The following is a 54,912-nucleotide window of genomic DNA, read 5'->3' as shown; positions in this document are numbered from 1 at the left end:
GGAGAAGCATTCCACAATAAAATTTGGGATGTTTTTTTATTTGGAAGTCCCTTAGCATTTTTAGCTTCAATCACCTAGCAAAGTTGCCTTGGTAGGCTACTAGTAGGCAACACAAACAAGTTGCTTACGCCAAAGATACGCAAACAAATTATAAATTTCAGGAGAAACTCAAATGATTATTTCTGATCTAAAGTACTTGGAAAATACCTCTGAAGAAGTTATTGGTGGTGCATTCTCGAGCACTGGTTTTGCATTCGCAACAGGTACCGCAAACGGCGCTACGATTACGGTTGCAGGCGTGGCCGTGCCCCAATTCAGCCTCGTGTCTAGTGCCCAGGCTCAGTTCGCCACCAGTCCTATTGTTTCTGCCAGTCAAGCACAAGCGGACGGATCTACTACTGCTGTCTAGTAGTTCGACAATCAAACTTTGCCTAGTGAGGTGTACTTGAAGCCATAGGTGTCAAGTTAAGCTCAAATGGGGTAGGAATCCTGCCCGCCCTGAATATAGGACGGGTGAGGAGAAGCATTCCACAATAAAATTTGGGATGTTTTTTTATTTGGAAGTCCCTTAGCATTTTTAGCTTCAATCACCTAGCAAAGTTGCCTTGGTAGACTACTACTAAGCAACACAAACAAGTTGCTTACGCCAAAGATACGCAAACAAATTACAAATTTCAGGAGAAGCTCAAATGATTATTTCTGATCTAAAGTACTTGGAAAATACCTCTGAAAAAGTTCTTGGTGGATTCTCCAGCAAGGCTTCTGCAAGCGTATCAAGTACGGCAACCGGCGCTTTGGTTGTGGTTTCAGGCGTGCCGGTGCCCCTCTTCAACCTCTCGACTTCTGCCGTGGCTCAGGCTCTCACCACTCCTAATAGTTCTTTCAGTAGCGGAACATCGAACGCATCTGTTACTAAATAAGTAAGTAATTAAGTAAGTAAGTGGGCGAGAAAATTTCCATGTATGTAACGAAATGTAAATTCTGTAGATACCTTACAAATCCGTTACTTTACCGTTTTTACAAAACTAAACATATATTGGTTTTATCTTGGCTACCTACTTAGCTAATTAATTAAACCACAAATGAACATTCCTTAGAAAGCAGTTTTTAATTTAATAGACCATGCGTAAGGGCATTCTATTACACTATAGGAATCATATTTTATTTCTGAAAAAAACTACGAGATAATACGGACAGAGATATCTGTCTAATAGCTAACAATGATAAACCAGCATCTACAAGCCGCGATCACAGAACTACAAGAATTTATAGATGATCGCCCAGATGCACGTGAGGTGAGGAAAGCGTTGGCAGTCAAATTGGTTTATCAAGGCTACAAGTATGAGGAAATTCAAACAATTTTAGATGTGTCACTGGGTTCTATAGACCTCTTGCACGAATGTAAAACTAGCCCACCCTTCAAGAAGCAATGCTACATCCCCCAACCCCTTCTCCCACACTTGGGAGAAGGGGCACCAATTTTAAAGTCCATTTCAAAGTCCCTCTCCTTTGGGAGCTACGGTGTACACACAAGTCTTGCCGCAGCCATATCTTTGTTTATTAATGAATCTCGCACTGTGTTTTTATCCCGCCTCGGAATGAATTCCGAGTCTCATAGCCCAAGTCCACTGAAAGTGGACTGAATTAATTATTTAGTCCACTTTCAGTGGAGTTTAGCTATCAGCCCTGAACTTCAGTTCTGGGCGGGATATGGGTGGGCGTGACAGTTTTACTGTAGAGGATTTTTCGACTTGTGTGTACACCGTAGCCTTTGGGAGAGGGATTTAGGGTGAGGGCTTTTGATCCCTCCAATCCCCCTGCAACCCTACAAAAGCAACAGGGCTGTTTCATTGCCTCAAAGGTTGATAAGGGGTAGAAGTAGGTTGAGGATTTGATGGTTTGCTAGACTGGGCAGTTGACCCACTCCAAACTTGATTAAACTGAGCTACCGACAACGACTGTAAAATACTGAGATTAAGCGGCTCTTTGCTGATAAACGTGGCGTAGGAAGGCTGCAAATAGGAACGGTATTCAGGGCGGTTGAGAAGATGGGTTTCTAAAAAAGCGACGCTGAGGGCGTTGAGATAGGAATAAACAGCAGCACGATCGGGGCCTAGTAAGGCAGGTGGCACAGGTAAGACATCATTTTGAGGAGTAGGTTCAGCGATCGCTGAAAAGTGGGTGGCATTTTCAATCAAAGCCAAGTACTTATTGGAGTCAGAAAGCCAGGTAAAGGGGCGAATTTGCTCAAATACCGGTGGTGCAAAAACATCCTGACTACCCGCTACCAGCATGACGGGAATTTTAATTTGACTGACTCCCCCCTGACCCAAAACTGAGCTGTCAATGGGATTAATCGCAATGACGGCTTTGATGCGATCGTCTTTGAGTTCGTAATTCTTTGGAGGTAAATCGTTTGCTTGACACTGCAAAAACAGTGACAAATTAAAGGATGAATTATCGGGATTACAATCTTGGCGCAATTGCTCAAAGTTAATATTGGCTCCTGCTAAAGTCAAAACAGTATAACCACCAAAGGATTGACCGATCGCCCCAACTTGCTGAAAATTGAATTTTCCCTGGAGAGTGGGATCGGATTTATCTAGACGCTGGAGTTCATTGAGTAGATATTTGATATCCAAAGGTCGGTTGATAAATTCTGCTGCATCAGGCGGCCCTGCCAAACCCGCAAAATATTGTTGAAAACGTTCTGCATTACTACCAGGGTGTTCCAGTACAGCAACGGCAAAACCATAGGATGCTAGATGTTCAGCCAGATAGACAAAGGTAGAGCGATCTGAGGCCAGTCCGTGAGAAATTACAATCAGGGGAAAGGGAGGCGAGAATAATTCTCCAGTGCTTTGTGAATCGGCTGATGGCAGATAGATATCCACAGGTAGACGGCGTGAGCGAGAAATGTCATTTAACTCCAGGCTTTTTTTCTGCCAGGTGAATTTTCCTGGCGATCGCAAATCTGGTTTTTGGGAGAAATCAATTTTGTCAGTGGCTGCTTGAGCGATCGCTTCTTTTTGCAGAGAGGCAAAAACCTCATCCTTTTTTTTAATCAATTGCGACAAGTCATCGACTATCCTCAACCCCTCTGTGAAATTCACCCGTATAGTATCACTAGGAAATTTCCGTAGTAAATTCACAACCGTTAACCCCTCTTGGCGATCGGCAGCAGCCAAAATTAAAGAGGCACGTATGGCATAGAAGCCATTCTTTCGAGACTCAGTGAGGAGTAATTTTCCTAGTTGTTGCACCAGTTGCTCGCCTATTGGTGAGTAGGTAACTTGAGATACTAGTGTAGGAGTGAGATTAAAGCGTTGCTGGAGTAGATCCCGCAGTTGAGCGAGTTGTTCAGGAGTAGCACGGCTAGCATAAAATGACAAATCTTGATCGATTTTGCCTTCTTTTGCAAAGGTTTCCAGCGAATCCACCGATAAGGAAAATTCGCCGAAGGGAGGATAATAAAAGCTAATGCGTTCAGCCCCCAATCCGGGAGTAGCAGTCAAGAACGTAGATAGCAAACCTAAACCCAGATATCTCAAAAATTTTTTCATTAGAAAAACCCACTATCTAACCCTGCTTAAACTTGTTTAAGCAGGGAGGAAAGCGGGGCGGGATCTATAACCGCTTTCCTGTTGAATTGGTTTAGATATATCAAACAGGCTACAAGCACAATAAAGCAAGTACTTACCATAAATTTGACAGGAGCTTTGAACAATCAAAATATATGAGTAGCAAATTTTTCAGTCAAACAGCATCAGTAGCGCGATAATAGATATAGAGATCAAAATTAAGTTATATGTCCTTTGCTTCCTGCGCCTGTTGTGTTGTCGTCCTCAACCAACAACAAGAGCAAAATATCTCCCACCAAAACCAGTGCCAGGATGTGCCAGTTAACCACAGTAAGAGCACGGTTAAAAATTGCACTGTAATTGAAAATGGCCGGGTGGTCGTTAAACCCTTACAACCACCACTGAATCCGACTTCCGAGTAACTTTCAGAAATTTCACCCCTTTACTCTAAGGGTAAAACATCGTGGAAGCGGTTGTAATCAATGTAGCGATGTCCATCGGGTGTGTGATAAAAGATATCGACAAATTGATTGTTCCACAAAATCTCATTCGCACTATAGCTATGACGGGCATGAACAACCTGGGCAACCGTTTCATCAATGCCACTCAAAGAGACAATCAGTATAGTATTTGTCTGAGTTAACGATTCTGGTGTCATCCCATATAAAGGACTAAACTCATCAATGACATGCATCACTGACCAGCTTAAGGTGAAGCTAGGTGTTTGGTTCCTCAGCAGTTTGAGATCGTGGAATCGGCGCATGAATTGTCCTTCTAAGGTTACTTCGTCGCGCATCAAGTAGACTCGCATCTGCGCCTCCAGAATCGTATTGCGACGCCGATTAGCGCTGCGAAATATCAGAGTCGGCATCGCATTATGAGCTGTAATGACAGCAACACGGCTAAAGAGTACACGGGCTGTAGGTCGAGAGAACCGAGCAAAGGCTAGTCCTGTCATCACAGCAATTCCCACCAAACCGATCATTGCTTCAATAGTGACAATAATGTTGGCGTAAGTTGTTTTCGGATACATTGCCCCATAGCCAATAGAAGCTAAGGTTTGGACGCTAAAGAAAAAGACATCTAAAAAAGAGCCAGGTTGGGCATTGGCAATACAATCTCCTCCTATCAAGTAAGCTAGGGCAAATAGAGCATTAATAGTTATATAGAAAGTACAAGTCAGCAGCAGAAAGCCAGTCCAGGGAATCGTTAGCAGCAGATGATAAGGATCGCGCCAGTAGGAATGCCATGCACCCATACCTATAATCTCAAATTTTCCATTTTGAACTTGAATCTTAATCGGTGGGATCGGACGCTGTCGTTTCTTGGGTGAAAGTCTCTTTAGTCGAAATTTCATTGCAAGTAGCCAAAAGAACGGCAACTGCTTAGTATTTTGACATTTCCCGCTATAAATGGACGAGGATTCTTGAATCTAAGACATAACTCAATACGCTTGGCTTTGTGAAAAATTGTAGGTTGGGTGAAGCAAAGCGCAACCCAACAAAGCTATGAAAATTGTCGGGTTACTCTTCATCCTGTCGGAGACGCTACGCGAACGAGAAGCCCCTTCTCTACGAGACGCTCCGCGAACGGGTCTACACCCTTCTCTACGAGAGGCTGCACCAAGGGGAACGCTAAGAGCGAACAAGTCGGGAAACCGTAAGGGCGCAGTGGCTCCCTAAGCTACACAACTTAAGCGTATTGAGACATAACTTGCGCTGCTGTAAATCAGCAAAAAAATAGAGTGAGCAATGCCCACCCTACTAATTTATCTGCTAGAAACTTATTGTTATGACTTTAGTGATTGACCTTTAGAACAGCGGTCAAACCACTCTTGGTATTTTTTTTGGTGCGACTCATCTTCAACAGCAATGGTAACACGCACCTGCTTACAGCCGTTATTTCGTTCTAGTGCGATCGCATTCAATAATAAATTAGCAATTTTAGGTGAGCTAAACTCGCCGCTTACCGTCAAACCGTTGTTATGTGTAGCTTCAAGTTTTTCGACTTCGGTCAAATCAAGCCCAGCAATTTCTCCTTGTCCTAAATCAATTTCTGCGAGTTGTTTGTGTTCTGGGCTAATTTGTTCCACAATCAGCCTTTCGCGCCGGACAGGAACTTGTACCATCCGGGTTTCAATTACTTTGCGAACAATTACCTCACCAACTTTACGCTTACTGCTTTCAACAAATAGTCGTTCTTCTAGTAGACGAATAATCTGTTCTTCAGGAACCTGTTCTAAATTCTTTAATGGCTCAACTGGGCTATTTGTAATTTGATTGCTAACTATTTGCTCAGTTGAGTTAAAATCGCCTGGTGTTTCTGATTCTAAATATTCAGGCATATATTCAATTTCTGATTTGTTTAAGTCTATAAAAACAGATTTAGTCGGCTTGTCTATTTGTTTTATTCTCTGGCTCTGCAACCGAAATAAAGAAGGATGTTGATCGGCTAACTGCTGGCTATATTCACCAGTTTGTTGATTAGCCTGTTTAGAGATAACGAGGTTTAGCCGACGATTACCATCCACAATTAAATCATGAACTACTCCTACTAGCTGACCTTGCTTATCAAACACAGCAAAATTGTTCACCTTCTTTCTTAAATCTGCCAGCGAGGAGATAGTGCGAGAATTACCCTTTGCCTGTAAAGTGTTTTTTGCGATAGTTTGGCTATTCATCTGGGGAGTTTACTAACTGCTTTCTACTTAGCTAAATTAAATGTATTAGTCATCTGGATACCATTTAGAAAATATTTGCGATCGCTGGTTTTATCCAACTCATATCCAGAGTAATATTTGCAATCAAAAATTCTGAGTGATATTATATCAATGCTTTTCGGTTAAGGGGTAAAGGGTAAGGGTTTGAATTTCCCTTTATCCCTTTTCCCTTAACCTTTCCCCAGACCAAAAGAGAGATTGTTGGGTTTATCTGAAAAGTATTGTAAGTGCTATCAGCTATTGTGAGCAAAGGTCAAGCTAATTCAATTACTTCACATATACTGTGTAGAATTAATTATTAGTCATTAGCCATTAACTAATGACTATTTTTAGTTAGCGTTCTTCAATGGGAAGATTAGCAGAATTCACATCTAACTCTTCACGACGCACGGTTTCTTGAGTTTCAACTGTGTCTTGATCGACCACTTTTCTAACTCTGACTTCTTCACGCAAAAATGCTTCTTTGCGAATTTCAGGAGTTTCTTCGTGGAGTTCTATGCGAGCAACTTCGCCTTCACGGAAGTCTGCTTCGCGCCCAGAAACAGCCGTACCCGCATCTGCTGGAGTTACACGTTCAATTACAACTCGTTCTCTTTCTACTGGCACTGCAACCCGTGCGGTATCAGTTTCAACACGCTTGCCAATCGTTACTTCTCCAGTTTTTTGGCGTCGTTTGCTGGCAATCAGCCGTTCTTCATACAATCTCAGAGTTTGATGATCTTGCTCATTTAACCCGTATAAAGCAGGCTCATTTTCGTAAGTGTAGCTATCACGGGCGTAAGTAGGAGTTGTACCTAATGCTGCTACAGGCGCTCCTAAAGGATCTAATCCTGCTAAAGGGTCTAATGGTGTTGCAGCTTCTACAGGAAGGTTGTAGTCTGTGGGTTGGCGATATACCCCACGCACCCGTTCTTCATAATCGTAATCAAGGGTTTGACGTTCATCGAACTCAGGCAAATCTTCAGCTTGCTCCCTAGTCAAACCAATTGTGTAAACCCGATCGGTATTATAGTCGACACGGGCGCGGCCAATTGGTAGTAATACTTTTTTACCGAAAATCCAGAAGCCTAAGTCAACAATTAGATAGCGAAAATGACCTTCTTCATCAACTAAAACATCGCTAACAGTACCAACTTTTTCATCATTTCCCTGTGTATATACACCCAGCCCTTTAATGTCATGACCATCAAAACTCTCTTGATAGCTAGGCTCAAAATCTTCTAATTTGTAAAGAACCATTATGTTTTAACCTCAAATATTTTTTTTCATCTCTTCATATCTAAACTAGACATTTATTTATTTTTGTACATCCTTCTGTCGAATGAATTATTTCCAGGGTTAAATAATCGAAAGTTAGAGAGATTTTTAAGCGACATGGCTAACTAAAGACACGAAATTAGGAGCATCTCACTTTAGTTTTGTAAAGATATGTCTAGCTTTGTTACACGGAATTTGCCAGAGATATTATATTTTTTTCGCTGCAAAGTTTTGGCTCTTTAAAGATATAAAAAATGAATGCAAATTTTTTGAATAGAAAAATTCCCTAATTATAAGAATTCGGGAATCTTGTTGTTGAATAAAATAAACACAGGCAGAGATAAAAATTAACTTTGCCTGTATGAATATTTCAACTAAATCTATTAAACAAATTTATGAGCTAGCTAATTAAATAGCTTCGTGTCTAGCGATCGCATTTTATTGCACGTCTAAATTACCCACAGTATCAACATCTAATTCCTCTCGACGAATGGTGTCTTGTGCTTCTACAGTGTTCCGTTCTACTACTTTTTTCACCCGGACTTCTTCACGCACAAATGCTTCTTTATGTATCTCAGGAGTTTCTTCGTACACTTCTATGCGTGCTACTTCCCCTTCTTGAAACTTAAGTTCATTGGGATTTATAGCCTTTCCTGCTTCTGTTGGCGTCACTCGCTCAATCACAACTCGTTCTTTTTGAACGGGTACTGTAACGCTTACAGTTTCTGTTTCAATATGCTTCCCAACCGTTACTTCTCCGGTTTTGATGCGTTGTTTGCTGGCAATTAATCGTTCTTCATAGAGTTTAAAAGTCTGATGAGATTGCTCATTCAAACCATACAAATCTGGATCTTCTTGGTAATTGTATGTATCGCGATCGTAAGTCACACCGCTGGTTGGAGAACGAAATACACTACGTACCTTTTCTTCGTAATCATTATTAACGAGCGCATCTTCTGTGTGATCGGGTAAACCCTCTATTTGCTGTCTGCTTAACCCGTCAACATAGACACGTCTTTCTGGATAGCTGATCCGGCAAAGACCAATTGGTAGTAATATTTTCTTGTTAACAAAATCTAAGCTTATATCAATAATTAAATACCGGAAATGACCATCATCATCAACTAAAACGTCAGCAACTGAGCCAACTCTGTCCCCTCCGCCAGTATAGAGATCCAGCGCTTTGAGATCGTCTCCGCCAAAAGTGTCTCGATAATTTTGGTCAAAATGTTCAAGTTTATGAAGAGGCATACGCTGTTCCTAAGTTGTTTATAAGGTTTATTTTCTAGTGTAAAAAATATTGCGCTAAGTATCCTCCTGCTGACGACTGAGTTTAATGGAGATATTTGAGGATTTATATTATTAGAGGAACACTCCATGAAACAGCCCTGCGTTTTCAGGGGATTAGGAAATCTCGTCTGCGTAAGTCCTAATTAAGAGCCAATACTGAAAGAATGGGAGTAGACACTACAGAACCATGCAGATTATGAGTGAACTTCCAAATACGCTTGAAGATGCGATCGCCCAATCTCGTTTAGCCGTCCAAGCTGCCCTTACAGATGGCTGTACTCGCTTACAAGTTGAGTTCCTGTTCCCGGAACTGAAGTTTATGCCGGTAGCGGAACAATTTCTACCGGCGTTTACAGATTATGATTCCCGTTTGAAGATTTTCTTTGCTGACGCTGGCGCTGCGGCCCTAGCCCGCCGTGATTGGGCAGATGCACCATTTCAAATTTTGGATATTGGTACGGGTAGGGCTGCTTCCTTGCAGACAAAAATTCAGCCAGAGGATGAAATTTTCTTATTCATCGCCCCCACATCCGTAGAAGTGCCGCAGTTGGAAAAGCTGTGTGAAGTAATAGGCGATCGCCCTTTAGTCTTGTTAAATCCTCGCTTAGAAGATTCTGGAACCGTGGGCATTGGTTATACAGCCAGAAAAATCCGCGATCGCTTTATCAGTACCATTGAATCTGCCTATTACGTGCGCCCCATAGACGATCAAAGTGCTTTATATCGCTGCTACCCAGGACAGTGGGAAGTTTGGCTGGAAACCAAAGGCGAATATCAAAGAATTGCCGAATTACCCACAAAACCATCTGGTGATGATTTGGATCTCATTGTTTTAAAAGGACAACCGCAAACAACAGACGCGACACCTACGAGAAAGCCCAGTGTATTTAAGAGTTTGCAACGGTTTTTAAAAGCATTGAGTAGTTAAGATAATGCAGAGGTAGCAGGAGGAAACTTGATCATCTGCTGCCTCATTTTGAGTTTTTTATTTATCCTTTGATAGTAAATCGTCACGAGGAAGACCGCTCCCGTTGCGAGGAAGACCGCTCCCGTTGCGAGGAAGACCGCTTCCGTTGCGAAGAAGACCGCTTCCGTTGCGAAGAAGACCGCTCCCGTTGCGAGGAAGACTGCTCCCGTCACGAGGGAGACCGCTTTGTTGGAGAGTGCGTAGACGCAAAGCGATTTGTTGCTAGATATCGCTGCTTCGGCGGAGCAACAACTTAAGCGATCGCACTATATATTCATAATTAGTATCCCACGCACCAAATTGCTCCATTTGAAGAGAAGTCACAGATAAGGCTGACTCCGTTGGCGCAGCCCGCAGCAGGTATCATTACTTTGTAAGAGAATGATGCTGCGCTTTCCATCATTTCCATAAATAAATTTATTTGCTCTGTGACCATTAATTATGAATTATGAATTACGCCTGATGTGAATTAAAAACGCCTCTTGTACCGTAAGGGTTTTGAGATTGTCTAAAATCATAATTTTGAAATTATTAACGCAATTACATGGGTTTCAACACTTAATTCACATTAAACGTGAATTATTAATTATTCGGTCACACGGTGAAGTTACTGATTTATTAGGGGTGCTATGTCAGGAATAACTCAAAATTGGCAGTATTGGTGTAGTAAATTTGTAACATCAGTCAGTTGCTTAATGGCAAGTATGTTAATTGCTTCCTTGCAAGAGCGTGTTTTTGCCCAAATTATCCCGGATACCAGCTTGCCTAATAACTCTAGGGTTACAACGGATGGGAACATTTTCAATATTACTGGAGGAACGCAAGCAGGACATAATTTGTTTCACAGTTTTGACCAGTTTTCTGTGCTTACTGGTCACACTGCTTCTTTTAATAATGCTGTAGATATTCAAAATATTATTAGCCGAGTAACGGGTAGGTCAATTTCTAATATTGATGGGTTAATTCGCGATCTTGGTACGGCTGACCTGTTTCTGATAAATCCAAATGGGATTATTTTTGGTCCTAATGCCAGCTTAAATATTGGTGGTTCATTTGTAGCTTCTACAGCTAATAGTCTATTATTTGCCGATGGCACGGTTTTTAATACTAAACCTGATACTTCTACTACTCCCTTGCTGACCGTCAGCGTGCCGATTGGTTTACAATTCGGAGTAACTGCGGCTCCTATCCGCAATCAATCCCAAGCAAGCCCAAATAATAGTTTTAATAGTTTTAATAGACCTGTTGGCTTACAGGTGCAAACAGGCAAAACCTTGGCAATTGTAGGCGGTGACATAACGCTAGAGGGCGGTAATTTAACAGCAGGAAGAATTGAGCTAGGAAGTGTTGCTGCTAATAGTCTGGTTAGTCTCAATTCAATAAACCAAGGCTGGATTTTGGGATATGAAAATGTCCAAAATTTCAAAAATATTCAACTCCTTGAGAGATATGTTAACGGTATTAGTAATATTTCATCTCAAGTAGATGCTAGTAACGGAGATAATAGTAGGGGCAATATCCAGGTGCAGGGTAATACGGTTGAATTACAGGGTAATTTTGTTCGCTTAATAAGCCTGACTAGAAGTGCAAAAGATGGCGGAGACTTAAGGATTAATGCCAGAAAATTAATTGTTGGGGATGGCGCAGCAGTATTCACTGCTACTATAGGTGATGGTAATGGAGGTAATATTATTATCAATTCTGGTTCGTTCTCGTTACGCGATGGCGCTCAACTTACTACCTCAATATTTGGACTAGGGAATGCAGGGAATGCAGGGAATGTCAATGTTAATGTTAGTGGTCAAGTTGATATTGCTGGAGAGAAAAACGGTTTTGCCAGTGGGATTAGCAGCAGTGTACAAACGGGGACACTTGGCAATGGGGGTGATATTACTATCATTTCCGGTTCCTTCTTGTTAGGCGATCGCGCTCAACTTCAAGCCTCAACATTGGGATTAGGGAATGCGGGGAATGTGACAGTACGGGCACGAGATGCTGTTTCCCTCGCTGGTAATGCTGCCATCTTCAGCACACTAGGTTCTACAACCGCGCCTATCATTAAAGTCAATTTTGATGACTCTGGGCGTCCCACAGTCACAATTGAGCCTCGCGAACAAACTATCAACCCAAATGCTTTAGGTAATAGTGGAAATATAAACATCACATCTGGGTTACTCAGTATCACTAATGGCGCTCGACTGACTACTAGCACCTTTGGCAAAGGAAATGCAGGTAGTATCAATCTTAATACTCAGAATGCAGTATTTAGTGCTAATGATATCAGTGGTTTATCAAGTGGTGTTTTTAGTGCAGTGGAAAAAGACGCAGTGGGAAATGCCGGAACCATTGGAATTACCACAAATGAACTAACACTTAAGAGCGGCGCTCAATTAGTTGCCAGCAGTTTTGGAGAAGGAAATGCAGGTGCTATAACAATTCAAGCCACCGATAAATTTTTAGTAAATGGAATCAATAGCAATGGCTTACCTACAGGTGTATTTGCAGAATCCAGAACAGGTCAGGGTGGAAATATTCGGCTAAATATAGAAAATTTACTTATGTTGCGTTATCAGGGTTTAATCTCTGCCACTAGTGGTGTTGCTGGTAGTAATGGACTTGACGGCAATATAAACATCGATACCAAATTCTTAGTCGCTGTCCCCTCCGAGAACAGTGATATTATTGCCAATGGCTTTGGGCGAACTCCTGGTAGTAATATTCAAGTCAATGCCCAAGGAATTTTTGGCACTCAATTTCGGAAACAGCAAACCTTAGAAAGTGACATTGTTGCAACTGGAAAGGTCACATTAAACACGCCCTATGTTGACCCCAACCAGGGATTAAGCGAATTGCCAACAACACCAGTTGATACCAAGTTAGCCCAAGGTTGCTACAGTCCTGGTTACGCCCAAAATCGATTTGTAATCGCTGGACGCGGCGGTTTACCACCCAATCCTAAAGACATTCTCACTCCTGATGCAGTCCAAATAGATTGGGTATCCCTTAAACCCCGCAACAACAACCGTTCTTTACCATCTGTTACTAGTAAATTAACTACCTCCACTCCCAAACGCATTGTTGAAGCTACAGGTGCAGTGCTAAACGCCAAAGGACAAATAGTCCTCACTGCTAATTCATCCACCCCTACTCCTCACACTTCTAGACAGAAGCCAATTCAATGTTATGGTAGCTAAAGTTACTCAGACTTTTGCAGCGTCCTGCTTGCTGTGGCTCAGTAAGGGACTTCCAATTAAAAAAATATCCCATCGCATTTAAGGCAGGGGAGCAGGGAGCAGGGGGCAGGGGGAGGAACAGTCGTGTTGAGTCTAGAAATTGGGATAATTTATTTTTTGGAGTTCCCTAACCTGACAATTACATCGTACATATCGGTAATATTTTCTATGCGAATTAGCAAAGGGTAAAGTCGCTTCGTTCTAATTCGTAATTCGCCAACTGTCCTTTTGTGATGCCGATTTTACAACATTGCGAAATTTATCTCTAGCTGATATAAACTGTTTTCTCAGCCTATATGGGCACTCTAAATATATTTTGTCAAAATCATGCCAGAAGAAGAGGAGTTAGGAATTTTACTATTAACTCCTCACTCCTAAGTTTTTTAATTTGTTTGCAACGGCGCATTCAACACTTTCTCAATGCGATCGCGCGTTTCTAATAAGTGCGCTTTGGTATATTCATCCTCGGAATTAACCCCCTTAAGGTTCTCATCCAGTTGTTTGAGCTTATACCAAGCTAGAGTGCGAGCATCTTCTGGAACATTTTCTTTTCGCAATACCATACCAGTCAAAATGTCCAGATATTGACGCTGCAAGCCTCGCCGCAAACTGGTAATCTTCATTGGTTTAGCTTTTGGTTTGATGACTTCCGTCCAAATACCTGACTGTAAAGTGTCAAATAGTTCAGGAAGAGTCAGTGCTTTTCCTTCGGGAGTTTTGAGTTCGATATCCTTGAGACGAGAGAGGCGATCGCTTGAGAGTAAATCTCGCAACACAGAACCCTGCATCAGTAGCACCAAGTCATGAATGGGAAAATCCAAACGACCAACTTGTGGAGAACTACCCCAATGTCGCCAACGGGAAGGTGCTAATTTATTCAGTAATTCTGGTGAAAAACTCAGGGCATCTTCTGCAAATACATATTTTTGTAGCGTTTCTAAAGCTTGCCGTTGTTCTTCAACTGGCACTGCTTCAAATGGTAAACGGTGTTGGAGGACTCCAGAGACTTTTTCAGAAGGTATCTCGCTGGGGTGAATGCGATAGAAAGATTGTCCCCCAATGTATTTTGTGGTGAAATATATTTGCTGGAAATAGTTACCCAATACTGTACTAAAACGTTCGCTGACATCGCTATAACTATCACCAGCCATTGGGAAACGCTTATCGAGACGTTCCCACATCACCCGCGAATTATTCAATTGCCACTGAGAATAAAGCAGCACATTACCGCTGTTATCCCAAGCATTAGCTGTGGGGTCGAGGTCATATACATCTTCATCTGTGGAATAACTCAACTCTGGCTTGTAGGATTGTGCGGCAATTTCCTCCAAAATTGGCTTTTCTGCTAGAGGAGTTGATGTCTGAATTGTTGTGTAGCCGTACTTAATTGCCCAGTCATCATAAGGCCCCACCATAGTAGGAAAATAATCTCCTTGTTTTGTACCTTGAGGGGCGATATTTGGGGGAATATAATCCATGACAGAAGTTGTCAGACCTTTATTTTTGGTAACTTCTGTATTATTCATCTCCTGTGGTGGTAGCAATGTACTACCACGGAAGTTATGACGTAAACCAAGAGTATGTCCAACTTCGTGAGCGATGATTAAACGTAAATATTGATTAATATATTCTTTTACCTTGTCTGGAGTTGCCATAGTATCAGGCAGCAGTGACATTGCCAGTGAACCAAAGGCAAACTGGTTAGCAGCTTCCATGCCATAGCATAAATCGTACTCGCCTGCCATTTTCGATAAACGATTCAACAACCCCTCTTGTCCTTGCATCTTCTGGGGTATACCATTGTTTTTCCCATCTAAACCATTGGCGCAGAGTAGACGATTTTGCATCAAAGCTGATAAAGTCGTGCGATTTTCTGTTTGGCTGGGTTGGACGATTTTGCGATATTCACCCCTGAGTGCCCGGATAAAGCTAGCATCTACGAGAATGTCTGCATCCAAAATTTCCCCTGTCAATGGGTTAACGCGGGATGGCCCCATTGCAAAGTAGCCATCTACTGTGTTGATCCAGCGAATCGTGTTGTAACGAATATCTGCCGGGTCCCAGGTGGCATCATCTGGCATTTGTTGGACTTCAATTGCATCCTTGAATCCGGCTTTGAGAAAGGCTTTGTTCCACATGAGAACGCCTTCTTTCATGGCATCGCGGTACTCTAAGGGTACAGCGTTATCAATCCAGAAAACAATTGGTTTTTTGGGACGAGAAATGACTGCTTTCGGGTCTTGTTTTTCTAAATCCCAGCGATTTATGTAGCGGACAAAAGAATCGCCGCGATCGTCGTCTTTGGATAAATCTTGGTAGGCGGTGATAAAATAGCCGATGCGATCGTCAGCAAGGCGCGGTCGATAATCTCGATCGGGTAGTTGGGAGAAACTGTAGTGAACGCGCAGGGTAAAGCCACGGTTGTCAGCTAGCGACCCAAAGCCTGCAATTTCATTGTCGCCGTCAACGCTACTAGAGTAGTTCAAAATTGACTCGACTTCTAAGTTTTGGGGAAAGGCTTTAGCAGTACCAAAATAGGACTGGCTTGTGGTTTTTGGAACTCCTAAACCTACAGATAATCCAGCTAAGTCTGTGAGTAACAAATCTTCTAAGTCAATGAGAATAGTTTTGCGTTCTGGATGAATGCTTTTAATGGGAATGGTGTAGAGAACAGAATCACTAAACGATCGCGTCAGCGATCGCACCTGGGGATCTCCCTCACGAGTGCGAAAATTCACATTGCGAATGACAAAGTGTAGTTTATCATCCACCCGTTTGAAATAAAACAAAAAATCTTGCAGAGGCATACCACTGTAAATACCCCGTTCGCCAATACCCGATTCCAGGGTTGCCGTAGCTAGGTAATTTTTATTAAGTTGTTCTGGCTTAATTTCTAGATAAATCTTATTCTTTTCTTTATTACGATAAAGGGTGAACAATCCCCCAGATTTTTGGGTGTTTTTAATTACTTCGTTAAATGGCTCTAAATCATCCTTTGCTGCTGGTTTCGCGGTAGTACTGGGCTTTGCATTTGCTTTCTCTGAGGGGTTTGCAACTTGTAAAAATGGTTGCTGACCTGCTTGTTTCAGGTTTTTTACTATCCAAATAAACGGTTGAGGCTGTGCGTGTTTATTTTGATTAACTACCCAAACTTGATTTAACGGTAGCCTCTGTTTCTGAGGAATATTAATATTATTTGATGATAAGGCTGAGGTTTTCGTTGAAGAAGTTTCTGTCGATAACTGACTATTGGATTTCTCTGCACCTCTGACTGTAACCACATCTTCTCCAACAATATGCTTGGCTGTATCAACATTGTTAACAAACGGTGACTTAGCGCTAGCTGTCGCTATCCCTAAAAATAAACTATGTAACAAAATCATATAAAAGGTTAATCTGTTCATCGCATTCATTACCTGATAACTATCTCTCGTTATTTTTTAACTTTTGCAAAGCCATATAGCCTGTACTCTGGCGATTCTCTTAGCTGCTTTATATTAGGCAAAAAACTTTTGACTTAAATTTTAGTTGCCATTTTTCAGCTTTGTTGTGCTGTTTTAGTGTAGGATTTTTCCTAACAATTGCATCTTCCACAAACAGTAAGTATGATTTTTACATCAGACTAAGGAATTTCTTGGAGAAAAAGTATCACAAATTAGCTAAATCATAGAATTAGTTGAGCTGGGAAATAATTTTAAAGTTAACACTTCATTTACATTATGAGAGGAAGCTTAAGGCTACTACAGGTGAGCGAGAAGCCGCCATCTAGAAACGCCGTTGGCAAATTCATAAGAAGTAGCTTGCCCTAAATATCGCCAACTCATGATTTTTTTACTATAGTATTTATTTATACTATTGATTATTGGGAATGCAAAGCAAACTGGCATAGAAAAGTTTTTAATTCAGGATTATCAAAAACAGTTATTTAAATGTAACAACGGAAACAAAAATGTCAACATATTTATCTCAAGTTTGGCAACTGCTGAGAAATTATGTGAGGGGTACAAGGTTACAAGAGATACCAAAAACCACATCCCTAGAAACTGAGGCAGTTTTACCTCTAGGAAAAAATATTAAAGAACCAGACAAAAGCATAAGATTAGCTCAAGATAATTTGCAGGAATATTTATACTCTTCAAGACTGCAAAAAAGCTTAGAAAAATGGACAATACCAAAGAACAGTTTGAGTTCTCAGATAGACGATCGCACATTGGGCGCTTTACCCACTGGGTTTTGCTTTCAAGTATGCGATCGCCAGATGTATGAAGAGATTTATGATTTATTGGGCAGTGGTGCCCTGAAACCTGAAATAGTCAACCAACTAATGGAATTGGTTGTGACTGGTCAAAAAGTTCGTCCAGAATTGCTTTTTGGTCGGCTAGAAGATTTTTATCGTCGCTGGTGTCAGGGAGAATTTATCGATGGCACACCAGATGATAACCTGCCTCAGAAAACAAAGTTAAAGCTAGCGGCACAAAATATTGCGATCGGGTTGAGACAGGTAGACATATATACAGGGCTGAACGTACTGATTTTATTACTAGAGTTACACCGTTACGCCCAAGGGCAAGATGAACTCAAACAAAAAATCATCTTCTATCCATCTGCCCAACCGGACACAGACAATTTTTTCACATCCCAACTGTTGCGGATTATCAATTATAGCGATGCCCTGGAAATTGGCAACTTTAGCACTATAGTCGGACAATTCCTCAAAGGCGGTAACTTTAGGGGTGCTTACCTCGGCGATGCCAACCTTACCGGGGCAGACTTTAGCGGTGCTGACCTCAGTCAAGCTTATCTCGGTGATACCAACTTAACTGGCGTAAACTTCAGCGGTGCCAACCTTAGCGGTGCCAACCTTGGCGATGCCAACCTCAGCGGTGCCAACCTCAGCGGTGTTAACCTCAGCGGTGCCGACCTCAGTAGCACCAACCTCAGCGGTGCTAACCTTAGCTGTGCCAACCTTAGCCGCGCCGACCTCAATCGCGCCGACCTTAGCAATACCAACCTTAGCCGCGCCGACCTTAGCCGTGCCGACCTTAACCGCGCTGACCTTAGCAGCACTAACCTCAGCCATGCTGACCTAAGTAACGCTATCCTTTTCGGTGCAAATCTGAGTGAAGCCAATCTCAATCGGGTCAGCCTTAGCCATGCCGACCTTTGCCGCGCCGACCTCAGTGGTGCTGATTTGAGTCACGCCATCCTCAACGGTACTAACCTTAGTGACACAATTCTTTTCAGTACCAACCTCAGCGATGCTATCCTGGTTGCCGCAGACCTCAGCTATGCCAAACTTAACGGTGCCAAACTTAACAATGCCAGACTTAACGGTGCAATGTTCTTAGGTGCTGACCTCAGCGGTGTAGACCTGAGTCGGGTGATTCTCAACGATGCTGACCTTAGCGGCGTGATTCTTAACGACGCCGACCTCAGTGGCGCTGACCTCAGCGACGCTATCCTGTTTGGCACAGACTTCAGCTATGCCAACCTTAACAATGCTAATCTCAGTGGCAGTAACCTCAGTGGTGCTATCCTAAACGGCGCGGATCTTAGCCATAGCAACCTCAGTTACGCCATTCTGGGTGGTGCAGACCTTAGCGACGCCAATCTAGAAGAGATGATCTGGGGTAAAAAGCAGCAGTGGGAGGGTGTGCGGGGATTAGAGACAGCAGTTAATGTACCGGAGGCGTTGAAGGAAGAACTGGGACTGAATTAAGGTGAGGCGAGATTTTATTCTAAACTTTAAAGAGCCAATACATTTATGTATATATTTCTCTTTCCAACTAGAAAGCCCCCAGATAAATCCAGGGGCTTGGGTAATTTTGGTTGCGATCGCCTACAGTCGTTATGCGATCGCAATCTGCGGTAAATGCACTCTCAATACTTAATTAATTACGGTGATTATTGCTATAGTGAACCCTTGTACCTGCCCACAGCAACTTCTCCCGTAGCGTCTGATAGTAGGAATTGTTCTCGCGCAAAATAATAAATTTAGCCCGACACTCTGCCATCCGTACATCAACACGGTGTCCGGGCCAAATTGAAGTTCCCAAAACCCCATCTGTCCACAGCTTGGTACTCAAATCATAATCCCCCAAAGGCCAAATACTCACCACAGAACCAGGGGGTAAAACGAGGGGGCGACTAGAAAGGCTCATTGCACAAATAGGAGTGATGGTAAGCGCCTCCATACCATCATGCATAATTGGCCCATTCGCAGAAACGGTGTAACCTGTGGAACCCGTAGGAGTGGAAATAATCAACCCATCCCCGACGTATTGATCGACTACCTCACCATCGATTTCCATTTCCAGGATTGAGGTGATCATTCGGTCAGCGGAGGCGGGTTTGACACAGAATTCATTCAAAGCCAGATAACGTTCGCTTACTGGTTCCAAATTAGATCCATGACCTTCATACACCGCAGCTTGCAACATCATCCGTCGTTGGATAGCATAACGATCCTCAAACAGCCGATCCCAAACTTTCTCTGTATCCTGAAACTCTTCCACTGACTCAGTTAAAAACCCCAGATGGCCTCCCACATTCACTCCCAGAATTGGGATACCAGCTGGGGCTAAATGTCTGGCACCAGTTAAAACAGTACCATCGCCACCGAGTACCAAAGCGAGATCGATTGGTTGACCCGCCGAAGCCAAAAAGACTGGATAGGGGTTGTCTTTCGGCCCGCTAGGCCCCATCAACACTTGGCAATCGCGACTTTCTAGTTGTTTCGCACAGATTTCTGCCCATTGTTTACTTCGGGCATCCCGCGCTTTATAAGCAATGATTACCTGCTTGAGTTGCACGCACAATTACCACTTCAGGAGATTAAACTGCTCCATATCGACGGTATCGCGGTTGCGATAAATGGCCAGCACGATCGCTAAACCCACCGCCGCCTCGGCTGCGGCCACGGTAATCACAAATACTGTGAAAACCTGACCCTTAATTAATGTTGAGTCGAGGAAGTTGGAAAATGCCATTAAATTCAGATTAACAGCATTGAGCAGTAATTCAATTGACATCAGCACCCGCACAGCGTTGCGGCTAGTAATTAAACCGTAGATGCCAATGCAGAATAAAGCTGCTGCTAGTAATAAAAAGTACTGGAGTTGCATGAATCTGAGTATCCCTCCTGAAAAAATCTGGCTGTTTATCTGCGACTCAGGTTGCAAATATTACTCTTTTGTTTCGCTAGTTGTTGATACTAGTTCTCTGGGGCGTTCTTGTAAAGTCAAAACAGTTTGCCCCACATTGGATCGTGTCAGTTGATCTGGCAAATACTCACGACGTGCCAAAATAATTGCTCCTACCATCGCTATCAGCAGCAAAATGGAAGCTAATTCAAAAGGTAGTAAAAAGTCAGTGAAGAAATGCTCTCCAATCAAAACAATAGAACTTTCACCACCGACTACAGGAGCAGTTGAGTACGCCCAAGGAGTAGCCAGCACCATCGTACTTAAAAGACCAAACAATCCTACACTGACTACACCCGTAAGTACTTTACGCACCCAAGAGTTGGGAAATGCTACAAAATCCTCACGCTTGTTCACCAACATAATGGCAAACAAAATCAGCACGTTAACCGCGCCAACGTAAATTAGTATTTGTGCGGCGGCAACAAAATCAGCATTTAGCAACAGGTAGATCCCCGCTATGCTGATAAACACACCCCCCAGCAAAAAGGCAGAATAGACGATGTTGGAGAACAGCACCACACCAATGGCTGCCCCAATCATCATCACGCCCAGTATGCCAAGTGATACTAACTGTACTCCTTCTGCTAGATTCACTGTTTTTTGTCCTTAGTCAATTGTCATTGGTCATTAGTCATTGGTCATTGGTCATTGATCATTAGGAAAGGACAATGGACAAATGACAAATGACATTTATTTTTCTGTTTGTTCTACCAAGTCTTCTGGACGCGCACCTGCACGTGGCGCATCTGCGGGCAGTCCATGTGGTTCGAGGACGCCTTTGGGTAGGTAAACTAGTTCGCGCAGTGGTGTCACCATTGGATCGTCTGTTACTTTATACGGCAGACGACCTAGCGCTACGTTGTCGTAGTTCAATTCATGGCGATCGTAAGTGGCAAGCTCATATTCTTCTGTCATAGATAGACAGTTAGTGGGGCAAAATTCCACACAATTACCGCAAAAGATACAAACTCCAAAGTCAATACTGTAGTGGTTGAGTTTTTTCTTTTTGCTGGCTTTGTCGAATTCCCAATCTACTACAGGTAGGTTAATTGGACAAACGCGAACGCAAACTTCGCAAGCGATGCACTTATCAAATTCAAAGTGAATCCTACCGCGAAACCGTTCGCCAGGAATTAGTTTCTCGTAAGGGTACTGTACAGTAATTGGACGCCGCCGCATGTGGTCAAAGGTGACAGAAAGACCCTGACCAATGTAACGCGCAGCTTGTACCGTTTCTTTAGCGTAATCACCAACTTGTTTCAGGAACTTTAGCATTGTGCTTCACTCTCTCTTTTAGATTTTTGATTTTAGATTTTAGATTTTAGATTCAATCCAAAATCTAAAATCTAAAATCTAAAATTGGTTCACCCGCCGAAGGCGAAGGGAAAGGCTAGTTTCAGGGCGGCGGTTAATAGCAGATTAACCAAACCAACCGGCAACAAAAACTTCCATCCTAAATCTAACAGTTGGTCAATCCGTACCCGTGGTACTGTCCAGCGCAGCAGGATTGCAACAAACACTAGTAAATAGGCTTTGAACACGGTCATGGTGATACCCAAAGCCGCAGTTACTATCTGGAACACGGGATTTAATTCACTGACTCCCAACCAACCAGCGATGAGGTTGAGGGGAATAGGAAAGTCCCAACCGCCCAAGTAGAGAATTGCTACTAGTAGGGAAGAAAGGATCAAGTTAACGTATGAACCCAGGTAGAACAGACCGAATTTCATGCCTGAGTATTCAGTCTGATAGCCTGCGACGATTTCTTCTTCCGCTTCGGGTAAGTCAAAGGGTAATCGTTCGCATTCAGCGAGGGCGGCTATCCAAAAGATCAGAAAACCGATTGGTTGTCGCCAAATGTTCCAGCCTAGAATGCCGTAGCCAGATTGTTGATTGACAATATCAACGGTATCGAGGCTATTAGACATCATAGCGATCGCTAACACCGCCAGCGCCAAAGGAATTTCATAACTAATGGATTGCGCTGCTGCCCGCAAGCCCCCTAAGAGGGAGTATTTGTTATTAGATGCATAGCCAGCCATCAATAAACCAATGGGTTGAATGCTTGACAAGGCAATCCACAAGAATACGCCCATGCCCACATTGCTAATTACGATATTCTGTCCAAAGGGCACAATCAGGAACGACAGAAACACCGGAATTACAACAATAATTGGCCCCAGAGTAAACAGCCAGGGGTCAGACTTGGCTGGTACTATATCTTCTTTAAATACCAACTTCAGACCATCCGCTACAGGCACCAGCAACCCAAAAGGACCCTGGTATTCTGGGCCAATTCGCTGCTGTGCGGAGGCAGAAATTTTCCGTTCTAGCCAAGTAGCAACTAATACCCCCACTGTTGCGCCAATCAGCATCAGTATCATTGGCAGCGGCATCCAAATTGCTTTGGCTGTTCCTGCTGGTATACCTAAATCCCGGAGGGATTCAATAAAAGTTCCTTGGAGGTCAATTCCTGAATTCATGTTTCCGCTCTTTAAGACATCGAGTCATGGTGAGTTACAACTATTACTTGAATTAATAACTGTAAATTCACCCATTTATAATTTTTGCTGTGATGACGCCCGATTGAAAATTTGTTGCCAATTCCCATGCCTAGTATATCGTTGGATGGTTTGACCACCCTGAAGCGAGATAAGAACTTCTACTTATGGTTGGCATTGAGATTGGCTATTGAGGGGAGAGGGGGATGGAGCGGACGGGCAGGGGAGGCAGGGGAAGCAGGAAGTAGGGAGCAAGGGAGAAGAGTTTTCCCCTCCGCCCCCCGCACCCCGCCCCTCTGCCTCTTTTCAATGCTTCATGCCCAGTTACCGTTTGTCAATGGGAGTATAAGTAACTTCGTGCAGACCGTTGTAAACTTGGGTAGGACGGAAAATCCGGTTTTCTGCTAGTTGTTCTTTCCAGTGGGCTAACCAACCGGCAACACGAGCGATCGCAAATATTGGCGTAAACAAGTCTGTAGGAATACCCATCTTCCTATACACCAAACCGGAATAAAAGTCAATATTGGGATAAATCCCCTTGCTACCGAGTTTTTCTTCTACCACTCGTTCCATTTCTTGAGCAATGTCATAGAACTTGTCATGGCCAAACTTTTCAAACAATTGCTCTGCTAGTCCTTGTAAAATTATGGCTCGTGGGTCTTTCACTTTATACACACGATGTCCAAAGCCCATAATCTTAGATTTAGTTTCCAGACAATGCTCTATGTAGGAACGGACATTTTCTACAGAGCCAATTTTTTCCAACATCTGAATTACTTCTTCATTGGCTCCCCCATGTAGAGGCCCACCCAAAGTTCCCACAGCACTAGCAACCACAGCGTAAGGATCGGTCAAGGTGGAAGCTGTCACCCTGGCACTGAAAGTGGAAGCATTCATTGTATGCTCGACTTGAAGTATCAAGCAGATATCAAAAATCCGCGCCATCAGAGGATCGGGTTCTCGCTCATCGAGCATGTATAGAAAGTTGGCGGAATAGTCTAAGTCATCACGGGGACGCACAGGATCGTTGCCTTTTCGCATCAGTTGAAACGCCGCTACCATCGTGGGAATAGTTGCTATCAGGCGCACCACCGAATCTCGAATGTAAACAGGATTGTGCAAATCGCGGAGCGAATAAAACAAACCTAAAGCAGCAGCAGAGGCTTGCAAGGCATCCATTGGGTGGCCGCTTTCTGGAAAGCATTTCATCATGTCCCGAATGCGGTATTTTATCCGCCGGTGGTAACGAACTTCATGCTCAAATGTTTCCAGTTCTTCCTTGCTTGGCAGTTTACCCCAGATTAAGAGATAAGCAGTTTCTAAGAATGTACTTTTTTCTGCTAGTTCTTCAATCCTAATGCCACGATATTCTAGTATTCCCTTTTGCCCATCAACATAGCTGATACTTGATTGAGCGGCGGGAATGCCTTCTAAACCAGGCTTGTATTCGCACACCATCATGGCAACACCATTCGCTTTGTGAAATATCTGATCAAGCTAACTTACCAGAAATTTATTGTCGCCATAACAGTAGCCGTTCTAACAACAATCGAAAATGTTGAAAAACTGTTATAGCAGGTACTTGGGTGGTGTCAACCAAAACATCTGACTCCGACCCAGAGAAGAACCTGTTTCTGGTAGTTTTATCCCAATCATACCTGCTTTTTTCAAGACTAAGCTTTCTTTGGCTTCTCCCCACAGGAGAATTTCTGCCCAACTGGTCAAATCAGGTTCATGTCCAACCAGCGCCAGTTGAGTATTTTGGGAATAATTTTTTGGCTCTAACCAGTCTTTGAGCCAACTAGAAATTTGACCATCGGGCGCGAGGTGGCTAGATTCCTCTAACTGGGAGCTTAGTTTTTCTGCTATGAGGATTTCAGCCGTTTGGCGCGCCCGCACCAAGGGACTGGTGAGAATTAAATCAAAGCTTAAACCTAATTTAACAAGTTTTTGGGCAACTTTCTCAGTTTTTTGCCTTCCTTCTTTGGTTAGGCTGCGCTCCTCATCTTTGATGCCTAATCCCTTGTCTTCGGCGATGCCATGACGAATTAAATATAGTTCCATGCTTTGTATTATGAGTGATCGGTTAGGCTGCTCTTATGAAATGTTAAAACGCTATCCACCACTTAGCAATCTGTCATACTCTGGATGCGATCCAATCCAAAACCATACAAAATTATCATCTTCTTTTACAGCAAGCGCCCGATAATATATACCAATACGCACTGACCAAAACTGACCGACTTTTTTGAAATGCAATGATGGATATTTGGGATCTTCCCGAAGAAACTCGTAACATCGATCAGCAAGCTCTTGGATATCAATTGGTAACTGGCGATAGTAATACCAAAAATCTGGGGTTGCTCGATGTTTCACAGATCGGTACAACGCCCTTCTCGCAGATGTTTAAGTGCTTTCTCTGCCAATGCATCTAACCGACCAGCAGCCACATCTTTTTCAATCTGTTTATCCCAGGCTGCTGCATCGAATTCCGCAAACCAGGCACGAAAAGCAGCTAAATCCTCTGGTGAAAGTAGACTAACAGCGAATTCGACGTTTATAACCTGTTCGTCGTTTACGTTTAATTCCTTCTTTAGTTTCTCATTTATTATTAATTCTTGCGCTAAAAGAAGGCTTGTCTGATTGATTAAATTTCTCCTTAATTCTTCTCGTTTATCCAAGGATGCTGCATCGAATTCCCCAAACCAGGCACGAAAAGCAGCTAGCTCCTCTGATGAAAGTTGACTAATAGCGAGTTCGACTGTCCATTTTCCTAATAATTCACGAACCAAATTGTCAAAATTATGTACAACTGGCAAATTTAGGTTTTCAATATATCCGTGAGCAAGACGATTCCAAACTTCAAAACAGGCTTGAGCAAGGTCAAATTGAGAGATTGATAACTCTCCCAAGGAGTACAGATGTCTTAGTAATCCTATAACTGGGAAACGTTCAATAGGAATTGACACATCGACTGCTCGCTTTCTTAAAGCCCCCTCAAATATACTCCACATCAAAAGAAAAGCAGGCTCAATTTCATCATTTTCAATAAGCTTATGCGCTTGGATAAACCGATCGGTTAGCTCTTGCCATGAAGAAAATTCTTCGGATGTTCCAGGTAATGACTTGGCTTCTATGTCTTCAAGCGTTACCAATAAAAAATGCCAACCTGGATGCGTACTAACTTCCTCTGCTAAAGCTTGTAAACGATCAACCGACAGACGGTTGAGGCTGTTTTTTACTTCAATTACCAAACCCGAACCGTCTTTAATAGCAATTAAATCTGGCTGGTAGTTACCCAAATCAAATGGTAATTCATCTGTTTTGAGTTCAGTTAAAACATGAAATCCTTGACTTTCGTACTTCTCTGCCAGAGATTTCACTTTTTCATCATATAGAATTTTAGTATTGTTAGTCATAAGTATTTTTCCAATGGTTGAGATTCACTTACTTTTACATAAACACACTCTTGACCTGTGATGACAGCACGCTGTAATAAGGAAGGTAGACTTTTAATCTCAATTGGGTCAGACATAAACCGACGATGGCTTTCTACATCTGATACTAAACTATCATCTTCAAAAACTAAGCCTACAAGTGCATCCTGAATCGGCTTGATAATATTATCGGTATCAGCCGGAAAATCATCACAAAGATAAACTAGCGTCAGTTGTAAATCACCTTGTTTAATGACGCTGCGATCTTTCCAAAGTTTTTGAGCTTCAATGCGCACAAAATTCTTCCATGCCTGAAGGTTTTCTTTTTTCTTTGTCTGTAACGAAACAGGTCGTCTGGGAATGAGAAATTCAAAAGGTATTATTCGCATCCCAAGTGCATATCTTTATAATTAATTAACAAAGTTACAGCAATTTTCACAGATGATTACTCATCATATTGAGCATATCTACACTTATACAAAAATTCTACATGGTTATTCGTCAGGGTTAGGATAAAAGTCTAAGTCTAAAATCTCATCAACAGAAAACGGACAGACGATCGCAAAGTTATCTTCTGATAAACTTGTTTCCACTATTGCCTCTCGCCGCGCTCTTTGATAGGTAGTATTAATCCACTCGGTATCATTTAAAAAACGCTGCAAACTAGGACTTTCTTGCAGCAATTCATCTATATTCAGTCGCTCACGGGTAATGGTCACTTGCCAACTGTGACTACGACGTTCTGGTTGATACTTCCACTTCAACAAATGTGATAAGACTAACCGCAACGCACTTTGCAACGCCCGTTGTTGACTCTTACCCAAGTCCACGACTTCCTCAATTAAGTGTTCTAAATCCAGCGTGTCCCAGTGCTGCAATCGCAAAAGCTCTACTGTTTGCTCTACCCAAGCATAAAAATCTTGCTCATACAGAGTTTGTAAGATTTGGAGTTTTGTCGATTTCATAGCGCTTCTCCTTAGCAAATCAATAGGTAGGCGCAAGTTAACTTTGATTTAGTTCAGCATTCGCCATAAAACCCAAATTCCCGACTTTTATCAAAAATCGGGATGGGATGCTATCTGAACAGACACTTTGACTGCTGCATTAGTTAGGAGTTCTCCGCGTCTCCTTTATATCTCTCTACTCCGACTGAATCGGATTATCTCTAGGATTAACTAATCTCAGCAGTTTTTGCTTAATTTGAGCGTCGAATACTTCCCATTTCATTTTCGCATAGGCGGAATTTTCGTTGCTACCTGATAAGAAGCCCATTGGAATTTCAAAGCCACCTGCGCTTGTCCTTCCACCGCCGAAAAAGCGCCCTGCACTATCTTGTCCAAAGGCTTCTTTGATGAATTCATCGGGGTCAAGGGTAAGTTTACTGGTTCTCAGGGAACCAATGACTATTTCTAGTTCTTCGTCTTCATCGTGAACAATGCCGTAAACTACGGCGGTGTGGACGTTTTCTTCGGTGACGAGAAAATCAGCCGCTTGGGGGATGGCGTCACGGTCTTCGTAGCGTAAGTAACCAACACCAGCAATGGAAAAGTTATTTTGGACAATGCGATTTTTTAGCGATCGCTCGATCACATCCATTACCCGCTTGGAACGGTTGGCCTGTAAAATGGCATTCAGCAATTGGGCGTCATAAAATCGGCTTAAATACGCCGCTGCCATAAAATCTTCTTCTTGCGCTTGCATGAGCCGATTTGTATCCGAACGCAAGCCATGCATCAAGGCAGTAGCACATTTTACGTGTTGATTTATGCTGCTATCTAATGCCAATAACCCCGTTTGGAGGTATTGAGTAAAAATTGTTGCTGTCGCTCTTACATAAGGACGAATATCCTCAAACTCTGATTGCAAATCGCCTTGGATACTGTGATGGTCGATGAGTACCACTAGGGGAATTCCAGCCTGCTGCACCGCTGACAGTAGTTGCGAAGTGGTTCCCTGGTTGTCAATTAATACAAAACCTTGATAAGATGACAAATCTTTTGTTTTCAGGGTTTGCGTTGTCCAGCGTTGGATAGGTAAATTAGTTAGCCTTACCAAGGCAATATTTTCTTGATGGCTCAACGCGCCAGCATAAATGATTTCACACTTGATATCATATTGCTGGGCAATTAACTGGTAAGCCCAGGCACAGGAAAGGGCATCAGGGTCAGGAAAATCTTGCAGAATTACCAGTTGGCGATCGTGTCGGTGTGCCAATAGGGTTCTTTGCAGTTCTTCTGACTTTTGTTGTGCCAGAGAATTACCACGGTGATTGAGATATATAGCCCCATCACCTACCGATGGCGGTAATGATGGACTCTTAAATGCAACTTCCACTGGCGCTTTCTCGATTTCAGGTTCCTCTGGGTTTGGCTCTGTGGTCAATGACAAACTCTCAAACTGAGTAACGGGAGAATTAAAGTACATAGGGAACTTTTTTAAAGTGTGAGGCTCCTTTAATTCAGAAATACTACGAGCAGCAATTCCCTGAATTTAGCCACATTAATTACGATCTTCGCAAAAATCTCAAGACATTGCACTATACATCTAAGTATATTTTTTGTCAGCAACAGCGCTCAACAATTAACTAACTTCCACTAAAGGGGATACAGCAAGGAAGTTTAGGATATCGGGCTGTATCTGGCAGCATAAATGTGTTTTAGGAGTTTTGTTCTCTTTCGTAAATTCAATCAGCGAGATTTTTATCTAACTTAGGGTATACTTCCTATCTTATACTTTAGAATTAGTCCTTGATATTTGAAATATTCTTATGCTTAATATTCTCATTATTGTGACTATTGAGCAATTAAATTTATTTTTTATAAATAACGTCTGTTTTGTATACCCTTTGAAAATTCTGAAAATTTAGAGTAAAGTCCAATGGAAAAGGACAGAATACAAGGGAAGTAAAGAGGAAAGGGGAAACTCTATATACATACAACAAACTTAAAAGCTTGATAGTTGATGCAATTACCTTCTTTGCAAGCCTATAGCCACCAATTTTTTAAAACTCCAAAACTAAAGTTATTGGCTATCTCCCAAAGAAAGAGGGTATTTCTCCTTTCTCCTTTGCTCCTCTGAATTTTTGGCTCAAAGACCTATAACATACTTTTGCCACTCTGTATGCAGTCCACTCTTAAGATGTTTGCTGACCTCGAAATAGAGACTGCTATAAGGTTGGCGCGGGGGATGACGCAAAGGCATATGAGCTTCGTGGGGAGTCCGACTGCCTTTTTTGACATTGCAACGGACACAAGCGGTAACAATATTCTCCCAAGTATCGCCTCCGCCGCGCGATCGCGGTATTACATGGTCTAGTGTCAATTCATCCCCTGTGTAACCACAGTATTGACAGGCATGACCATCACGGTGCAATATATTTCGGCGAGTTAGAGGGATTTCTTTATAAGGAACGCGTACATAATGACGCAACCGGATCACGGTCGGCAACGGGAAATCGGTGTACAGAAATTTACCGTTGTGTTCCACGCGTTCTGCTTTGCCCTTGATTAAAAGAACTACAGCACGACGCCAACTCGTTATATTGAGAGGTTCGTAAGAGGCGTTTAAGACTAAAACCTTCCCCATTATTTGCGCTCAGGGTATGAGTTTTACAATATATTAACACAAATACACCATGCTAGGGAGATGAGAAGAAATTATACTTTCGGGAGAATTTGGAAATTAAGTTATGAGTGAGGAGTGAGGAGTTAAGAGTTAGGAAGTCAAATTTATCACTTGATTAAAATACTTACGTAGACTGACGTAATCGCGCAGCGTCTCGTAGAGAAGAACGGAGTGAAAAATTGAGCCGTAGATTTACTTCTAATTCATAACTCTTAACTTTTACTTTAGCGCTGCAACATCTTGTATCAATTCCAATCTGAAGGTTAAACTTCCTATTTAATCTGATCTCGCTTTTAGGAGCGTGTATAGATAGATAACTTGCAAGTTTAGCCGTGGCGGGATAGGAGTCAGTACAAATGTTAAGTCGCAAACAAATCCCTGGTGTAGTTCCTAATCAGCAGTGCGATACCTACGCGTGGTTTTCGCAACGAGCCTGGGTAGAAATTGATTTAGAGGCGTTGTCGTACAATGTAAAGCAATTGGTGCAGTTTTTATCGCCGCGTACCCAGTTAATGGCAGTAGTAAAGGCTGATGCCTATGGACATGGAGCGGTGACAGTCGCCCAAATTGCCATCCAATCGGGAGCTAGTTGCCTGGGAGTGGCTACAGTTCCAGAAGCTATTCAATTGCGAGAAGGCGGGATTCAAGCGCCCATTTTGATTTTAGGGGCAACTCATACACTAGAGCAGATTCATGCGATCGCCCAATGGAAACTTCAGCCCACACTCTGTAGCCCTAAACAAGCTTTAGTATTTTCCGATGTTCTGGAATCGATGAATCATGGTTCTCCAGTGCCCGTACACATTAAATTAGACACGGGAATGTCGAGGTTGGGAACTGATTGGCGGCAAGCTGGCGAATTTGTGCAATTAGTGCAGCGATTACCACATCTTGACATTGCCAGTATTTATTCTCATTTAGCGACAGCAGACGATCCTGATACCACGGCAATGGAAGAACAGCATAAACGATTTGAGGATGCGATCGCTCAAATCAAAGCAATGGGAATTGAAGTACCCTGTTTGCACTTGGCAAACTCAGCCGCCGCACTCACAAATCCGGCATTGCACTACGATATGGTGCGTGTAGGTTTAGCTGTTTACGGACTTTATCCAGCAACCCATTTACAAAATGCGATCGATCTCAAGCCTGTTTTGCAACTTAAGGCAAGAGTTACCCAAGTTAAGACAATTGCCGCAGGAACAGCTGTTAGCTACGGTCATAAATTTATTGCCCCACGTGAACTTCGCCTCGCCGTCGTGGGAATTGGCTACGCTGACGGTGTTCCTCGCAGTCTTTCCAACAAAATGCAGGCGTTAATTCGCGGTCAGCGGGTGTCGCAAATTGGGACAATTACAATGGATCAGTTGATGCTGGATGTGAGTACCATACCCAATATCCAAGAAGGAGAAGTAGTCACCTTATTAGGAGAACAGGGAAAAGAACAAATTTCAGCGGACGACTGGGCAAAACAATTAAACACAATTTCTTGGGAAATTCTCTGTGGATTCAAGCATCGTCTGCCTCGTGTTGCAGTCATGTAATTGGGCATGGGGTATAGAGAAGAGGCAGAGGGCTAGGCTTGCCGTGAGCGTAGCTGAACGGGAGCAGATGGGAAAGAAGTAATTTTTTATTCTCCCCATTGCCCCCAGTAAAAACTGCTTCTTAATCTACCCCTGCCTCCCCTGCTCCCCCTGCTCTCCTGCTTCTTACCCATTCCCTATTCCCTATTCCCAAACATAATTTCTTATGGTATGATAGTAAACTGATGCGGATGTGGCGAAATTGGCAGACGCGCTAGATTTAGGTTCTAGTTCCGAAAGGAGTGAAGGTTCAAGTCCTTTCATCCGCACTTTTAATTGACGAGAAGTACATGAGTCAACTGGCTCATGTATTTCGTATATGAATTAAATGAAGACTTTTTAGCTGATTAGTGGATTGTTGATATTTAACCCACAGGTAATTATGTAGCGATCGCATCCTCATCTTACCTGAAATTGCCACTGGGCGATGCCTGCGGGGGGCTACGCCAACGCATCTTTTTGAAAATCAAGCGAGCGCAAAATCAGTGTATTGTCTAACATCCTCTGGATGAAAAGCTAAAACAATTTTATCTTTGGGAATTCCTGCGGCTACGAGTTCATTGGCAATACCATATTCAGTCCCATCGCGCTGAATCCAGATTTTTCTATCAATAATTTCAATATGGATAATACAACCATGAACTCGTTCTTCTCCCTGCCATCCCAAAGTCATTACTATGTAATTAGTAGCTGTGCGATCGATGATTAGCTTTGTTTGTAATTGACGATTTGAATATGGTATTTTTATATATTCGTTCAGAACATCTTCGATTATTTTTTGATATTTTTCTAAAGTATCCATTGCACAATTAGCTCTTGTTTTGGGTCAAATACAAGTAAACGTAAACGGTTATTTTTTAATAAAATCTTGCCGATGGGTTCGGTAAAAATTTCAGTATAAGTTCGGTGGGGTATAGCAAGATATAAAATCCGGTCGCTTCCTTGTTCTTCTAAAATATCGTAATAAAGAATAAACTGTCCTAATGCATTTTCTAAGTCTCTAACGGGAGATTGGCTGATAAAACTCTTGATTTCAACTTATTTCCACTCCATTTCCTTTATCTAAAATTGAGCTAACGGGAGATTGGCTGATAAAACTCTTGATTTCAACTGCTATTTTCTGCTGACCTTTTTGTGCGGCTCTAAGTTTTTCTGCACCCAAGTCTATATATAAATCTTTTGTCCCACATTTTAATTTAAATGGGTCATCAGTAATTAGCCAAGCATCTTTTTCTAGGGCTGTTATCACAACATTATGATAAACATCTTTGGCTGTACTAACTGTAAATAACTGAAAGTCAGTTTATGTAAGGTGCGCAGATGGTTTCAAGATGTTAAAGCTCTCAAATTATTGCAGATAAGGCAATCTAGCCATTTTTGTAGTTCCCCCTTCACCAACACCTACCCATTCGCGCACTTGGCAAAAAACTAGTTTGATTACTTAAAATTTTTCCTTAGCAGCCAACATCTGTAAAATCTTTTCTACATGATCCAACTCTCCAACGATTCGCCGAATTGGGTGAGGCCAAACCTTGACAAGGGTAGGAGTTGCAGAAACCTGATTTAGTTCTGCTTGTTCTGGATGACTTAAAACATCAATCACCTTCAGAGTATAAGGGTGTCCGAGCGATCGCTCTAACAATTCGTGTAAATTTTGCAGAATGCGTTCAGTAGAACTGCTATGTCCGGCAACAAACAAGCGGAGAACATAGCCTTGTGCGATCGCTTCTTTTTTTTGTATTATTACTGGTTGGTGATATTTTGGTACAGGTTCAGAAAGGTCTAAGCGAACAATTAAATCGTGATCCTCCCAAAGCTGCCCAAATGAAGACCGATAGGTTGTTAACACCATGCGATCGCACAATCCCTCTTGCCAAGGAGCTGCTTGCCATACTAATTCCCCTGTGCCAAAAACAGCATTAAGCAAAGCTTGATGTCTAATTACAGCCGGATAAGCTTCAGCAAAAGTTCGCACTTGTTGAGTGCGCGGATCTAACCAATTGTCAATAGTTGCAGTATAGCAAGGCACTAAAAAGTGTGGCGGCTCTGGTAAATCTAGGATTTCTTGCAAAGCCGAGCACAAATGCAAATGCCATCGACCTTGCTTGCTAGGGTCGATGCAGTAAATTAAATCTCCTCCAGGTGTAAATAGCGCAATGCCTTTAAACAGCTGGGGTGTAGATAGTTTATTTGTCGTCAAGTTATTCATAGAGGTTAGGGAACTAAAAGTAAAAATTCTCTCTTTTACCTTTTACCTTAGCTATAACCTCAACCAGGATCGCAAAGATATTTGGGATTGGGGAGCAGAGAGCAGGGGAAAACTCTTCTCCCCTCAGCCTCTTCTCCATCCCCAATCCCCAATCCTAAACTCGACCTCGGAGAAACTGTGCCATTTCGTTAGGAGTTGGTGACATTTCCAAAGCAGTTTCTTCAGTGATGCGTCCGTCTTGATAGAGATTCAGCAATGACTGATTCATCGTAATCATGCCGTCAAAGCCAGCTTGTTTCATCAGCTCGCCAATTTCATCATACTTACCGTCTTTGATCCATTCTTTAATCGCCTCAGTATTGATCAGCACATCATGAAAAGCAGCCCGCTTACCGTCAGTTGTGCGACACAAACCTTGAGCAATTACTGCCACTAAAGACTCAGAAATCGCCACCCGCATTGCATCCTGTTCATCACCAGAATAGAGGTTGAGAATCCGCTCAATGGTTTTGACCGCGCTATTGGTGTGTAAGGTTCCCATGACTAAGTGACCAGTCTGAGCGGCTTTTAAGGCGGTGTTAACTGTTTCTTTATCCCGCATTTCCCCCACCAGAATCAAATCTGGGTCTTCCCGCAAAGCTGCTTTCAAAGCGTTGTCAAATTTCCGGGTGTGCATTCCCACTTCCCGTTGTTTGACTAAAGACTTACGGCTTTGATGGATAAATTCTATTGGATCTTCAATGGTGATGATGTGCTTGGCCATCTCCTTATTGATGTAGTCAACCATCGCTGCCATTGTGGTGGACTTACCAGAACCAGTGGGCCCCGTTACCAAAATTAAACCTTTGTGGTGATGACAAATATCCCGAAAAATTGGAGGTAAATTCAACTGTTCCATAGTTAAGATTTTCAGAGGAATCAACCGCAAGACCATTGCAGGCCCTCTAAGGGTGCCAAAAACATTAATCCGCACGCGAGCAAAGTCATATTGAGTTGCTCCGTCAAATTCTAAATGTTCTTCAAAGCGCTGAATTTCCCCCTCACTCATCACCTCCCGCAACCAACTCATAAAAGCTTCTTTATCTGTTTCTGGATAATCCATTGATTGAATTTCTCCTCGACTGCGGAAGCGGGGTACTTCACCTACACCCAAGTGCAAGTCAGAATATCCCTGGTCGTAAGCTTCCCTGATTAACTTCTCTAAAGTGGGCCCTGCACTGCTGTTTTGAGGGCGAACTGAATTAGGTATTGGCGGTGGACTACCCGGACGATGACCTGCAACAGGCGGATTAGTGCCCCTATCCATTGACATATCGAGTGTTTGTGTCATCTGCCGCTGCGTACTAAAGGTTGGAGTTGGCGGTGGTGGCGGCGGCATTGGTGGCAAATTACGTCCGGCAGCAGAGTTAGAATTTAATGGAGACTGTGATTCTGTCATATATCTTCACATTTGGCAGTTAAAAAGTTGAATTAACGAGAAGTAAAGTCACTTGCTTTGATGACTTTTGGAGAATGCTTGTCTGTAAGCCTTAGCGGTGATAGAAGGCGATTGAAACTCTAGAACCACGGTCAATCTATTTCATCCAACTCAATTGGTATCTTTTATTTCCTAAAATTTCATTACTCAGAATATTTAGATAGATTATTTAACCTATCTAAACTGGTTTAACACACGTAAGGACTTAAAAGACCTCAGTAAATACACATGGATTTAAAGGTAATTTTTAATGCTTTTTTATTAAAGTAAATATTCTCATGACTTAGATGAGAAATTTATCCCAGGCATGGGCACGAATTGCCAGCAATTAACAGTACAAATACTAGCAGTTCATTTATTCAGCCCGTCTAGGAATTATGAGAAAGACTAGTAATTTTTATAAGAAATGTTAAGTTGAATAGGAGTAATATCGTGGGGATCAAGGTTAAAAGCTCATACCTTTTAGGTTATATACCCGAAGGTAGATGCAGTAAACAAGTTTTTTTAATAGATAGAAAGTTGAGTTTATATCCATAATTACGAAAAATTAACTGTAAACTTTAGTAAACAAATGCTCATTTTTCCAATTAGTTTTTATATACTGAATTTCACTGAAGAACAATTCAGTTTACTCGCGAAAAGCGAGATATGACTGAGATTAAAATCTGTTGTGTATTTTGGGAGGAAAAGTCATGGTTTCTGCTGAAAGCTCTAATCAAGGAAAGACCTACTCCTTGTTGATGATTAAAAGCTTTTTAATATGGACTTTTACATTAGCAGTATGTTTGTTGGTTGTGGGTTTTCCACTAGTTGTCTTGATGGCTACGGTCGGATGTCTGTTGTCGATTATCTTGCAATCTGTGATGCCTGTTAGTGCGGTTTTGCTTGTAGCAGGCGCTCTAATAATGTTTAATGTCATGGCAGTTCTATTGGCTGCGGGTGTGCTAACTGTTAAGGGAGTTCATCCTAGTGAAGTTAAATGGTTAAGCTGGTTGCATGGAGAGGCAGACCAAATGCAGGCTACTGTTTACGCTGCTTGCCCTCTAACTTGTGAGATTAAATAGTTATTACAGGTTAATTAGACAAACAGTGCGTCTGCCCGGTTAAGCCGGGTTTTTTCATGGTTTTTATAATCTAAACTTTTAAATAGTCATTACAGGTTAATTAGATAAACAATGCATTTGCCCGGTTAAGCCGGGTTTTTTTATATCTTGTGTGATTTATCCATTAATATTTATGGTTTATGTGAGGATTGACTGCCGACTATTGACCATAGACCATTGACTATAGACGATTGACTATAGATGGCAAATTACAGATGACTAATGACTAATCAAAAACGCGTTTGCATTATCTTAGGTACTCGCCCGGAAGCGATTAAACTCGCTCCAGTGATTCAGGTTTTCCAAAAGTCTTCAGAATTTCAACTGCAAGTAATTCTAACTGGACAGCATCGGGAGATGGTTGAGCAAGTTATGCAACTGTTTAATATCAAGGCAGATTATAACTTGGAAATTATGCAGGTTCAGCAATCTCTAAATGATATTACTTGCCGTAGTTTACAAGGGTTAGAAGCATTATTTAAGGCAGAAAAGCCAGATTTCGTAATCGTGCAGGGAGATACTACCACTGCTTTTGCCGCAGCTTTGGCAGCTTTTTATCAAAAAATTCCTATAGGTCATGTAGAAGCAGGGTTAAGAACTGATGATATCTTCAATCCTTACCCAGAAGAAGCTAATCGCCGATTGATTTCTCAAATTACTCAGTTGCACTTTGCGCCGACACCTTGGGCTGTGGAAAATTTGCATCGTTCTGGTGTTTTGGGTGAAATTCACATGACGGGCAACACGGTAATTGATGCATTGTTAAATGTCGCTGCAACCCAAGTAGTTTGCAATGTCCCAGGATTAAACTGGGATTCATATCGGGTTTTATTAGCAACAGTTCATCGTCGGGAGAATTGGGGAGAACCTCTGTTAGCGATCGCTCAGGGCTTTTTACAAATTTTAGACAAGTTTCCTGATACAGCTTTGCTCTTACCATTGCACCGCAATCCGACAGTGCGAGTCCCTTTGCAAGAACTTTTAGGGAATCATCCCCGAATTTTCTTGACAGATCCTCTAGATTATGGGGAATTGGTGGGAGCAATTGGGCGATCGCATCTTTTACTCACTGACTCTGGTGGCTTGCAAGAAGAAGCGCCCAGTTTGGGAAAACCAGTACTAGTCTTGAGAGACAATACCGAAAGACCAGAGGCTGTGGTAGCTGGTACAGCCAAACTTGTTGGCACTACGACTGAGAACATTGTTGCAGCCGCTGCTGAGTTACTTAGCGACACAGATGCTTATGAAGCGATGGCAAACGCAATCAATCCCTTTGGGGATGGTCATGCAGCAGAGCGCATTTTGCAGATTGTCCAAAATTACATTCATGGGTAAGGAAGTTCGTAGTAAGGACTTTAGTCCTTATTTCTCAAGCACTAAAGTGCTTACTACAAACCCTCAAAACTAGTTTGACAATATTTACCAAACCACGAGGTTTTTTAAGGGTGGCTTCTGGCTAAATACCCAGAGCCGATCGAGTTTCGGGGCCTACAACACCATCTACAAGTAGACCTTTGCTTTGCTGAAAGCTTCGGACTCGGCTAACAGTTTCTTGACCGTAAATTCCATCAATCCTGAGATTACCTAAAGCTGTTTGCAGGTCTCTGACGATCTGACCTTTTGAACCAGGGGTAAGAATAACTGAACCACCAACACCACCGGGTCTAGTCACAGGACGATTGCTAGGTCTATCACCAATCCATCGGGCAAAAACGTATCTACCAGTAGAAAGTCTGGCAAAACCGTTTTCATATCGTTCAATTGCTGGAAGTGTTGCGCCATTTGGTACACAGTCCACATAAGAGTAGTTGCTGCTTGGGCCGGAACGGACACGTAAACAACTGCCGTTAGTCTTTACATAGGCAGCCGAACTCACTTGAATCTGGGTTACAGCAGCAAATAATACACCGACACCAGCTAAAGCTAACCAAGCCGAAGATTTAAGCAGTTTTTTCCAATTGAATTGAGGTTGAGGAAGATGATACTTAGTGTTTCCAGATGCCTCTTCTTGAGCAATAAACATCTGGGAATAAGCAAGATATTCCATAATGCACTCCTTGATATGAAAAAATGAGTACTCGCAGAGAATTACTTGGTCATTCTCTGTATTTATTCTTAGTATATTTTATATCACTGTGCTTTCAAAGTTTTTTATTGATAGCGAAATTAAGAAAAAATAAAATTAGTCAAAAGATTCCTGAAAAAATGCGATGTCTACCACTAGCTAACCCGTCGTAGACATCGCATTTTGAAAATAAAATTGCTATAGACATGAGCATGGTTGGAAGCGATCGCAGCAAAAAATTCCTAGTTATACAAGTCATTAAAAACCTAAATCTTTTTCATGGCTACCAAATGTTGTTACTTCTCCCAACTAGTCTTGGTATATTTTGATTATCGTAAAGACAAGCTACTTAGAACTAAGCATATTAATATGAATATTTATTACGACTTAATTCTAGAATAATCTTAAGATTTCTGATATACTACGGTAATTCTATCGATTTATTGTAATATACACTTAGCCTAAAATAGTCCATTTCACAAATACTCGATAAAAGCAAGTATTTTCTACTACATATTTAAAATTTTTATTATCCAAAACTAATTTACTCATCTGCTTCATCTATGCAATAATAAGCAACTGTGTTCATTAACTACACTTTATCGACCGATTTAAAGTAGTATAAATTCAATATTCGTTGAAAAATTTATATTGGCTTAGTGCCAAATCCAGTATTGTTTGAAGCTAATTTACTTAAAAAAATAATCCTCTTGACAAAATACAAAATCTCCAACAAAAATATCACTGTTCAATTGACTGAATAACAACGCAGCAATATGAAATATAACCAACTTGGTACGAGTGACTTAAAAGTTTCTGAAATTTGTCTGGGTACTATGACTTATGGACAGCAAAATACTATTGAAGAAGCCCATGAGCAACTAGATTATTCTATTGGTCAAGGAGTCAATTTTATTGATGCAGCAGAGATGTACCCTGTCCCAACAAGTGCAGAAACTTATGGATTAACTGAAACTTTCATTGGAGAATGGTTAAAACGTCAACAAAGAGATCGACTTATTATAGCTACTAAAATTGCTGGTCCTGGTCGAGGCTTTAAATGGGTACGTGGAGGAGCCAAAGCAATCGATCGTGATAATATCAAACAAGCTGTAGATGATAGTTTAAAAAGATTACAGACAGACTATATCGATCTGTATCAAATCCACTGGCCAGATCGCTACGTGCCACGATTTGGACAAACAGTGTTCGATCCGACTCAGGTGGGAGAAACGGTTCCCATTGCGGAACAACTAGCAGTTTTTGCCGATGTAATTAAAGCGGGGAAAATTCGCTATATCGGTTTGAGTAACGAAACACCTTGGGGAGTTGCCCAGTTTAGTAACGCTGCTAAACAATTAGGATTGCCCAAAGTTGTTTCGATTCAAAATGCTTACAACTTGTTGAATCGAGTATTTGACGGAGCTTTAGCAGAAGCAGTTTATCACGAAGAAATTGGCTTACTAGCTTATAGTCCTTTAGCATTTGGCTTCTTGACTGGCAAATATCTAAACGGCAAACCAGAGAAAGCCAGAGTCACTTTGTTTGAAAATTTCGGTCAGCGCTATCTGAAACCGAAAGTCAGTCAAGCTGTATCAGCTTATGTAGAAATTGCCAAGCGCCATCAACTAAGTCCAGCGCATCTAGCTTTAGCATTTGTGCGGAGTCGTTGGTTTGTGCCTAGCACAATTATTGGTGCTACCACACTAGAACAACTTAAAGAGAATTTAGAAAGTGTGAATGTAGTTCTCAACAAAGACATTTTGGAAGAGTTGGATATAGTTCATGCTCAGTCGCCAAATCCAGCACCATAAGAGTGCTGAGTAGTGAGTGTGAATTGTTCAGAAACAAGTAGAGGTGTTCGATACACTCTGTCCCAGTTCTTAGATGCAAAACTAGATATTTAGTAGGTAGGATATGACTTTTACAGCAACATTAGTTGACCAGAATACTATTCGTCGTCGGGGTACTGGTTTAAGAGCTTACAATCCCGAAAAAGTATTTAAAGGATACACACTTTTCACACCTTTAACAGGTCAAGGTGAAGTCTACCTCCTAAACCTAGAAGGAGAAGTAATACACCAGTGGAATCTGCCTTATCCACCAGGGTTATACGGTTATCTCTTGCCCAATGGCAACCTTTTTTATAACGGTAAGACTCCGCCAGAAGAACCACTACGTTTTGCTTTGTGGGCTGCATTCAAAAGTGGCGTTGTTTTAGAAGCAGATCCCAAAGGAAATATTATCTGGGAATATAAGCATCCAGATCATCATCACGATGGACGCAGACTTGCCAATGGGAACACAATTCTACTCGCCATTGAAAAGATACCTCAGTCTTTGGTTCCCCGGATCAAAGGTGGCGTACCAGGTACAGAACCAGATGGTGATATCTATGCTGATGTGCTTTATGAGGTGACTCCAGGAGGTGAAATTGTTTGGACTTGGCACGCCCACGAACACCTCGATCCAGATATATTTACGATTACACCCCAAGATCATCGACATGAATGGACTCACGGGAATACTGTGGGTGAACTCGCTGATGGCAACATTATAGTGAGCTTTCGTAATATCTCCACAGTTGTCATTGTCGATCGCAAAACCGGAGAAATCATCTGGACGTTGGGCGATGACGTGCTAGGACAGCAGCACTTCCCGAACGAACTAGTTAACGGTAATATCTTGATTTTCGACAATGGCGCACATCGCCGTAACATTGCTCTCAATTTTTCCCGTGTGATTGAGGTGAACCGTCAAACCAAAGAAATAGTTTGGGAATACACCGATAATCCGCCCCAAAATTTCTTCAGTTCTTATATATCAGGAGCGCAACGTTTGGCCAATGGCAATACCTTAATTACAGAAGGTGCTTATGGTCGAATATTTGAGGTGACATTTACAGGGGAAATTGTTTGGGAATACATCAATCCCCACTTTGCATCTCGGAATATTGCAGGTGAGAAGTCGCCGGTAACTCGTGGAGAGCAAAATACAGTCTTCCGCGCCTTCCGTTATGCACCTGAAGAAGTGCCCTGGCTTTAGCCCGGATTTCTCACAAGCTTAAGGCGTTTGATGGAGCAGAGGAGAAGTAATGAGTAAGGAGTAATAAATAATAAGTAAAAACTTCTTACTCATTACTTCTTACTCATTACTTCTTACTTCTCCCCTACACAAGCGCAGGCTTTAAGAGGTGTGGTGAGAAATCCGGGTTTAGGAGTCTGTCAAGTTTAAATTGATGGGTAAGCAAGTTTGTAGTCAGGACTTTAGTCCTTATTTTCTCAGCACTAAAGTCCTTACTACGAACCTCTGATTATTAAAAGTTTGCTTAGTGTCGATAATTTTTCACGTTACATTCGCTTCAACAAGAGTTTGCGACACTAACAATTTAAGATTTGGGATTTTGGATGAAAATTCAATTCCCAATGGCGATTAACAAGTCCTATTTACCAAGGAACTTAAACATGGCTGAAATTAAAGTATACAGTGCAGTTGTTTGTCCTTATGCTCACCGTACCCGCTTGGTACTCCAAGAGAAAGGCATCGACTTCGATTTGATTGAGATTGATTTGCAGAATAAGCCTGAAGGATTTACCAAAGTTTCCCCCTATGGTAAAGTACCTGCACTAACTCATGGCGATAACCGAGTTTGGGAGTCAGCGGTAATTAACGAATATCTTGATGAGGTATTTCCCAATCCACCACTGTTACCCAGCAACCCCATTGATAGGGCACAAGCTCGCATCTGGCTCGATTTTGCTAACACCAGATTCGTTCCCGCTTTTTCTACACTGCTGCGGAGTTCAGATCCCCAAAAACAAGAAGAAGCGAAACAGGAACTATATAACCACCTAGAATTCATTGAAAATGAAGGTTTAGCAAAGTTTTCTGGAGAAGGCCCTTACTGGTTTGGTGAATCCATTAGTTTGGTCGATTTCACCTACTTCCCCTGGTTTGAGCGTTGGGCTGCACTGAAGCAGTATCGCGGCTTTGGAATACCAGAGCAATTTACCCGTCTACGTCAGTGGAAACGTGCTTTGAAAGAGCGTGAATCTGTAAAAGCGATCGCTCACTCTAAGGAATTCTACATTGAGCGATATGCTAAATTCGCTGCGCCTACTCTCGCGGCTGTTTAAATGTAATTCATAATACCAATTCAATTAATGATTGCAACACATCGTTGGGTAAAGACGCGACGCCAGTCGCTACAACGGGGGGAACCCCCGCAACGCGCTGGCTCATGAATCGCGTCTTTACAAATGGTCTATTTGTCGCATTTTTTTTCCAATTGGTATAACTATGTTTCAACTGGGAATTCAAACCCCACTTGAAACATAGAATTTAACTCTTTCAAATTACGAATTACGAATTACGACTTTACCGAAGTGAGCGGCACTTTTGAGGTAATGATAAGCTTCTCGTGCTTCAGTGAAGGGAAAAACTCGATCAATAATCGGTTTGATTTGATGCTGTTGCAGCGCCTGATTCATTGCCTCAAACATTTCTCGACTACCAACATAAATCCCCTGAACTGTTAAACTCTTAAAAAGTATTGGCATAGGGTCAATTTCATTTCCTCTACCTGACAATACGCCAATCAAGCTAATACGTCCTCCAATGCGGACTGCTTGTAGCGATTTTGGCAGAGTACCTGCACCGCCTACTTCAACTACATGATCTACACCCGTGCGATTGGTTAATTGATAAACTTGCTTTTCCCAATCTGGTGTTGCTTTGTAATTGATTGTTTCGTCAGCACCAAGCTGTTTCGCTCGCGCCAATTTATCATCACTGCTGGAAGTAATAATCGCTCTAGCACCATGTATCTTGGCAAACTGGAGAGCAAAAATTGAAACTCCTCCAGTACCGAGTAATAAAATACTATCACCTGTACCAATATTGCCTTTTGTCACCAGCCCATGCCAAGCTGTGACTGCTGCACAAGGTAAAGTTGCGCCTTCAATGTAGGATAGGTAATCAGGTAATACTACTAAACCATTTTGGTGTAATACGACATACTCAGCTAGCATTCCATCGATACCACCTCCGAGATCGGATTTCATTTTCTCTTTAGTTAAAGAGCCATAAATCCAGTCTTGGAAGAAAATACCAGCGACGCGATCGCCTATTTTTACCCGTGTCACACCTTCCCCCACTGCCACAACTTCTCCCGCACCGTCAGACATGGGAATTAACGGATATTTCTGTCCAGCACCGTAAGCTCCTTCAATAACCAGCAGATCCCGATAATTTAAGGATGTTGCCTTCACTTGAATCAGAACTTGTCCAGCTGCGGGTTTTGGTTGGGGGCGCTCGACTAATGCCAGGGCATCAATTCCGGCGTTGCTTTGAATTTCGTAAGCTTTCATAGATGTGCTTCTTCTAGCTACAACTTTGGTATTGTAGCTAGGGTAAAAAAGAATGTAGAGACGTAGCAGTTGATACGTCTCTAGAAGGGTTTTGGATAACGCATATTTAATTTCACTAGTAGGGTTGCCCTAACCCCTTCTCCCAATATGGGAGAAGGGGGAACTGGAAGCTACAGAGAATCTATGAACTGCTGTACTTTTTCTAAAAGTGGCTGATATTCAATTTGCTCTGCTAACTCTTGGGCATTTTGGTAGCACGATCGCGCCATTTTTTTGCGTTTCTTGGTGGCGTAAACGCTTCCCATATTTAGCAAAGTTGAAATTTCTCCGAGATTATCGCCGAGTTCTTGATAAATCACAATGGCTTGCTTGTAGAACTTCATTGCTTGGCGATGCTCTGCCAGGGTGGTGTAGGTAAAACCAATGTTGTGAAGGGTTGTTGCAACGCCTGCGCGATCGCTAATTGCTCGACGTGTCAAAAGAACTTGATAGTAGAGCAACAGCGCTTGTTTTGGTTGTCCTAAATCATGATATACAGAAGCAATATTATTCAAGGTAGTTGCTTCTCCAAGCAAATTCTTCAGAGCTCGTTGAATTGGCAGTGCTGCTTGAAAAAATTCTAGCGCTTGTTCAAACTTGCCTAAAACATTGTAGGCAAATCCAATGCCATTGAGCGTTGTTGCTTCACCAGAAAAGTCACCTAACAATCGCCGCATCCTCAAAATTTGGTGTTGTAGCAACAGCGCCCGTTTTGGTTCTCCTAACCGCGTATAAATTAGCGCGACATCATTAAGAGTAGAAACTTCGCTTTGGGTATCTTGCGATCGCCTAAAGATTGGCAGTGCTTTGTCAAAATATTCCAACGCTTGCGAAAAGCGTCCAAGACGGCTGTAGGTAGAACCCAGATTGCTAAGTGCAGTGGCCTCTGCTGGCGTGTTGCCAATTTCAATAGCAACCGAAAGCGCCTGATGAAAGCGCTCTAATGCTTTTTGAGGTTGCCAGCAACTGAGGTGAGCTAAACCGAGGTCATTTAATGTATACCCTTCTCTAGCTCGGTCTGGAATTGCTCTAGCCAAGTGTAAATTTTTGGTTGCAAGGTCGAGAGACTCTTGAAATTTCCCTCGCTGGTAGTAGCGGTTTGCTTCATCACGACGTTGTTCCCATTCTTTGACTTGATTTAAAGGTTGCATCATCTGACCTCAGTTGCATTCTGCGATAAGTAGGCAAGACATCTCTTGGGAATGAACCCCTCTTAGGTTTCCCAAATTTTAACCCCGATCTTCTATCTTTAGATATAAGACGTAAACAGATAAGTATGCTATTTTTTCATACTTACAGGAATATTTATGAAGCAATTAATACAAATACTGTAGGGGCGCATAGATGTCATAGGTGTCAACTTAACGCCAAACCTGCTTGGTGACAACGTTTTGCCCTCACCCCCAGCCCCTCTCCCATCCGTGAGAGGGGAGCTAGACATTCAATTCCCCTTCTCCTTTGGGAGAAGGGGTTAGGGGATGAGGGCGTGAGGGATTTGCAAAACGCCTGTTCGATATAGTTTTCGGCTTAAGTTGACACCAATGATAGCAGTGCGCCCTCCGATTCCCGATTTATTTCAAAAGTCGGAAATCTTGTTGTTACATCGCTATTTTCAACTCAACCGTTGCCGCAACCACAAGGCCAGTAAAGGCAATGCCAGTTGATAACCTGGCTCGGCATTATAAATCAAGCCGCCAAATTAAATTAAACAGTGGCAACCTTTCTGGGTAGGGGACTGATCGTTTTAAGATTGCAAAATGTAAAGGAAATCATCCAAATCTTGAGGAATATCGGGTCTTAGTAGTAATCTTGCAGTTTCTATCTCAGGCATGGTATCAGAGTAGGAAGATAAACGCTACTTTAAACAAGCGTGTTTTTTTCCAAACATTAATATAATGCTCTTACTATGAGCATCTACCAATCTCTGAAAAAATCTTATACACCAGATCGTCGGCGTAAGAATGACTGGCGGTTATTTTTGCGTTTGGTGCCTTATGCCCGTCGTAACGGACGGCTACTGGCGCTGTCGATGTGTCTACTCGTACCGATCGCACTAGCTAATGCTGTACAACCTTTCTTGATTGGCCAAGTAATCTCCCTGATTCGTAACGAACCAAGCACTTACGAATTTTTCAGGAATCGTCCCTTCTCGCAAGGGCTGAATATCCTAGAGGGATTACTGGTAATTGCGATCGCAATCCAATTGATGTTGTCAGGTTTCCAAGGTTATATAGTCCAAAAGCTAGGGCAACAAATCACCGCAGCAATTCGCCAAGACTTATTTCAGCACGTAACATCTCTAGCAGTGCGCTTTTTTGACCGTACACCCGTAGGTAAATTAATTACCAGAATCACCAGCGATGTAGAAGTGTTAGGCGATGTCTTTTCGACTGGGGCGGTTGGCATTATATCCGATTTGTTTTTAATGCTGGTGACTTTGGGTTTAATGTTTTCCATCCAGTGGCAACTTTCTTGCTTGCTGGTATTGATGCTGTTACCAACTAGCTGGGTAATTGTTTACATTCAAAAACAGTACCGCAAAGCCAATTACAAAGGGCGAGAAGAACTTTCGACCCTGAATTCACAGCTACAAGAAAATGTGCTTGGTATTAACGTCGTACAGTTGTTCCGTAGAGAAAAATTTAATGCCGAATTGTTTCGTGCTACGAACAGGCACTACACTCAGCAAATGGATAAAACCATCTTTTATGATTCATTTGTTTCCGCAACCTTAGAATGGATTGGACTGATTGCGATCGCAGGTGTTTTGTGCGTGGGTGGTTGGTTGCTGTTTGAAAAAAACTTGACTTTCGGGACTTTATCGACATTTATATTGTATGCCCAGCGATTATTTGACCCTTTAAGGGCTTTTGCCGAAAAATTTACAGTAATTCAAGCTGGTTTCACTGCCATTGAACGCGTAGGCGATATATTAGATGAACCGATAGAAATTCGCGATCGCGCCAATGTCCGCTTCTCAATATTTGATGCAAAATTTGGCTACATCGACGAAATCCTAGCAAATCTAGAATCCCCAGACCTCACTTCTCCCCCAGAACTGGGAGAGATTCGCTTCGATCATGTCTGGTTTGCTTACAAAAATGATGATTACGTAATTAAAGACTTAGATTTTACCATTCATCCTGGTGAAAAAATTGCATTAGTCGGCCCCACTGGTGCGGGTAAAACTTCGATTATCCGTCTTTTGTGCCGCCTCTACGAACCCACCCAAGGACGCATTCTCATAGATGGCGTTGATATTCGGGAAGTACCACAAGCAGAACTGCGGCGCTACATGGCAGTAATTTTACAAGAAGGCTTTTTGTTTGCTGGCGATGTTAAAAGCAACATCTCTTTAGGAGATGGCTACACCATTGAGCAGATTCAACAAGCAGCCGAAGAAACTAACATTGCCCAGTTTATAGAAGAATTACCCCAAGGTTATGATACTCAACTTCGAGAACGGGGCACAAATATTTCTAGTGGTCAAAAGCAACTTTTAGCCTTTGCGCGGGCTGCGATTCGCAATCCGCAAATTTTAGTACTAGATGAAGCTACCGCTAGTTTAGATGTTGGTACAGAAGCTTCAGTTCAAGAGGCATTAAACCAGCTTTTGCTCAGACGTACTGCCATTATTATCGCTCACCGCTTGTCTACAATTCGCAATGTAGACCGGATTTTTGTTCTCAAGCGTGGCGAATTAATCGAACAGGGAAGTCATGAGCAACTACTGCAACAAGGAGGGCTTTATGCCACTTTGCATAACTTACAAATGTTGGGAAGTTAGTATATTTTATAATCCCAAGGTGGAAAATAGCGATCGCTACATTCGCCACGGGCATTGCCTAAAATGATACCAATTTGAAAAAAGAATGCAACAAATAGACCATTTGTAGAGACGCGATGAATCGCGTCTTTACGCAAGGATGTGTTGCAATCATTAATTGAATTGGTATAAATTTCTTAATAATTCATTTCGGTTAAGGGTAAAGAGGAAAGAAAAAACCTTTAACCCTTAACCTTTTCACTTTTCCCAAAACCTGATTCCGAATTAAAAATGCCTAACCGAGAAGTATTGATACCCATCTGACCTACCACTTTTGGCGCATCAACCTGCAAACTCATCTGCTGACAACGCACAGTTAACCAAGGCTGACCTAAACCTATTCCACAAAAAGGACTTTCAGCGGGGATTTCTAACTTAGAACCAATCAAACCCAATACAGACTCAAATTTAGCTGGGAATATCAGCAAATCAGCACCCTTGGCGCTGAAAGCAGAGGCACTTAACCACTGTTTCCATGCCAAGCTTTGCCGCTCGTATCTAAGACTACACAATTTACGGTTTTCCTGATGCACACTAACATACTTTCCTTGTTCCCAGGTAAACTCAGCTAGTTCCTTTGGTAGTGCCCAAATTTCTCGACCACCAGCCACCGAATCAGCATTATCTACATAAATGTGGGAAACCCAGCCACCGATTTTTCTTTGGTAATTAACCAAAGCTGGAACAACAATTAACTCACTATACTCCAGTACTGAGCCTGACCCGTAATTAGATAAATACACGCTAGCGAGGGTTTTACCAGGCCATACAGAAATAATTTCTAACTCTAAGGGAATCAAAGGGCGCACTTGGTCAATATTTACCAAATGCAGAGTTTGGATAGCATTACCTTGAAGTGTCCAAGGTGCTTGTGGATATGGCATAAGAGATTAACCGGACTTGATATCACTCCTAATTCCTAACCCCTAACTCCTTAAAAAAAATCCCCACTCAGGTATTTGCCTGAGTGGGTAATATGACATCGAACAAAATAATCTTCTCAAAAGAAGTAGAGTAATTATTTGCTCTCTGTAAAATCAGCGTCAATCACATCGTCACCGTTACTAGAACTAGAGGAACTGCTACTATCTTGAGGTTCACCACCAGATGTAGCACCAGCACCGGAACCGGCACTAGCACTAGCACCAGCTTGTTGATAGATGTTGCTACCAACAGCGAATAACGCTTGTTGCAATTCTGGGGTGAGCTTCTTGATTTGCTCATCATCTTCTTTAGCAACTGCTTCCCGCACTTCCTTCACTAAACCTTCGACTTTAGTCTTGTCAGCATCGGGAACTTTATCGCCCAATTCTTGTAACTGCTTTTCAGCTTGGTATGCCAAAGAATCGGCTTGGTTCTTGCGTTCAATCTTTTCACGCCGTTCTTTATCAGATGAAGCGTTCTGTTCAGCTTCTCTTACCATCCGGTCAACGTCATTTTTATCCAGAGTCGAAGCGCCGGTTATGCTGATGGACTGTTCTTTACCAGTACCTTTGTCCTTAGCGGTGACGTTAAGGATACCGTTAGCGTCAATGTCGAAGACCACTTCAATTTGAGGGACACCACGTGGTGCAGGAGGAATACCATCGAGGCGGAAGGTTCCCAAGCTCTTGTTATCGTTAGAGAATTCGCGTTCACCTTGAAGGACGTGAATTTCTACGTTGGTTTGTCCATCCACAGCAGTGGAGAAGACTTCCGATTTTTTGGTGGGAATTGTGGTGTTGCGAGGGATAATTTTGGTCATCACGCCGCCCAATGTTTCCACACCCAAAGATAGAGGTGTCACGTCTAACAGCAAGATGCCAGTTACATCACCAGCCAGTACCCCGGCTTGAATGGCTGCACCAACTGCTACGACTTCATCAGGGTTAACGCTTTGGTTGGGGTCTTTACCCAATACCTGCTTGACAATCTGTTGGACTGCGGGAATGCGGGTAGAACCACCAACTAATACCACTTCATCAATATCGCCTTTGTTTAACTTGGCATCCCGAAGGGCGTTTTCCACAGGAACACGACAACGGTCAATTAAGTCAGAGCAAAGTTCTTCAAACTGGGCGCGAGTCAGGGTTGTATCCAGGTGCTTGGGGCCATCCTGGGTAGCAGTGATAAATGGCAGGTTAATTTCTGCTTGAGTGACGCTAGAAAGCTCAATTTTCGCTTTTTCTGCGGCTTCAGTCAGACGTTGTAAGGCTTGTTTGTCTTTCCGCAGGTCAATACCTTCGGCTTTCTTGAACTTCTCAGCTAAGAAGTCAACTATTTTTTTATCGAAGTCATCACCGCCAAGGTGGGTATCACCAGATGTAGCTAGAACTTCAAAAACTCCGTCTCCTACTTCCAGTACGGATACGTCGAAGGTACCACCACCAAGGTCAAACACGAGGATGGTTTCGTTACTCTTCTTGTCAAATCCATAAGCCAGAGAAGCAGCGGTAGGCTCGTTGATAATCCGTAGAACTTCAATCCCGGCAATTTTACCAGCGTCTTTTGTCGCTTGGCGTTGCGAGTCGTTGAAGTATGCGGGAACAGTGATTACAGCTTGGGTTACGGTTTCACCGAGGTATTTGCTGGCATCTTCAACTAGTTTGCGAAGAACTTTTGCAGAAATTTCTTCAGGAGCAAATGCTTTACCAGCGATTGGACAATCTAGTTTGACATTGCCGTTATTGCTGAGGACTTTGTAAGAAACTTCCGTAGCTTCGTTACTCACTTCATCGTAGCGGCGTCCGATAAAGCGTTTGACTGAGTAAAACGTATTTTCTGTGTTCATCACCGCTTGGCGTTTGGCAATTTGACCAACCAAGTTGTCGCCATTTTTCGCAAATGCAACTACTGATGGCGTTGTCCGAAAACCTTCAGCATTAGCAATTACTGTGGGTTTACCACCTTCCATCACTGCCACGCAGGAGTTCGTTGTTCCTAAGTCAATTCCAACTACTTTTGCCATTTTAGGTGCTGGCTCCGTATAACTACAAATGAATGAATGAGAATATAAAGCACTAAATTTTCAACCAACAGGGTCAAGAAATCAGCCAGTTCAGCATGAACACCTTTGTTTTGGCTTTCCTGGGGTTAAAACTCCAGACTATGCTGATATATATACTGAAGCTTAGTGGTAGCCAGTCCATGAAGGGTGGTTTCCCGAACCTTGCTTGGGACGGTTAAACTAACTAAATTGTGTTTTTAGTTGGTTCATGGATTAATTTGTCTTCACTCTGTCTAATGTAGAAGAATTAATACTTTCAGTAATTAGGGTGAACCGTAACGTCCGAGTGGTGTTTGCCGTCTTTTAAGGCAATAAACTACAGAAGCAGTGAGGATTGGGCATGGGGCATAGGGTATGGGGAGAGAATAATAACTCAGCACTCAGTACTCAACACTCAGCACTCAGCACTCAGTACTCAGCACTTACTCAATCCCAGAAAAAAGAGTTTCCCAGTCAATCACAGGTGGTCTTCGTCCTTGGTTGACTACTTCAAAAATTTTCCTAGAACTACTTGGCTGAAAAAGGCATTCTACACAAGCGTTTGCTACGTCAATCCGGCTGGCATCTCCCGAAAGTGTATCCCCAGTGCCTATGACCACACCGTATTTACCCCCAGTTTTTGCCTTAAGGAGGGTGTTGAGGTCGTATGAGGTATAGGGGCCGTCAATGAGGCGTCCTGGGCGGATAATGGTGTAGGGTAATCCTGAATTAATAATGGACTCTTCGCCTTTTTGTTTGGCATCCAACACGCCAAAACCATTAAGAATACTAAAAGGAAACTGATTTTTACGGAGAATTCCACAAGAAGAGACGAAAACGAATCGCTTCAAATTCTGGGGTGCTGCTGCTACTAGATTGCTGACACCTTCAGCATCGATTTTTGCCGGACTATTCTTTGCTTTTGCTTCACTAGATTTGGGATTAAGGAAAATAATTCCCCATTCAATCAAGTTTGGGGATTGGTCAAACTCCCATCGCGCAGAGGGAAAGGCAGTAGTTCCAGTACAATTGATGATGTGGGTAACACCTGTCATTGCAGCTGGCAGTGTAGCTGGCTGGCGGATATCGCCAACGGCAATTTCCACTTTTTGGTTAAACATCTCTTCAGCTTTTGCAGCATTGCGTGTCAGAACGCGAACTTTTAAACCCTTGAGGAGTAACTTGCCTACCACTAATTGCCCGACTCCACCTGTAGCACCAGCAACTAGTGCCAAATCTTTAGCTGAATCAAAAGAAGTCATAAAGTGCCTTTGAGATAGTCTATTGCTAATCTACCTAAAAAATACGATGTCTACGACAAGCTGTGACGCTCGATAGCGCAGCGTTAGCGACGCAAAAGCGTCTGACTCGTTAACGGATATAAAGCTTGGATAAACATGATTATTGCTTGTGCAAAGATGTTCTCAAGTTATATATAAAAATAGTTTATGTATATGTTTAGCACAATTACACATCACAAAATTATTACTGGCACAAGAGAAAATTAGGTTTTTGTCAAAAGACAGGCAAAATTTGACAACGTATCAAGTTTTCAATAGACGAATGAAATACATCTGTAAGAAGAATAAATTTTAGTTGATGTTTTACTAATCTAATAATGTATAAGAATTTACAGAAATTTAACTGATGAAGATTGGGTAAAGAACTTCACCTGACTTTACTTCAGTGATAATACAAGAGGCAACAAGGAACGAGGAGCCAACATTGTATTGTTATAAGAAAAGAAAGCAGGCAGGAGGCAGATAGCGCAGCGTCTCGTAGAAAGCGTTAGGAAAGAATTATAAACTTCCTCGGTGGAAAAAAATGAATCAAAATCCTGTAGCTGCTTCCTTGGAATTGAATGCTTCTCGCCAGTTTACTCCGTGGCTGTTTGAGCAAAATCTGAGTCTGGCCTTTACTACCTATCAAGCAGGTAAATTATTTTTCATCGGCTTACAATCTAGCGGCCAACTATCTGTATTCGAGCGCACCTTTGAGCGTTGCATGGGTTTGTATGCCCAAGATAGTAGCTTATATATGAGTTCGCTATATCAACTGTGGCGCTTTGAAAACATCCTACAACCAGGACAAATTCACAACAACTATGATGCTGTCTATTTGCCCCAAGTGAGTTATGTGACTGGAGACTTAGACATCCATGATATCGCCCTGAGTAATTATCAAGCAAATAATAATTCACAGAATCTAATATTTGTCAATACCCTATTTAGCTGTTTAGCCAGAGTCAGCCAAACCCACAGTTTCATTCCCCTGTGGCAACCGCCGTTTATTAGTAAATTGGCAGCAGAAGACAGGTGTCATCTCAACGGGTTAGCAATACGAGATGGTCAACCCAGATATGTCACAACTGTGAGTCAGTCGGATGTGGCAGAAGGATGGCGGGACAGGCGGGCTGATGGTGGTTGCGTCATTGATGTGGAAAGTAACGAGATACTCATCAGAGGACTTTCCATGCCCCATTCCCCTCGATGGTATAAAGACAAGCTGTGGTTACTTAACTCTGGGACAGGAGATTTTGGCTATTTAGACTTGAAACGGGGCAGCTTTGAACCTGTGGCATTTTGTCCGGGATATATGCGCGGTTGTGCATTTCATGGCGACTTTGCGATCGTTGGAGTTTCTCAGCCCAGGCATAACAAGACTTTTAGCGGTTTGCCTCTAGACGAAAAATTATTTCAAAAAAATGCTGAACCTCGCTGTGGGCTACTGGTAATTGACCTGAAAAGCGGTGATATTGTGCATTCCCTGCGAATGGAGGGAGTGGTACTGGAATTATACGACGTGGTGGCACTACCAGGGGTGCGTCGTCCAATGGCGATCGGCTTTAAGAGTGATGAAATTCGGCGGATGGTGACGATGGGATGAGAGACGTGGAATTTCATTCACGTCTGTACAGCTGACAAAGAAAACAACTTGGACAATTGACAACAATGGCTAATGCAGTTTTAAATCTATCTGAGCTTAATGGCAGCAACGGCTTTGTGATTAACGGCATTGATTCGACTGACTTTTCAGGCATTTCTGTCAGCAGTGCGGGGGACATTAACGGCGACGGCATCGACGACCTGATTATCGGGGCAACATATGCCGACCCCAACAGTCAGCGTGAAGCAGGGGAGAGCTACGTGGTCTTTGGCAGCAATAGTAGCTTTGAAGCTAGCTTCAACCTCTCCTCTCTCAATGGCAGCAATGGCTTTGTGATTAACGGCATTGATTCAGGCGATCGCTCAGGCATTTCTGTCAGCAATGTGGGGGACATTAACGGCGACGGCTTCGATGACCTGATTATCGGGGCAACATATGCCGACCCCAACGGTCAGCGTGATGCAGGGGAGAGCTACGTGGTCTTTGGCAGCAATAGTGGTTTTGGAGCAAGCTTCAACCTCTCCTCCCTCAATGGCAGCAATGGCTTTGTGATTAACGGCATTGGTGCATATACAGGCTCAGGCGTTTCTGTCAGCAGTACGGGGGATATCAACGGCGATGGCTTCGATGACCTGATTATTGGGGCAGGTAATCCCTGCTACGTGGTCTTTGGCAGCAATAGTGGCTTTGGAGCTAGCTTCAACCTCTCGTCCCTCAATGGCAGCAACGGCTTTGTGATTAGGGACTTCTCAGGCGTTTCTGTCAGCAGTGCGGGGGATATCAACGGCGACGGCATCGATGACCTGATTATCGGGGCAAGTAACGCCGACCCCAATGGTCAGAGTAGTGCAGGGGAGAGCTACGTGGTCTTTGGCAGCAATAGTGGCTTTGGAGCAAGCTTCAACCTCTCCTCTCTCAATGGCAGCAACGGCTTCGCGATTAACGGCATTGATGCAGATGACAGATCAGGCATTTCTGTCAGCAGTGCAGGAGATATCAACGGCGACGGCATCGATGACCTGATTATCGGGGCAAGTAACGCCGACCCCAACGGTCAGCCTTATGCAGGGGAGAGCTACGTGGTCTTTGGCAGCAATAGTGGCTTTGAAGCAAGCTTCAACCTCTCGTCCCTCAATGGCAGCAACGGCTTTGTGATTAACGGCATTGGTGCAAATGACGGCTCAGGCGTTTCTGTCAGCAGTGCGGGAGATGTCAACGGCGACGGCTTCGATGACCTGATTATTGGGACAAATAGTATCGACTACGGCAGTCAGTTTCAGGCAGGGCGGAGCTACGTGGTCTTTGGTCGCAGCAGTGGTTTCGGTGCTGGTTTCAACCTTTCATCTCTGGATGGCAGCGAGGGTTTTGCAATTAATGGCATTAATTCAGGCGATCGCTCAGGCAGTTCTGTCAGTAGCGCGGGGGATATCAACGACGACGGCTTCGATGACCTGATTATTGGGGCATATCGTGCCTCCCCCAACGGTAACAGTAGTGCAGGGCAGAGCTACGTGGTCTTTGGTTTCGCATGTCCTACACCTATTAATAAACCTCCTGTCCCTGTTAATGACACGGC

At 42.7% G+C, this 54,912-nt stretch carries 47 protein-coding genes, 1 tRNA gene and 2 pseudogenes; 19 read left to right on the top strand and 31 right to left on the bottom strand.

Annotated elements, in window-relative coordinates; translation table 11 throughout:
* Positions 1-172 precede the first annotated feature (172 nt).
* From V7K44_RS13975 to V7K44_RS13965, 3 genes and pseudogenes are all read left to right on the top strand, one after another.
* On the top strand, positions 173-409 hold the full coding sequence (locus V7K44_RS13975; protein WP_334932337.1) for a hypothetical protein: 237 nt from the start codon (positions 173-175) through the stop codon (positions 407-409).
* A gap of 280 nt (positions 410-689) precedes the next feature.
* Positions 690-920, top strand: coding sequence for a hypothetical protein (locus tag V7K44_RS13970; RefSeq protein WP_334932335.1), 231 nt, complete (start codon positions 690-692; stop codon positions 918-920).
* A 324-nt stretch (positions 921-1,244) separates the two neighbouring features.
* A pseudogene (locus V7K44_RS13965) lies at positions 1,245-1,385 on the top strand (helix-turn-helix domain-containing protein); the annotation flags it as partial.
* Positions 1,386-1,847: 462 nt separating this feature from the next.
* Here the strand turns inward: V7K44_RS13965 and V7K44_RS13960 are convergent.
* The 5 genes from V7K44_RS13960 to V7K44_RS13940 all read right to left on the bottom strand — a co-directional run bounded on the left by V7K44_RS13960 (position 1,848) and on the right by V7K44_RS13940 (position 8,808).
* The gene (locus V7K44_RS13960) at positions 1,848-3,563 is read right to left on the bottom strand and encodes an alpha/beta hydrolase (protein ID WP_334932333.1); all 1,716 of its coding nucleotides are present in this window, start codon (positions 3,561-3,563) and stop codon (positions 1,848-1,850) included.
* Positions 3,564-4,023: 460 nt separating this feature from the next.
* Entirely contained in the window at positions 4,024-4,938 is a 915-nt protein-coding gene (locus tag V7K44_RS13955) for an ion channel (protein ID WP_334932331.1), read from the bottom strand.
* 432 nt (positions 4,939-5,370) lie between these two features.
* Complete coding sequence (locus V7K44_RS13950) at positions 5,371-6,261, bottom strand: YsnF/AvaK domain-containing protein (protein ID WP_334932329.1); 891 nt, start codon at positions 6,259-6,261, stop codon at positions 5,371-5,373.
* 372 nt (positions 6,262-6,633) lie between these two features.
* Positions 6,634-7,539, bottom strand: a complete 906-nt coding sequence (locus V7K44_RS13945) for a DUF2382 domain-containing protein (protein ID WP_334932327.1) — start codon at positions 7,537-7,539, stop codon at positions 6,634-6,636.
* Between the two features lie 456 nt (positions 7,540-7,995).
* Complete coding sequence (locus V7K44_RS13940) at positions 7,996-8,808, bottom strand: DUF2382 domain-containing protein (protein ID WP_334932325.1); 813 nt, start codon at positions 8,806-8,808, stop codon at positions 7,996-7,998.
* Positions 8,809-9,043: 235 nt separating this feature from the next.
* On the opposite strand from V7K44_RS13940, the gene V7K44_RS13935 reads away from it, so the two are divergent.
* From V7K44_RS13935 to V7K44_RS13925, 3 genes are all read left to right on the top strand, one after another.
* Positions 9,044-9,775, top strand: a complete 732-nt coding sequence (locus V7K44_RS13935; RefSeq protein WP_334932323.1) for a DUF1995 family protein — start codon at positions 9,044-9,046, stop codon at positions 9,773-9,775.
* A gap of 68 nt (positions 9,776-9,843) precedes the next feature.
* Entirely contained in the window at positions 9,844-10,071 is a 228-nt protein-coding gene (locus tag V7K44_RS13930) for a hypothetical protein (RefSeq protein WP_334932321.1), read from the top strand.
* Between the two features lie 372 nt (positions 10,072-10,443).
* On the top strand, positions 10,444-13,008 hold the full coding sequence (locus tag V7K44_RS13925; RefSeq protein ID WP_334932319.1) for a two-partner secretion domain-containing protein: 2,565 nt from the start codon (positions 10,444-10,446) through the stop codon (positions 13,006-13,008).
* Between the two features lie 422 nt (positions 13,009-13,430).
* On the opposite strand, the gene V7K44_RS13920 is transcribed toward V7K44_RS13925, so the two are convergent.
* Entirely contained in the window at positions 13,431-16,451 is a 3,021-nt protein-coding gene (locus tag V7K44_RS13920) for a zinc-dependent metalloprotease (RefSeq protein ID WP_334932317.1), read from the bottom strand.
* A gap of 545 nt (positions 16,452-16,996) precedes the next feature.
* Between V7K44_RS13920 and V7K44_RS13915 the strand changes: the two genes are divergently transcribed.
* Positions 16,997-18,766, top strand: a complete 1,770-nt coding sequence (locus V7K44_RS13915; RefSeq protein ID WP_334932315.1) for a pentapeptide repeat-containing protein — start codon at positions 16,997-16,999, stop codon at positions 18,764-18,766.
* A 1-nt stretch (position 18,767) separates the two neighbouring features.
* The gene (locus V7K44_RS13910; protein WP_334932313.1) at positions 18,768-18,938 is read left to right on the top strand and encodes a hypothetical protein; all 171 of its coding nucleotides are present in this window, start codon (positions 18,768-18,770) and stop codon (positions 18,936-18,938) included.
* Here V7K44_RS13910 and V7K44_RS13905 read toward each other — a convergent pair whose 3' ends face one another.
* From V7K44_RS13905 to V7K44_RS13845, 13 genes are all read right to left on the bottom strand, one after another.
* On the bottom strand, positions 18,939-19,859 hold the full coding sequence (locus V7K44_RS13905) for an NAD(+) kinase (protein ID WP_099102632.1): 921 nt from the start codon (positions 19,857-19,859) through the stop codon (positions 18,939-18,941).
* Between the two features lie 6 nt (positions 19,860-19,865).
* A complete protein-coding gene (gene nuoK, locus V7K44_RS13900; RefSeq protein WP_006199065.1) occupies positions 19,866-20,171 on the bottom strand; it encodes an NADH-quinone oxidoreductase subunit NuoK in 306 nt (101 codons plus the stop codon).
* Positions 20,172-20,231: 60 nt separating this feature from the next.
* Positions 20,232-20,846: an NADH-quinone oxidoreductase subunit J gene (locus V7K44_RS13895; protein ID WP_334932311.1), complete on the bottom strand. Its 615-nt coding sequence runs from the start codon at positions 20,844-20,846 to the stop codon at positions 20,232-20,234.
* A 96-nt stretch (positions 20,847-20,942) separates the two neighbouring features.
* Positions 20,943-21,527, bottom strand: coding sequence for an NAD(P)H-quinone oxidoreductase subunit I (gene ndhI / locus V7K44_RS13890; RefSeq protein WP_179068289.1), 585 nt, complete (start codon positions 21,525-21,527; stop codon positions 20,943-20,945).
* Positions 21,528-21,616: 89 nt separating this feature from the next.
* Positions 21,617-22,735 (bottom strand): NADH-quinone oxidoreductase subunit NuoH, encoded by a 1,119-nt coding sequence (nuoH, locus tag V7K44_RS13885; protein WP_194045704.1) that lies wholly within the window; start codon positions 22,733-22,735, stop codon positions 21,617-21,619.
* Between the two features lie 342 nt (positions 22,736-23,077).
* Complete coding sequence (locus V7K44_RS13880) at positions 23,078-24,214, bottom strand: citrate synthase (protein WP_334932308.1); 1,137 nt, start codon at positions 24,212-24,214, stop codon at positions 23,078-23,080.
* 108 nt (positions 24,215-24,322) lie between these two features.
* Entirely contained in the window at positions 24,323-24,817 is a 495-nt protein-coding gene (gene sixA, locus V7K44_RS13875) for a phosphohistidine phosphatase SixA (RefSeq protein ID WP_334932306.1), read from the bottom strand.
* A gap of 51 nt (positions 24,818-24,868) precedes the next feature.
* Entirely contained in the window at positions 24,869-25,129 is a 261-nt protein-coding gene (locus V7K44_RS13870) for a ParE family toxin-like protein (protein WP_094341032.1), read from the bottom strand.
* Positions 25,126-26,172: a hypothetical protein gene (locus V7K44_RS13865; protein ID WP_334932304.1), complete on the bottom strand. Its 1,047-nt coding sequence runs from the start codon at positions 26,170-26,172 to the stop codon at positions 25,126-25,128. The genes V7K44_RS13870 and V7K44_RS13865 overlap by 4 nt, the downstream gene beginning before the upstream one ends.
* Positions 26,169-26,579: a RusA family crossover junction endodeoxyribonuclease gene (locus tag V7K44_RS13860; protein WP_334932302.1), complete on the bottom strand. Its 411-nt coding sequence runs from the start codon at positions 26,577-26,579 to the stop codon at positions 26,169-26,171. The genes V7K44_RS13865 and V7K44_RS13860 overlap by 4 nt, the downstream gene beginning before the upstream one ends.
* A 105-nt stretch (positions 26,580-26,684) precedes the next feature.
* Positions 26,685-27,155, bottom strand: a complete 471-nt coding sequence (locus V7K44_RS13855; protein ID WP_334932300.1) for a DUF29 domain-containing protein — start codon at positions 27,153-27,155, stop codon at positions 26,685-26,687.
* Between the two features lie 175 nt (positions 27,156-27,330).
* Positions 27,331-28,614, bottom strand: a complete 1,284-nt coding sequence (locus V7K44_RS13850) for a DHH family phosphoesterase (RefSeq protein ID WP_334932298.1) — start codon at positions 28,612-28,614, stop codon at positions 27,331-27,333.
* 663 nt (positions 28,615-29,277) lie between these two features.
* Positions 29,278-29,775, bottom strand: a complete 498-nt coding sequence (locus V7K44_RS13845) for an HNH endonuclease (protein ID WP_094349059.1) — start codon at positions 29,773-29,775, stop codon at positions 29,278-29,280.
* 395 nt (positions 29,776-30,170) lie between these two features.
* Here V7K44_RS13845 and alr point away from each other — a divergent pair, with 395 nt between their 5' ends.
* Both alr and V7K44_RS13835 read left to right on the top strand, forming a co-directional pair.
* Complete coding sequence (gene alr, locus V7K44_RS13840; RefSeq protein WP_334932296.1) at positions 30,171-31,358, top strand: alanine racemase; 1,188 nt, start codon at positions 30,171-30,173, stop codon at positions 31,356-31,358.
* 226 nt (positions 31,359-31,584) lie between these two features.
* A tRNA-Leu gene (locus V7K44_RS13835) sits at positions 31,585-31,666 on the top strand.
* 197 nt (positions 31,667-31,863) lie between these two features.
* Here the strand turns inward: V7K44_RS13835 and V7K44_RS13830 are convergent.
* The 5 genes from V7K44_RS13830 to V7K44_RS13815 form a co-directional block, all read right to left on the bottom strand.
* On the bottom strand, positions 31,864-32,199 hold the full coding sequence (locus tag V7K44_RS13830) for a XisI protein (protein ID WP_334932294.1): 336 nt from the start codon (positions 32,197-32,199) through the stop codon (positions 31,864-31,866).
* On the bottom strand, positions 32,187-32,417 hold the full coding sequence (locus V7K44_RS33195) for an element excision factor XisH family protein (RefSeq protein WP_442940689.1): 231 nt from the start codon (positions 32,415-32,417) through the stop codon (positions 32,187-32,189). The genes V7K44_RS13830 and V7K44_RS33195 overlap by 13 nt, the downstream gene beginning before the upstream one ends.
* 13 nt (positions 32,418-32,430) lie before the next feature.
* Positions 32,431-32,646 (bottom strand): element excision factor XisH family protein, encoded by a 216-nt coding sequence (locus V7K44_RS13825; protein ID WP_442940688.1) that lies wholly within the window; start codon positions 32,644-32,646, stop codon positions 32,431-32,433.
* Positions 32,647-32,838: 192 nt separating this feature from the next.
* Positions 32,839-33,606 (bottom strand): circadian clock KaiB family protein, encoded by a 768-nt coding sequence (locus V7K44_RS13820; RefSeq protein WP_334932292.1) that lies wholly within the window; start codon positions 33,604-33,606, stop codon positions 32,839-32,841.
* A gap of 154 nt (positions 33,607-33,760) precedes the next feature.
* Positions 33,761-35,044, bottom strand: a complete 1,284-nt coding sequence (locus V7K44_RS13815; RefSeq protein ID WP_094349009.1) for a type IV pilus twitching motility protein PilT — start codon at positions 35,042-35,044, stop codon at positions 33,761-33,763.
* 731 nt (positions 35,045-35,775) lie between these two features.
* Between V7K44_RS13815 and V7K44_RS13810 the strand changes: the two genes are divergently transcribed.
* On the top strand, positions 35,776-36,147 hold the full coding sequence (locus tag V7K44_RS13810; protein WP_334932289.1) for a hypothetical protein: 372 nt from the start codon (positions 35,776-35,778) through the stop codon (positions 36,145-36,147).
* Positions 36,148-36,408: 261 nt separating this feature from the next.
* Positions 36,409-37,521 (top strand): non-hydrolyzing UDP-N-acetylglucosamine 2-epimerase, encoded by a 1,113-nt coding sequence (gene wecB, locus V7K44_RS13805; RefSeq protein ID WP_334932287.1) that lies wholly within the window; start codon positions 36,409-36,411, stop codon positions 37,519-37,521.
* 121 nt (positions 37,522-37,642) lie between these two features.
* On the opposite strand, the gene V7K44_RS13800 is transcribed toward wecB, so the two are convergent.
* Entirely contained in the window at positions 37,643-38,233 is a 591-nt protein-coding gene (locus V7K44_RS13800) for a peptidoglycan-binding protein (RefSeq protein ID WP_334932285.1), read from the bottom strand.
* A 794-nt stretch (positions 38,234-39,027) separates the two neighbouring features.
* Between V7K44_RS13800 and V7K44_RS13795 the strand changes: the two genes are divergently transcribed.
* From V7K44_RS13795 to V7K44_RS13785, 3 genes are all read left to right on the top strand, one after another.
* The gene (locus V7K44_RS13795) at positions 39,028-40,065 is read left to right on the top strand and encodes an NADP(H)-dependent aldo-keto reductase (RefSeq protein WP_334932283.1); all 1,038 of its coding nucleotides are present in this window, start codon (positions 39,028-39,030) and stop codon (positions 40,063-40,065) included.
* Between the two features lie 103 nt (positions 40,066-40,168).
* Complete coding sequence (locus V7K44_RS13790; RefSeq protein WP_334932281.1) at positions 40,169-41,296, top strand: aryl-sulfate sulfotransferase; 1,128 nt, start codon at positions 40,169-40,171, stop codon at positions 41,294-41,296.
* 419 nt (positions 41,297-41,715) lie between these two features.
* Complete coding sequence (locus V7K44_RS13785) at positions 41,716-42,387, top strand: glutathione S-transferase family protein (protein WP_334932279.1); 672 nt, start codon at positions 41,716-41,718, stop codon at positions 42,385-42,387.
* A 219-nt stretch (positions 42,388-42,606) separates the two neighbouring features.
* Here the strand turns inward: V7K44_RS13785 and V7K44_RS13780 are convergent, their stop codons facing one another.
* Entirely contained in the window at positions 42,607-43,620 is a 1,014-nt protein-coding gene (locus V7K44_RS13780) for a zinc-dependent alcohol dehydrogenase family protein (RefSeq protein WP_334932277.1), read from the bottom strand.
* Between the two features lie 170 nt (positions 43,621-43,790).
* Complete coding sequence (locus V7K44_RS13775; RefSeq protein ID WP_334932275.1) at positions 43,791-44,813, bottom strand: tetratricopeptide repeat protein; 1,023 nt, start codon at positions 44,811-44,813, stop codon at positions 43,791-43,793.
* A 387-nt stretch (positions 44,814-45,200) separates the two neighbouring features.
* On the opposite strand from V7K44_RS13775, the gene V7K44_RS13770 reads away from it, so the two are divergent.
* On the top strand, positions 45,201-45,323 hold the full coding sequence (locus V7K44_RS13770) for a hypothetical protein (protein WP_334932273.1): 123 nt from the start codon (positions 45,201-45,203) through the stop codon (positions 45,321-45,323).
* Between the two features lie 242 nt (positions 45,324-45,565).
* Positions 45,566-47,446: an ABC transporter ATP-binding protein gene (locus V7K44_RS13765; protein WP_334932271.1), complete on the top strand. Its 1,881-nt coding sequence runs from the start codon at positions 45,566-45,568 to the stop codon at positions 47,444-47,446.
* On the opposite strand, the gene V7K44_RS13760 is transcribed toward V7K44_RS13765, so the two are convergent.
* From V7K44_RS13760 to V7K44_RS13745, 4 genes are all read right to left on the bottom strand, one after another.
* Positions 47,443-47,583, bottom strand: coding sequence for a hypothetical protein (locus V7K44_RS13760; protein WP_334932269.1), 141 nt, complete (start codon positions 47,581-47,583; stop codon positions 47,443-47,445). The genes V7K44_RS13765 and V7K44_RS13760 overlap by 4 nt on opposite strands.
* An 84-nt stretch (positions 47,584-47,667) precedes the next feature.
* Positions 47,668-48,369 (bottom strand): acetoacetate decarboxylase family protein, encoded by a 702-nt coding sequence (locus tag V7K44_RS13755; RefSeq protein WP_334932267.1) that lies wholly within the window; start codon positions 48,367-48,369, stop codon positions 47,668-47,670.
* 134 nt (positions 48,370-48,503) lie between these two features.
* Positions 48,504-50,432 carry a molecular chaperone DnaK gene (gene dnaK, locus V7K44_RS13750; RefSeq protein ID WP_334932265.1) on the bottom strand — a complete coding sequence of 643 codons (1,929 nt, stop codon included), beginning with the start codon at positions 50,430-50,432 and terminating at the stop codon, positions 48,504-48,506.
* Between the two features lie 461 nt (positions 50,433-50,893).
* Complete coding sequence (locus tag V7K44_RS13745; protein WP_334932263.1) at positions 50,894-51,712, bottom strand: SDR family oxidoreductase; 819 nt, start codon at positions 51,710-51,712, stop codon at positions 50,894-50,896.
* A gap of 562 nt (positions 51,713-52,274) precedes the next feature.
* On the opposite strand from V7K44_RS13745, the gene V7K44_RS13740 reads away from it, so the two are divergent.
* Positions 52,275-53,336, top strand: coding sequence for a TIGR03032 family protein (locus V7K44_RS13740; RefSeq protein WP_334932261.1), 1,062 nt, complete (start codon positions 52,275-52,277; stop codon positions 53,334-53,336).
* Positions 53,337-53,401: 65 nt separating this feature from the next.
* Positions 53,402-54,912: pseudogene (locus tag V7K44_RS13735) on the top strand (hypothetical protein); the annotation flags it as partial.

Source organism: Nostoc sp. (assembly GCF_036917235.1).
In the GTDB taxonomy this organism is placed as follows: Bacteria; Cyanobacteriota; Cyanobacteriia; order Cyanobacteriales; family Nostocaceae; genus Nostoc.
This window is presented reverse-complemented; position numbering and strand designations above follow the sequence as displayed.

Bases quoted from the DNA above. Each gene is read 5' to 3' on its own strand.
- V7K44_RS13975 (WP_334932337.1), top strand. From the start codon at position 173: ATGATTATTTCTGATCTAAAGTACTTGGAAAATACCTCTGAAGAAGTT.
- V7K44_RS13970 (WP_334932335.1), top strand. From the start codon at position 690: ATGATTATTTCTGATCTAAAGTACTTGGAAAATACCTCTGAAAAAGTT.
- V7K44_RS13960 (WP_334932333.1), bottom strand. From the start codon at position 3,563: ATGAAAAAATTTTTGAGATATCTGGGTTTAGGTTTGCTATCTACGTTC.
- V7K44_RS13955 (WP_334932331.1), bottom strand. From the start codon at position 4,938: ATGAAATTTCGACTAAAGAGACTTTCACCCAAGAAACGACAGCGTCCG.
- V7K44_RS13950 (WP_334932329.1), bottom strand. From the start codon at position 6,261: ATGAATAGCCAAACTATCGCAAAAAACACTTTACAGGCAAAGGGTAAT.
- V7K44_RS13945 (WP_334932327.1), bottom strand. From the start codon at position 7,539: ATGGTTCTTTACAAATTAGAAGATTTTGAGCCTAGCTATCAAGAGAGT.
- V7K44_RS13940 (WP_334932325.1), bottom strand. From the start codon at position 8,808: ATGCCTCTTCATAAACTTGAACATTTTGACCAAAATTATCGAGACACT.
- V7K44_RS13935 (WP_334932323.1), top strand. From the start codon at position 9,044: ATGAGTGAACTTCCAAATACGCTTGAAGATGCGATCGCCCAATCTCGT.
- V7K44_RS13925 (WP_334932319.1), top strand. From the start codon at position 10,444: ATGTCAGGAATAACTCAAAATTGGCAGTATTGGTGTAGTAAATTTGTA.
- V7K44_RS13920 (WP_334932317.1), bottom strand. From the start codon at position 16,451: ATGAACAGATTAACCTTTTATATGATTTTGTTACATAGTTTATTTTTA.
- V7K44_RS13915 (WP_334932315.1), top strand. From the start codon at position 16,997: ATGTCAACATATTTATCTCAAGTTTGGCAACTGCTGAGAAATTATGTG.
- nuoK (WP_006199065.1), bottom strand. From the start codon at position 20,171: ATGCAACTCCAGTACTTTTTATTACTAGCAGCAGCTTTATTCTGCATT.
- ndhI (WP_179068289.1), bottom strand. From the start codon at position 21,527: ATGCTAAAGTTCCTGAAACAAGTTGGTGATTACGCTAAAGAAACGGTA.
- nuoH (WP_194045704.1), bottom strand. From the start codon at position 22,735: ATGAATTCAGGAATTGACCTCCAAGGAACTTTTATTGAATCCCTCCGG.
- V7K44_RS13880 (WP_334932308.1), bottom strand. From the start codon at position 24,214: ATGATGGTGTGCGAATACAAGCCTGGTTTAGAAGGCATTCCCGCCGCT.
- sixA (WP_334932306.1), bottom strand. From the start codon at position 24,817: ATGGAACTATATTTAATTCGTCATGGCATCGCCGAAGACAAGGGATTA.
- V7K44_RS13865 (WP_334932304.1), bottom strand. From the start codon at position 26,172: ATGACTAACAATACTAAAATTCTATATGATGAAAAAGTGAAATCTCTG.
- V7K44_RS13860 (WP_334932302.1), bottom strand. From the start codon at position 26,579: ATGCGAATAATACCTTTTGAATTTCTCATTCCCAGACGACCTGTTTCG.
- V7K44_RS13855 (WP_334932300.1), bottom strand. From the start codon at position 27,155: ATGAAATCGACAAAACTCCAAATCTTACAAACTCTGTATGAGCAAGAT.
- V7K44_RS13850 (WP_334932298.1), bottom strand. From the start codon at position 28,614: ATGTACTTTAATTCTCCCGTTACTCAGTTTGAGAGTTTGTCATTGACC.
- V7K44_RS13845 (WP_094349059.1), bottom strand. From the start codon at position 29,775: ATGGGGAAGGTTTTAGTCTTAAACGCCTCTTACGAACCTCTCAATATA.
- alr (WP_334932296.1), top strand. From the start codon at position 30,171: ATGTTAAGTCGCAAACAAATCCCTGGTGTAGTTCCTAATCAGCAGTGC.
- V7K44_RS13830 (WP_334932294.1), bottom strand. From the start codon at position 32,199: ATGGATACTTTAGAAAAATATCAAAAAATAATCGAAGATGTTCTGAAC.
- V7K44_RS13820 (WP_334932292.1), bottom strand. From the start codon at position 33,606: ATGAATAACTTGACGACAAATAAACTATCTACACCCCAGCTGTTTAAA.
- V7K44_RS13815 (WP_094349009.1), bottom strand. From the start codon at position 35,044: ATGACAGAATCACAGTCTCCATTAAATTCTAACTCTGCTGCCGGACGT.
- V7K44_RS13810 (WP_334932289.1), top strand. From the start codon at position 35,776: ATGGTTTCTGCTGAAAGCTCTAATCAAGGAAAGACCTACTCCTTGTTG.
- wecB (WP_334932287.1), top strand. From the start codon at position 36,409: ATGACTAATCAAAAACGCGTTTGCATTATCTTAGGTACTCGCCCGGAA.
- V7K44_RS13800 (WP_334932285.1), bottom strand. From the start codon at position 38,233: ATGGAATATCTTGCTTATTCCCAGATGTTTATTGCTCAAGAAGAGGCA.
- V7K44_RS13795 (WP_334932283.1), top strand. From the start codon at position 39,028: ATGAAATATAACCAACTTGGTACGAGTGACTTAAAAGTTTCTGAAATT.
- V7K44_RS13790 (WP_334932281.1), top strand. From the start codon at position 40,169: ATGACTTTTACAGCAACATTAGTTGACCAGAATACTATTCGTCGTCGG.
- V7K44_RS13785 (WP_334932279.1), top strand. From the start codon at position 41,716: ATGGCTGAAATTAAAGTATACAGTGCAGTTGTTTGTCCTTATGCTCAC.
- V7K44_RS13780 (WP_334932277.1), bottom strand. From the start codon at position 43,620: ATGAAAGCTTACGAAATTCAAAGCAACGCCGGAATTGATGCCCTGGCA.
- V7K44_RS13775 (WP_334932275.1), bottom strand. From the start codon at position 44,813: ATGATGCAACCTTTAAATCAAGTCAAAGAATGGGAACAACGTCGTGAT.
- V7K44_RS13770 (WP_334932273.1), top strand. From the start codon at position 45,201: ATGATAGCAGTGCGCCCTCCGATTCCCGATTTATTTCAAAAGTCGGAA.
- V7K44_RS13765 (WP_334932271.1), top strand. From the start codon at position 45,566: ATGAGCATCTACCAATCTCTGAAAAAATCTTATACACCAGATCGTCGG.
- V7K44_RS13755 (WP_334932267.1), bottom strand. From the start codon at position 48,369: ATGCCATATCCACAAGCACCTTGGACACTTCAAGGTAATGCTATCCAA.
- dnaK (WP_334932265.1), bottom strand. From the start codon at position 50,432: ATGGCAAAAGTAGTTGGAATTGACTTAGGAACAACGAACTCCTGCGTG.
- V7K44_RS13745 (WP_334932263.1), bottom strand. From the start codon at position 51,712: ATGACTTCTTTTGATTCAGCTAAAGATTTGGCACTAGTTGCTGGTGCT.
- V7K44_RS13740 (WP_334932261.1), top strand. From the start codon at position 52,275: ATGAATCAAAATCCTGTAGCTGCTTCCTTGGAATTGAATGCTTCTCGC.